The organism is Bradyrhizobium sp. CCBAU 11357 (assembly GCF_028128865.1).
In the GTDB taxonomy this organism is placed as follows: Bacteria; Pseudomonadota; Alphaproteobacteria; order Rhizobiales; family Xanthobacteraceae; genus Bradyrhizobium.
Window position 1 is genome coordinate 1 of record NZ_LBJW01000097.1, and the last position, 53,614, is coordinate 53,614.

Sequence of the window (53,614 nt, forward strand, 5' to 3'; positions counted from 1 at the left end):
GTTCCAGGCCATGAAGCGCGGCGCAAAACTTATGATCCCCCCAGGTGATCTGTGAATCCAGTAGCCCGCTTACGGGAGAGGGTTGGGGAGAGGGTGCTTCCGCAATGGGACAATCCCCAAGAGGAGAAAGCCCTCACCCGGCGCCATAGCCGATGCGAAGCATCGGCGTCTTATAGAACGGCGGCCAGAGGCCGCCTATGCCGACCTCTCCCGCAAGCGGGAGAGGTTACACCGAGCCCGTGGCTATCGATTCAACCTAAAGCCATTCCGCTCTAGGTCCGTCCGCAGAGCGGACACTTGGCGAACCGCCGTTGATGCTGCGGCCTTGCCTGGGGAAAAGATACCCCATGCAAGATAAATCTACCCCAGAAGAGTTTGACGTCATCATCGTCGGCCGCGGGCCGGTGGGCGCCACGCTCGCCAACCTGCTCGGCCTGTGCGGCGTGCGGACGCTGGTGCTGGAGCGCGAAGCGCGGACCTATCATCTGCCGCGCGCGGTGCATTTCGACGATGAATGCATGCGCGTGTTCCAGACCATCGGGCTTGCCGAGGCGATCCTGCCGCATGTCATTCTCAGTCCTGGCATGCTGTTTCTCGATGCAGCCGGCCGCATGCTGCTGGACTGGTCCCGTCCGCAGACGCTGACGCCGATGGGCTGGCATCTCAGCTACCGCTTCCATCAGCCGGATCTGGAGGACGTGTTGATCGGCGGCCTCGCCCGCTGGCCACACGTCACCTTGCGCAACCGCTGCGATGTGTTCGCGCTCGATCAGGACGAGCACGGCGTGCGCATCCGCTACGAAGACCTCTCCAACGGGAAGCTCGGCGAGGTCCGCGCCGGCTACGTGATCGGCTGCGACGGCGCCCGCTCCCTGGTGCGCCGCTTCATCGGATCGGGGATGGACGACCTCGGCTTCCACGAGCGCTGGCTGGTGATCGACGTTCTGCTCAAGCGCGCTCGTGACGACCTCGGCGACTACAGCCTCCAGCATTGCGATCCCAGTCGGCCCGCAACTTACGTGCGCGGCACCGGCACGCGGCGGCGCTGGGAGATCACGGTTCTCCCGGACGAGGACTCGCAGGAGGTCGCGCAACCCGCGAAGGTCTGGGAGCTGCTATCGCGCTGGATCACGCCCGACGATGCCGAGATCGAGCGCGCCGCGGTCTACACGTTCCATTCGGTCATCGCGCAGCAATGGCGGAACGGACGATTGCTGCTCGCGGGCGATTCCGCGCACCAGACCCCGCCCTTTCTCGGCCAGGGCATGTGCGCCGGCATCCGCGATGCCGCGAACCTCGCCTGGAAGCTGGCGAGCGTGATCCGCGACGGCGCCGCGCCCGATCTGCTCGACACCTATCAGAGCGAACGCCTGCCGCATGTGCGCGAGTTCATCGCGCTCGCCATTCGCCTCGGCGGCGTCATCAACACCAAGGCGATCGAGGCCGGCCTTGCCGCCGGCGAGGCGCGCGAGAACGCGCCGGTCAAGCTGGAAGTGAAGAAGCCCCTGCTCGGCCCCGGACTAGGGTTCGGCGACCTGCCGCTCGCCGGACATCTCGCACCGCAATTCATGCTGAGCGACGGACGCCGCAGCGACGTCCGGACCGGGTATCATCATGTGCTGCTCATCGAGACGGCGGCCGCACTGCCATCGCGCCTCGCGCTGTTGCAGACCGGGATCGATATCCTCGCCGGCGACGACGCCGAAGGTGTCGGAGACTGGCTGCGCGAGCACGGCATCATCGCCGCACTGGTTCGTCCCGACCGGTACATCCGCGGCACCGCCTGCAACGAGGCCGAGCTCGACCGCCTCATCGCCGCCATCGCGCCTTCAATCCAAATTCCTTCAGCCCAAGCGCCCTCCGCGGCCTGACCGAACCATCTCGAGGACATTTCATGAAGCTGCTCTCATTCATTCTGGACGGACGCCCCTCCTTCGGCGCCGTCAAGGACAACGGCGTCATCGATCTCGGCGCCCGGATGGCGGGCTGCACCACGCTGCGGCAGCTGCTCGAAGCCGGTCGCCTCGCCGAGGCGGCAAGGCTGGCCGCCCCCGCGGCCCCCGATCATGCGCTCGACAAGGTCAGCTTCGCGCCAGTGATCCCCGATCCCGGCAAGATCATCTGCGTCGGCCTCAACTATCGCGATCACGTGGCCGAGACCGGCCGCACCGTCACCGAAAGGCCGGCGCTGTTTGCGCGCTTCGCCTGTAGCCAGGTCGGCCATCTCCAGCGCATCGTGAAACCAGCGGTGAGCGATGACTTCGACTATGAAGGCGAGCTCGCGCTCGTCATCGGCAAGGCGGGCCGTCACATCCCCCCTGGCCGCGCGCTCGACTACGTCGCCGGCTATTCCTGCTACAACGAAGGCAGCATTCGCGACTGGCAGCGCCACACCAGTCAATTCCTCGCCGGCAAGACCTTTGCCGAAAGCGGCAGTTTCGGTCCGTGGCTGGTGACGACGGACGAGATTCCGGATCCGTCAAAGCTCACCTTGCAGACCCGGCTGAACGGCATTGTCGTGCAGAACACCACGACGGATCTCCTGATCACCGCCATCCCCGAGCTGATCGCCTACATCTCCACCATCTGCCCGCTTCTGCCCGGCGACGTCATTGTCACGGGCACGCCGGGCGGTGTCGGCGCCAAGCGCACGCCGCCGCTGTGGATGCGGCCCGGCGACAACGTCGAGGTCGAGATCTCCGGTATCGGCACCTTGCGCAACACGGTGATCGCCGAACCGGCCTGACCGCCAAGACCAATCCATCAACGATAAACTTGAGGAAACGCCATGGGCACGACCCGCACCTGCTCCGCCGCCACGCTCCTGATCACACTTGCGCTCGCGGGCTCCGCCGCGCGGGCCGAGATCAAGGGCGACGCCGTCCGCATCGGCGTCCTCACCGACATGAACGGCGTGTTCGCGACCGCCATGGGTCCGGGCTCGGTCGAAGCGGCGCGGATGGCCGCCGAGGAGTTCGGCGGCAAGATCAACGGCAAGCCGATCGAGATCCTGCAGGCCGATCACCAGAACAAGCCGGATCTCGCCGCGTCGTTGGCGCGAAAATGGTTCAGCGACGGGGTCCAGGCGATCGCCGATGGCGGTAGCTCCGGCGCGGCGCTGGCGGTACAGGAGCTGGTGCGCGGCAACGGCAAGATATTCCTCATCTCCGGCGCCGGCGCGAACCAGCTGACCGATGAAGCATGCGCCCCAACCAGCGTGCAATGGACCCAGGACGCCTATTCCACGGCGACCGCCGTGGTCTCCGGCATCATGCAGACCAGCAAGGAGCCCTGGTTCTTCATCACCGGCGACTACACCTTCGGTCATTCGATCGAGGTGACCGCGCGCGAGCGCATCGCCGCACTCGGCGGCAAGGTCGCCGGCAGCGTCAAGGCGCAGCTCGGCACGCCCGATTACAGCTCATTCCTGCTTCAGGCGCAGTCGTCAGGCGCCAGGATCCTGGCCATCAACGTCGCCGGCGACAACGCGACCGCGATCAAGCAGGCCGAGGAGTTCGGGCTCGCCAGCCAGGGCATGAAGATCGTGCCGATGTCGTTCCAGAACGTCGACATCGAGGCGGTTGGGCTCAAGGCGACGCGCGGTGATTTCATCGTCACCTCCTTCTTCGAGGATGTCTCGCCGGCAGCCCGGAAATTCTCCGATGCGTTCCATGCTCGCCGCAAGGCGATGCCCTCGCAGATCCAGGCCGGTGTCTATTCCGCCGTGCGCCACTATCTGCAAGCCGTGAAGGACACCGATTCCGACGAGGGGGCCGTCGTGATGGCCAAAATGAAGGCGACGCCGGTCTCGGACGCCTACACCACCAACGGCCGCATCCGCGAGGACCAACGCATGGTGCACGATCTCTATCTGGTGCAGGTCAAGACTCCGGAGGAATCCAAAGGCCCGTGGGACTTCGTCAAGCTGGTCGCGACGATCCCGCCCGACCAGGCCTTCCGCCCGCTCGATCGCAGCAAATGCAGCCTGGTCGGCAAGTAAGGCGCTTGGAAAACGCCTCAACAAGAATTTGACCGTCAGGCGAGATAGCGCGCCAGATAGCCTTCCATCGCGTAGAGCGCGCAGAGCGCGAGGCTCGACCACACCGCCGCGCTGAAATACAGGAACATCCAGGTCAGCTCGCCCTTCCAATGCGCGATGTCGTGGGTCACCACCCAGCGCGTCGCAACGTCGTGCAGACCTTCGAGCAGGCCCAAGAACCTGCCGCCCTCGGCGTGCCCTGCCCGCCAGCGGCTGAGATACATCGGCACGTCGACGGTGACGAGGAAGGCGAGGAAGCAGGCGATGCCAATGATGCCAGCGATCAGCGCCCAGCGCACCACGCCCTGGAATTCCGGCATCAGGCGGCACAGCGCGATGCCGGCGAGGAAGAAGGTCACCGCCCACAGCGAATTCTCGATCGCGTTGTAGAGATAATTGGTGGTGACCACCGCGTACCAGGAGAAGCACTCGGCGATGATGATCACCGGGACAATCACCCATGCGATGTTCACCGCCGTCTCGGCGCCCGTCATGGTGCCTAGCTGATGCAGGATGATCGCCCATTGCGCGGCGAAGCAGACCTCGGCCACGGTCGCAACCGAGCGTCCGACGAAGACGCTGGAGAGCCAGGTATCGAACAGGCAGATGCGCTGCACGTCGGCGCGCGGCAGCACCGAACGGAAGGCGCAGCCGAACACATAGCCGGCGCAAAGCAGGAACATCAGCCCGATGTCCGAGCCGCCGCCGACGCTGCCTGAGACCGTCGGGTAGAACTCACGGTACAGCATGAACCAGACGAGGATGTTGGCGCTGCTCACAACCGTGAGGGATCCCCACCACCATGCGAGGGGATTTGACCGCGCCTGCCACTGCAACATGAACCGCTCCGCAAAATTTATCGATCTGACATGTCGTCGTAATAATCCTGTCACAGAACGGCATGCAATCACGACAAAAATCTGTGTGTGCCCTGTCGTTCCAGCGGTGCCGCAACCGGAAAACGGGCGGCTCGGAGCGTCCACATATCGGACAATTTTGCCGTAGATAGCGAATTTATTGGACATTCGAAATCTGTCCGTCTGATATTCCGGGGATGGCTCCGACCGGCTCCTCCAAACCGCAGCATCCGCTCTCCTCCGCCGCAGCCGTGCTGGCGGAGAGCGCCGACGACGCCGCTTTCGCCACCACGCTGGCCAAGGGGCTGGTCGTGCTCGAGGCGTTCAAGGCCGGGAGCACGCTGCTGGGCAACATGGAGCTGTCGACGCTGACGGGCATTCCGCGCCCGACCGTGGCGAGGCTGACCCATACGCTGGCCCAGCTTGGCTATCTCCGCTACGACGCCGAGCGGTCGAAGTACCGCGTCGGTGCACGGGCGCTGCGCATGGCGCATCCTCTGCTCGCCGGGATGCAATTCCGCCAACTGGCGCGGCCGATGATGCAGGAGCTGGCGCACAGCGTCCGCGGCACGGTCTCCATCGGCCTGCTCGATGCGACCTCGATGATCTATGTCGAGACCGCGCGCTCCGGGGATGTCGGCCCGCACGTGCCCGATATCGGCATGCCCATTCCCGTCGTGATGACCGCCATGGGCCGCGCTGCGGCGGCGGCCCTGCCGCCGGCCGATGCAGACCGGCTGGAACGGAATCTCGCGGCCGAAGATGCCGGCCTGTGGTCGGCCGTCCGCGACAAATACCGCGCCGGGATCGCGCAATGCAAAAGTCGCGGCTTCTGCACCTGCTGGGGCGAGTACATGGCCTCGATCCATGCCGTCGCCGCGCCGCTGTTTCACGTGAGCGAATCGAAGCAGTCGTTCTCGATCAATTGCGGCATCCCTGCCTTCCGGCTCCAGCCCGGGCAGCTCGAGGGCGAAATCGGTCCGCGCATCGCGGCGCTCGCCGACAGCGTCCGGGCCGTGGTCGGAGCGTCGATGCCCACGGCCGAGACGCGCAAGCAAAACAAGAAGAGCGCCAGGACATGAACAAAAGAGCTGGCGCCCCATCTCCAGGATGCCATCATGACCATCACACGCCGAGCATTGCTGGGCGCCGTCGCCGCCGGCGTCTCGGCCTCGTCATTTTCCGCCCACGCTGAGGATGTCTGGCCGTCGCGGATGGTGCGGCTGATCTCGCCTTACGGTCCGGGCGGCTCCAACGACATCTCGCTGCGCTTGCTGGCCGAGGAGTTCAGCCGCAGCCTGCGCCAGCAATTCATCGTCGAGAACAAGCCCGGCGCCGGCACGCGCATCGCCAACGACATGGTCGCCCATGCACCGGGCGACGGCTATACGATCCTCTACGTCGCGGCGCCCTACGCCACCGCCGAGGCGCTGTTCGGCAAGCTGACCTGTGAGCGCGGGGATCTGCAGCCGGTCGCGATGGCCGTGATCGCACCGCTGTTCCTCATCATCAGTGCCGATGCGCCGTTCAAGACGCTTCCCGACTTGATCGCCTACGGCAAGTCGAAGCCGGACGGACTGACCTTCGCCTCCCCCGGCGCCGGCTCGCAGCCGCATCTTGCCGGAGAGCTCCTGTTTCGCGATGCCGGCGTCAAGGGTCTCAACATCCCGTTCCGGGGCGATGCCGCCTCCTACACCGAGCTGCTCGCCGGACGCGTCGATGCCACGCTGACCGCGCTGCCGACCGCCCTGCCCTACATCCAGAGCGGCAGGTTCACGGTGCTCGGCGTCGCCTCGGCCGAGCGCAGCGCGCTCTACCCGCAGGCGCCCACGTTGCGCGAGCAGGGCTTTCCCAACGTCGTCGCCGCCGGCTGGTACGGCTTCATGGTGCCGTCCACGACGCCGCGCGCCGTCGTCGACAAGCTCCAGGCCGAGGTTCTACGCGCGCTCGCCGAGCCTGCGATCAAGGACAAGCTGACGGCCCAGGGCCTCGAGGTGCGTGCCGGCACCGCGGCCGAGTTCGGCCAGTTCATCGACGCCGAGACGCAGAAGTGGACCAGGTTGATCCGCGCCGCCGGACTCAAGGGCGAGTAGGAGCTGGCGCTGCTTCTCGCACTGGACTGAGGTGGCGAGAGCCCGTTTGGCCGGCGCCTAGCGCCCTTCGGCGTAACGGCCACCGCCGCGGATGAGACCGTCGCGTTCCTCGGCGTGGCGCTGGTATTCGGAGATCGCGCGGTTGGCCATGCGGATTCGATTCGCGTGTCCCTTCTCGACCATCACGGTGATACGCTGCGCCAGGAACACGCAGGCCTCGAATTCGTCGCGAATGGCGCCCGTCCGCACCAGAAAGTCCCACGCGATCTCGTAGGCCTGCTCCGCCGCGGGATTGCGATAGTCGCTGAAGATGATGTGCGTCATCACTGCCAAACCCTGATGGCAGCGATCGTTCCTATGGCTCGCGCATGCGAGGGAACCGGCAGCGCCGCGCGTGAATGCGGCCCCGGCGAATTGCCCGCCGGAGCCGTATCGCATGTTCAACCGCTGAAGGCTGAATCCAGAGCGCGTTTAGCTGCCCATCCGTCGTTCGGGATGAGCGATACATCGATGCCCGAACAATCACCTCGTATTACCGCTTCATTCCCGCCACATACGCCGCCAGCTTGTCGAGCGTCTGGTAGCCGTATTCGACGGCGCCGAAGCCGATCATGCCGTCGCGCTGCTCGGCGCTCGAGGCCAGCTGCCGCATCATCAGCACGGTCTTGCCGTTGCTCTGCTCGGCAAAGGTGACGGTGAAGCGGAACATGCCGGGATCGTCGTCCTGGTCGAGGCCATGATCCATCTCCATCAGCGACGGCCGCTCGATGCGGCGGAAGCGCATCCGGTTCGGATAGACCGTGCCGTCGGGCCCGATCATGTTGAAGCGCCAGACGCCGCCGACACGCACGTCGATCTCGAAGGTCTCGACCTTGAATCCCTTCGGGCCGAACCATTGCGGCAGATGCTTCGGGTCGGACCAGGCCTCGAACACCAGATCGCGCGGCGCGTCGATCACGCGCGACATCACGATCTCGCGGTCGAGCGACCATTGCGACAGAGCAGGGTTGGCAGAACTCGTCATGATCAGGAACCTTTCCGTTTGGTTGTTTTGGACGGCCGCTTGGCGCCCGCCCTTTCCTTCTCTTTCTTGAGCTTCATCACATAGGCCTCGAAGCGGTCGAGCCGCGCCTCCCAGACCGCGCGCTGCTGCTGGAACCAGTCCTCCGCGCCGACGAGCGCATCCGCGCTGAGACGGCAGGTGCGCACGCGCCCGGACTTCTCGGACTGAACGAGCCCGCTCGTCTCCAGCACATGGATGTGCTTCATGAAGCTCGGCAGCGCCATGTCGAAGGGACCGGCGAGCTCGCCGACCGACGCCTCGCCCGCGCACAGCCGCATCACGATGGCCCGCCGCGTCGGGTCGGCAAGCGCTGCGAAGATCTGGTCGAGATGGGGCGATTGGTAAGCCATGAAGCTAACTATACACACGGAATCGCGGACGTCAACAATTGTTAGCCTGATGGCTCAGTTTCGGCGATCGATGGGAACCCACAACGCGCAATTGTGAATTGGGACCTCGCCCCCTCCTCGCTAAACCATATCCGGGGGCGCATCAGCATGATCGATCAGAGCACGTGCCGCCTTTTGTCATCTCATCCCCGATCACCCGGCGAAGCTTCGCCCGCGCCGCATTCATTCCGGTTGCAATGGCGCTTTGCCCGCGCCGCGCCTCCGCGGATTCGGACATGATCGCGCAGATGCGCGACATCGTCGCCGGCGCGCTGGCGCCGACCGCGATGCCGGACCATGCGGGCGGCCTCGCCGCCGCGCTCTATGCCGGCCGCCATGTCGAGTTCTTCAGCTACGGGTTCGCCGACGATGCCGCCAGGCGGCTGGTGACGCCCGACACGCTGTTCAACCTCGCCTCCTTGCGAAAGCCGTTCGAGGCCACGCTCGTGGCGCTCGGCATGCTGCGCGGCGAGCTGCGGCTCGACGATCATTTGCCGAAATATCTGCCCGAGCTGACCGGCAGCTATATCCGCAACGTCACTGTTGGCGAGTTGGCGACGCAGACGTCGGGGCTGCTGCTCCCGACCGATCATCCGCCCTGGCCGAACGAAGAGTTTACGCGCGAGCAGTTCATCGCGATGCTGAACGCCTTCGAGCCGGCGCCCGGCGTCGCACCCGGCCGGCAACGCGTCTACACCCATGCCGGCTACGTGCTGCTTCAGCTCGTGCTGGAGCGCCGCTACGGCATGCCGATCCAAGCGCTGATCGAGCACCGCATTCTCCGCCCCCTCGTCATGCACTCAACATTCGTCCCCGAGCGCGGCCCGGACAATCGCGCGGTCTTGGACGGGGCGGCGATACAGCGCGTGGTCCAGGGCTATTCCGACCAGGGCACGGCAATCGGCCCGATCGGCAACCAGCAGAGCTATTTCGATTTTCCCGGCACCGGGCAGATGTTCTCCTCGGCGCGCGACCTCGCGACGTTCGTCGCCGCCTGCGTCGACGGCCGCGCGATCGATCCGCATTTGCGCGAAGCCCTGCGGCTGACGCAGCGCGAGGCCTTCCATGTCGATGAAAAATTCGGCCAAGGCATGGCCTGGGAGACCGTGCGCCTCCCAGGCGTCACCATCGTCGACAAGCCCGGCGGGCTCAACAACGCCTCCGGCTATATCGGCCTGGTGCCGGCGCGGCGGATCGGCATCGTCCTGCTGGCCAATCGCGGCGAATATCCGCACGAGATCGCCCGCTACAAGATCCTGCCGGACCTGGCACGGCTCATGGCCTCACATTGAGACGGCCGACTCAGACCGAGCGCGTCAGCCCGCCATCGACGCGGATGTTCTGGCCGGTGATGTAGGCCGCGCCATCGGAGGCCAGGAACGAGATCGTCGCCGCGACCTCCTCGACCTTGCCGTAGCGCTTCATCGGCACGCTGTCGCGTCGCGCGTCCTGCTGCGGCAGGCTGTCGATCCAGCCCGGCAGCACGTTGTTCATGCGGACATTGTCGGCCGCGTAAGTGTCGGTGAAGATCTTGGTGAAGGCGGCGAGCCCTGCGCGGAACACCGCCGAGGTCGGGAACATCGCGCTGGGCTCGAACGCCCAGGCGGTCGAGATGTTGATGATGGCGCCGCCCTTCTGCGCCTGCATCAGCGGCGTGACCAGCCGGGTCGGACGGATCACGTTCAGGAGATAAGTGTCGAGGCCGGTGTGCCACTGCTCGTCGGTGATCTCGGTAATGGGGGCACGCGGCCCGTGCCCGGCGCTGTTGACGAGCACGTCGATCCGCCCCCACTTCGCCATCGCGGCCTCGACGAGGCGCTTGAGGTCGTCGTTCGACTGGTTCGAGCCGGTGACGCCGATCCCGCCGAGCTCGGCCGCCAGCGCCTCGCCCTTGCCCGAGGACGACAGGATCGCAACGCGAAACCCGTCCGCCGCCAGCCGCCGCGCAGCCCCCGCCCCCATGCCGCTGCCGCCGGCGGTAACGAGCGCAACCTTCTCCGCTGCCATGACCAATGATCCCTTCAGTTGAGGCGAGCCGCAGGCTCGGCCTATCATGAGGCCTTCTACAGCCAGACCTGTCGGCAGGTCCATGGCCGAAGGCACCATCATGAGCGGCTTGAAATGAGTGATCTGCAGATCCGCAATTTGCGCCCCGACGAAATCGCCCTCGCCGTCGACTGGGCCGCGGCGGAGGGCTGGAATCCGGGGCTGGCGGATGCCGCCTGCTTTGCGATCCCCGACGCCCAAGGCTTCTTCGTCGGCGAGATCGACGGCGAGCCGGTCGCGACCGTCTCCTGCGTCAATTACGATGACCGCTTCGCCTTCCTGGGCTTCTATATCGTGCGCGATCGCTTTCGCGGCGCCGGCCATGGCCTACGCATCTGGAATGCAGCGATCGCGCATGCGGGCGCGCGCGTGGTCGGCCTCGACGGCGTGGTGGCGCAGCAGGAGAATTACAAGAAGTCGGGATTCCAGCTCGCTTACGCCAACATCCGCTATGGCGGCACTGTTGCGGAATCGGTGAAGCCGCCGGCCGATGTCGTTGCGCTCGACAAAGTCCCGTTTGCGCTGGTGGAAGCCGATGACGCCACCGTCTTCCCCGCCGCGCGCGGCGCCTTCCTGCACGCCTGGATCAACACACGAGGTCACGTCGGCCGCGCGTTGCTGCGCGAGGGCAGGCTCGCTGCATGGGGCGTGATCCGCCCCTGCCGGACGGGCTACAAGATCGGCCCGCTCGTCGCCGACGACCGCGCAGCCGCGGATGACGTCGCGCAGGCCCTGCTCGAAAGCGCGGGCGCCAGCGAGGTCTTCCTCGACGTCCCCGCCGTCAATCCCGCCGCCATCGCGCTCGCCGAGGAGCTCGGCCTGAAGCCGGTGTTCGAGACGGCGCGGATGTATACGGGGCCGATCCCGCCGCTGCGGCTCGACCGCGTCTTCGGCGTGACCAGCTTCGAGCTGGGTTAACTCAATAGCAGCGCATGATGTTGACGGTGTGCTCGCTGCCGCCGCGGCCGGGCACCGTCACCTGCTCCGTCGGGCAGCTCGGCACATAGGGCCGATCGGACGGCACGACATTCGGCGGATAACGATGCGTCCAGTCCCAGGGCACATCATAGGTGTAGGTGTAGGTGTAGCGAACATCGGCGGAGAGCGACTGGTTCGTATCGGCGAAGGGCTGGCTGTAGCCGGCGCCGTCGTAGAGGTAGCCGCCGCCGCCCGGCCAGTAGACCCATGGAGCGCTGCGGCGGTGGAACCGGGCGCCCGGCCCAACGTGCGGACGGGCCGCAGCCGGCGGGGCAGCTGCTGCTGCGACGCCTGGCGCCGCGGCGCCAGCGGGCCTGGAAAAACTGTCAGCGGAGCTCAGCAGCAGCATAGCGGCGCTGAGCGAGGCGACCAACGCCCCATATGATCTGGCAATCATGATACGCACCACACTCGTTTGGCTTCGCGAAAGCAGCTCCCCGCAAGGAGGCTAGGCCGGGCCGTCGCCCACCCGCAAACGTATAATTAATTATTGGTTAAGGCACGCGATTAACCGGGAACCGGGTGCGGCAGAACGCCCGGAATTCCCGTCTGATTTCAGCGACTTCGTCCCGTCAACGGCCCTGCTGCTTGCGCAGCCAGTCGAGCATGTCCTGCGGGCTTCCGCTGCCCTGTGTCACGATCGCGGTATTGCCGCCGCTGCGGCGATAGACCGTCGTGCGCCCGGGCTCCTTCTCGATCTTGACCTCGGCCTCTGCCGGATCACCGCTCTGCGTGATGACCGAGGTGCCGTTCTCGTCCTGGACCACGGTGGTATGACCGTCGCCGGCCCCGGCCGGCGCCATTGCAACCACGCTCATGAATCCCAGTCCGGATGCGAGCAGAAGCAGCTTCATGTCACACCTCCATCATCGGCCGAACTGGAAGATCGCCAGCCAGTTGAAACGCCCGAACTGCCTCACCGCTCCCGTGTTCATGTCTCCGATCTGGAGCAGGAGCGCGTTGGTGGAATTGCCGATCTGGGTGATCTCGGCGGTGTTGCTCACCCCGGATTGACCGATCGCCGCATTGGTGGTGCCGCCGACCTGGATCACATTGGCATAGTTGCGCGTGCCGTTCTGGATGATGGTCGCGTCCACCGTGCCGGTGCCGCCGATCTGGATCACCCGCGCGATGTTGATGCGGCTGTTCTCCTCGATCGTGACAGGCTGAACATTGTCGCCGAACTGCACGACCGTTTCGATGCTGACGTTCCGGTTGGTCACGCTGCGCTGGACCGCCCCGGCGCACGCCTGCGTCGCCGCACCGATGGCGGCGAGCATTGCCGCCAGGGCCAAAGCCCGCCTCACCACCTGACTGCCGCCTCGCATCGCGCTTCCCCGTTCGTTGTCGACACTGACGAGATCGCTCGCGCGTCAGGGACCGGTCTGGACGATGGTCGAGGCGTTGACGGTGCCGAACTGCGCCACCGTGCCCGCATTCATCGTGCCGAGCTGGGATATCAGGCTGGTCGCCGACTGGCCGGCCTGGCCGACATAGGCGAAGTTGTTGACCCCGGTCTGCCCGATCGATGCGGAACTCGTTCCGCCGAACTGCAGGACGCCCGTGGCGTTGTTGCTGCCGTTCTGCGTCACGGTCGCGCTGGTCGTGCCTCCGATCATGAACACGCCCGCCATGTTGAGCTGGCTGTTCTGGTTCAGCACGACGGGCGGTCCGCCGACCGAGACGATGGTCTTGATGTCGGCCGTCTGTGCTGTCGCCGAAAGGGCGCTGGCGAGGTACAGAGCGAGCGTTGCGGCGCATGCGCCGCCCAGATGACGTTTCATGACATGCCTCACCACTTCGAATCTGCTCACGGCGCCTGCTGGAGAACAGTCGATCCGTTCAGGATCCCGAGCTGTCCGACTCCGGCGGTGTTGTTCGCGCCGATCTGGCCTATCAGGCTCGAATTGGCGCCGCCGACCTGGCCGGTCAGTGCGGTGTTGGTTGCGGTCGCAGTGGTGCCGCCCTGGCCGATCACCGCGGTGTTGACCGTGAGCAGCGAGCCCGTCTGCAAGGTGGTCGCGGTATTGGTGGCGCCGAACTGCAGCGTGGTGGCGCTGTTGCTGGTGCCGCCGCTCTGCGAAATGAACGAAGTGTTGGTCGTGCCGAATTGCAGCACGCTGGCCGAGTTGCCGGCCCGCGCATCGGCTGCCGTCAGTGCAGCGAATGCCGCAACCGTTGCAATGAAATAGGTGATCCGCATGTCATGTCCTCCGCGAGAATGAGCGAGCGTCGCAATTGATCGCCCTGCCCGGGTGCGGTGCCGGAATGGCCCGGACGCACCGACCTGGGTGCGCCCGGCCCAAACGAACCGTGGCTTCAGTGCGCCGTCTGCGAGACGGTGCTGCCGTTGATGCCGAACACACTGATCTGGCCGACGGCGGCGGCGTTGTTCTGAAGCGCGGCGGGCCCGAACGAGTTCTGGGTGATCGAGCTGCCGTTGTTGCCGAACGCCACCTGGCCGGTGGCCGCCGAGTTCTGCACGCCGACCTGGTTCACCGTGCTGCCGTTGTTGAGCGAGGCCGCGCTGGTGCCCTGCATCGTCGTCGCACTGTTGATGATGCCGAGCTGGCTGGTCGATGACGTGTCGTTGGTGAGGCCCTGCTGCGAAACGCTCGAAGTGTTCACGACGCCGACCTGCACCGTGGTGGAGGTGTTGGCGGCCTGAGCCGCGGAGGACAGAGCGAGCACGGCAACGGATGCAAAAAACAATTTACGCATGGAGTATCCCTTTCTGGCCAAGTTGTCTGACTGGTTTCGGATGCCTTCCCGGAAAAGAGGCCGACATCGTAGGGATGACTCTGAACCGATCGTGGCCTGCGCGACAGACTGCAGTTCATGCTAGTCGCTCCGGACTAGACGCTGCGTGTCGTCTCCGCTTCGCGCCCCATGCTGTCGACCAGCCGCACCACTTCGATCGGCGTACGCAGCTCCAGCTTTCGCATCATCCTGGTGCGATGGACCTTCGCCGTCACTTCGCTCACGCCAAGTCTTGCTGCGATCTGCTTGGCGACGAGCCCTTCGGCCATCAGCAGCATGATCTCGCGCTCTCTCGCCGTCAGCGTCTCGACGCGCTGGCGGGCTTCACGCACGCTGTCTTCGCGTTGCAGCCGCCTGCGGTCGCGCTCGATGCCGTGCCTGATGGCATCGAGGATCTCCTGTTCGCGAAAGGGCTTGGGCAGAAACTCCACCGCGCCGCGCTTCATCGCCTCGACCGAGACGCGGACGTCGGAGTAGCCGCTGATGAAGACGATCGGAATTGACACGCCCGTCTCGGCCAGCCGGCGCTGCAGCTCGAGCCCGGTCGGCGACGTGCCGGGAAACCGCACGTCGAGCACGAGGCATGACGGCCCGGGCGAAACGGTCTCGGCGAGAAACTCTTCGGTCGAGGCGAACAGCTTGACCTGATGCCCGGTCTCCTCGCAGAGACTTCCGATCGCGGCTCGAATCTGGGCTTCGTCGTCAACGACGTAAACTGTGGCTTGATCTGAACTCATGGCAACGGGCTCCCCGGCTTGGGGCTCGATGAAAAGGCAACGAGCTATCCATTCTTCTTGCAAGCGAGATCAAGGTGCTTGGATGATTCGCGCAGATCGAGCGAAGCGCGTCGGTCCGCCGGTTCGAAGTCATAGGGCCAACACGCGCCGGAGACGAGTGAAGGCGTTCACACATCGGGCTTCGTGATGGGAGGGCTTCGATCCTGCCGCCGGCGGCATCGCGGCGGGACGACGTGGAGAATGCGGCAATGCTGCGTCGTCGGATCGCCGGCTGCGTCATGGCATCGCCACCCACGTGCCGACTCGCACGCCTGCTGCTGGCCGCTCTGGCCGGATCAGACGGGACGTTCAGTCAGCTTATCGAGTTCGATACCGCGCGCCTCGTATCGATACGCTCGGTATGCATCCCGATCAAATCACGAAAAGTAGCACCCCACCTGCTTTACTACTGGATGACGAGGCACACCCGACCGTCAGCCCGGCGAGGACGACATACTGACGTTCGATACGACTTTCCATGTTTTACAACCATAGCGAGCGTGCCACTTTTTCCCGATTCCCCGAAGTCATTTCAATCGGCGAGTTTTGATATGCGATTTGTGCCAGCATTTGCCTTGCTCGGAGCTGCGTGCGGCCTCGCTGCGATCTACGCCGGGCCGGGTATGATCGCCGGCGCCGCCGGGAGCACGGCAGACACGGCGGCTCGCGCCTATGACCAGACCAGGCGGCTGCTGATCCCCTCCACCCGCGAGGTTCCGACCTACGGGTCGGACGCACCCATGTTCCGCTATGCCTCGATCCAGCGCGGCAGCGTCGAGCAGACCGTCACCGTCACCGGCGCCCTGCAGCCGGTCAAGACGATCGAGGTGGGCTCCCAACTGTCGGGGCAGCTCGCCCGTGTCTATGTCGACTTCAACGACACCGTCGCCAAGGATCAGCCACTCGCTCTGATCGATCCGCGCAGCTTTGCAGCCAAGGTCGACGAGGCCAGGGCGTCGCTGGCCGTCGCCAATGCCCTGGTCGACATCGCCAGGGCCAAGCTCGATCGCGCCAGGATCGATCTGCAGAACGCGAGGGGCAGCCGCGACGTGCTCGCGGCCAAGCTCGAGAGCGCGCAGGCGGTGAAGTCCTCGGCTCAGAAGACGCTGCAGCGGAAGCTGGCGCTGCAATCGCAGAACGTGGTGGCGACCACGGCGGTCGACGACGCGCAGACCGAGTTCACCGCGCGCCTCGCCCAGGAACGTGAAGCCGAGATCCTGATGTCCCTCAACTCCTTTTCGGTGGAGGGTGCGCAGGCCGACGTCCGCCGCATCGAGGCGGAGCTGCAGCAGGCTCGCATGGCGGTGCCGGAGAAGGCCGCCGTTCTCGCCGCGGCCCAGGCCGATCTCGACCGCACCGTGATCCGTTCGCCGATCGACGGCGTCGTGGTCGGCCGGTTCGTCAACGAGGGGCAGACGCTCGCGGTCGGACTGGAAGCACGCACCACCTTCATGGTGGCGCACCGCCTGGAGGACATGGAGATTCACGCGCAGGTCGATGAAGCCGACATCGGCCGCATCGCGCCCGGGCAGCACGCGCATTTCACCGTCGACGCCTACCCGGACCGCCGCTTCGAGGCGGTGGTGCGCCAGGTGCGCAAGGCGCCGCAGACCCAGCAGCACGTCGTCACCTACACCGTGGTGCTGGCGACCGCCAATCTCGACGGCGCGCTGCTGCCGGGAATGACTGCCCTGGTGAAGATCGTCATCGAACGCCAGGACGACGTGCTGAAAGTGCCGCTCGCAGCGCTGCGGTTCCAGCCGGCCGGCACACGGCCGGACGCCGCGGCACGCAGCGGCGTGTGGGTGCGCACCGCCGGCGGCGCGCTGCAGCGGGTGGCGGTGACGGTCGGCGCCGCCGGCACCGAGCAGGTCGCGCTCAGGAGCGGAGATCTCGTCGAGGGCAGTGAGGTCGCCGTCGGCCAGGCCATCCGTCCGGCCGGCATGGAAATTCTCGGCATCAGGTTCGGGTCATGACCGCCTCTCCCCTCATCAGCCTCCAGTCGGTCAGCAGGACCTATCGCACCGAGGGAGTCGCGGTGGCGGCGGTGCGCAATGTCAGCTTCGATATCGCGCAAGGCGAGATCGTCGCGGTGATGGGGCCGTCCGGCTCCGGCAAGTCGACGCTGATGAACATGATCGGGCTGCTCGACCTGCCGAGCGAGGGCGCGGTCTACCTCCAGGGCGCCAACATCGCCGATCTCTCGGACGATCGCCGGTCGGCTTTGCGCGCGCGCAGCATCGGCTTCGTGTTCCAATCCTACAATCTGCTCGCGCGCCACGATGCCATCGAGAACGTCGCACTGCCGCTGGTCTATTGCGGCATCGCGCGAAAGGAACGGCTGGCGCGCGCGGAAGCGAGCCTTCAGGCCGTCGGCATGCTGCACCGGGCCCATCACTTCCCGCGGCAGCTCTCCGGCGGCGAGCAGCAGCGCGTCGCGATCGCGCGCGCACTGATCGCCTCCCCGCTGATCGTGCTCGCCGACGAGCCGACCGGCGCGCTCGACAGCCGCACCGGTGCCGAGATCCTGGCACTGTTCGCAGCCCTCAACCGGACCGGCCAGACCATCGTCATGATCACGCATGATCCCGGCATCGCGACGCAATGCCGGCGCACGATCCACCTGCATGACGGCGAGCTCGTCAGCGACGAGACGGTGGCGGAGCTGCTGCCGAGACGGAGCGCTGCGTCATGACGATGCTCCAGGGCTTTCAGATCGCGTTGCACGCCCTGCGCCTCAATCCGCTGCGCAGCTTCCTCACCATGCTCGGCATCGTGATCGGCGTCGCCTCCATCGTCACCGTGTTCGCGATCGGGGCCGGCGCGCAGCTGCGTCTGCAGGAGCAGATCCGCTCGATCGGCGCCAACGTGCTGATGATCACCCCCGGCGCGGTCTACCAGGGCGGCGTGCGTCTCAAGGACGGCAGCAAGCTGACGATGACCGAGAGCGACGTGCAGGCCATTCTCGAGCAGATCCCGGAAATCCAGGCCGCGGCCGGCTCCATCGCCGGGACGGCGCAGGTCATCCACGAGGGCAAGAACTGGAACACGACGATCAACGGCACGACCACCGGCCACTTCATGGTGCGCGACTGGCAGCTCGCGGCCGGCCGCTATTTCTCCGCCACCGAGGAAGCCGGCGCCGGCAAGGTCGTGATCCTCGGAAGCACGGTCGCGCGCGAGCTGTTCGCACCCGGCGACGATCCCATCGGCGCGCAGATCAGGATCATGAAGGTGCCGCTCGAGGTGGTCGGCGTGCTCGACCGCAAGGGCCCGGCCCAGGACGACGTCGCCTTCGTGCCGCTCACCACCGCCAAGCTGCGCTTCCTCGGCAGCGCCAGCAACATCAACCGTGACTCGGTCGCCTACATCATCGCCAAGGTGGCCGCGGACGGTCAGATGGCGGGTGCGCGAGCGGAGATCGAGAACCTGCTGCGGCAACGCCACCGCATCCCCGCCGGCCAGGACGACGACTTCAAGGTCCAGGATCCCGCCGCCGCCATGGAGGCGCAGCAGGGCGCGATCCGCACCGTCGCGCTGCTGCTCGTCGCCATCGCCTCGGTCTCGCTGCTCGTCGGCGGCATCAGTATCATGAACGTCATGATCGTGTCGGTCACCGAGCGCACCCGGGAGATCGGCATCCGCCGGGCGCTCGGCGGGCGGATGCGCGACATCCGTCTGCAGTTTCTCTGCGAAGCGCTCGTCCTCTGCCTGCTCGGCGGTGCCATCGGCGTCGCCGGCGGCATCACGCTCTCGATGACGGTCGCCCGCATGGCCGGGTGGGTCACCTCGATCGACGGCCAGGCGATCGGCCTGTCTCTCGTCTTCTCGATCGCGACCGGCCTCGTCTTTGGTTTTTATCCAGCTCACAAGGCGTCCAAGCTGAGTCCGATCGAGGCGCTCAAGACGGAGTGAGAGCATGCCGGGATGTTCGCAAAGGCCAGGGAGGCAGCCATGAGCTCGGATCCGAAAGGTTTGATCGCACCGACACCGCGCGAACGGGAGCTGATGACGCTGATCGCGCGGGGGATGCAGAACAAGAACATCGCCTACGAGCTCAACATCTCGGAGAACACGGTGCGGGCGCACATCGGCAACATCATGCGCAAGTACCGGCTTCAGAACAGAACGCAGATCGCGATCGCCTTTGCCCTGCACACCGCGCCGTCGTCGCTCCGCCGCGATCTCGCCAAGACCGAGCTCTTTCCGGCCGCGACGAAGCCGGCGCAGGCCCTTGCACCCAATCCACGGGCGCAGACCGCGCCGGATTGAATGGTTGCGGCCACAATCCCTTGCGCTGCCCGACGGGCAAAACACCCAATTCATGGGTCAATGCACGCGGCCGAAAATATTCCACTTTACCGAAATTCGGAAATGACGTATGTGTCGCGCAACCCGGCCCAAGGAAGAGGGGCGTATCGCGATCGTCACGAACGCGGGCCGGGCGGCGGTGGACGCGGATGGCGTCGGCGCGAACGGCTTTGCAGGGCGGGCAACCGTGAGCGAGGTCGTCGCGCATACGACCGGTGCCATCAGCGTACGGCAAAATCGTGTGGTCCTGACGCCCGGGGTCTGTGCGTCAAGTCTTGTGGTGATGTGGTTGCCCGACCGGGCGATGCGCATCAGCCATCCGCAAGGCGACGGGGGCAATAGTGCATCGCTCCCCGGGGAGAGCGCGACATAAGCCGTAAAACCACTGCGCAGGGAAGGCCGGATGTTTGGCTTCACCTGTATGCCGCTGTGCAAATTCTTGTTGCCACCTTTCGCACAGTGGACCGTGGGTGCCCGGCCGGCACCCGGTCTTCCCTGCGCCCTTTTCACGGAGGGCGAAGCAACCAGGCAAAGCTCGGGCGGAATGCGCCGCGAGGACGCGAAGCTGTGTCTGCGAGCGAAATGCGAATTGAAGAACGTCGCCGCCCACCGCACACCCCGTCATTGCGAGCGCAGCGAAGCAATCCAGCAATGCATCCGCGGAAAGATTCTGGATTGCTTCGCTGCGCTCGCAATGACGATGCGGCGGCAGGTGTGCGCCAACCTCCGCTCTCGTGCCCCGGACGCTGCGCAGCACGAAGTGATGCGCAGCAGAGCCGGGGCCCATCTCGCAGCGCGTGCGTGACCTCCTGGGTCCCGGCTCTGCGCAGCAGCGTAAGAACGCTGCAGCGCGTCCGGGACACGAGCGTGACGCTATCACCTCTCCCCAACCCTCCTGCATCGGCCGGGGCCCTTGTAACAAAACTGCCATACAGCAAAACTAAACGATTACCGGGGCCGCCAGCGCGGCCGTTTGCCTCACTGCAGGAGAGACCTTGATGCGCCGTTCACTGGTGTTGCTGTCCGCCGGACTGGCCGTGCTGTCCACCGGACTTGCCTCCGCCCAGAACAACACGCCCCGCAACCTGATCCTGTTCATTCCGGATGGTCTGCGCGCGCTGAAGGTCACCCCGGGGACGACGCCCGCGATGGCCGAGGTTCGCGACAAGGGCGTCAACTTCAAGAACCCGCATTCGCTCTTTCCCACCTTCACCATGGCCAACGGCTCGGCGATGTCGACCGGCCATTATCTCGGTGACACCGGCGTGTTCTCCAACACGATCTGGACCAACTACACCTCAGTACCCGCCGGCGACACCGTGGTGCCCTTCATCGAGAACGACGCCGTGCTCGGCGACATCGACGAGCATTTCAGGGGCGACTACCTCAACGAAGAGACCGTTCTGAAGATGGCCCGCGACAAGGGGCTGAGCACCGCGGCGATCGGCAAGGTCGGCCCGACCTACCAGTTCGACCACACCGACAAGCCTGAGAAGCCCGGCCTGCACTCGATCGTGTTCGACGATTCCACCGGCGGCAAGAACGGCGTGGCGCTGTCGGACGAGGTGAAGGACGCTTTGACCAAGGCCGGCCTGCCCCTCGCCACGCCGCCGCGCGGCGACAATTCCAAGGCGGGCGACGCCAAGACGCCGGGCACCACTGTCGCCAACGTCGCGCAGCAGGCCTATTTTGCCGACGTCGCCACCAAGGTGGTGCTGCCGATGTTCAAGGCGCGCAACAAGCCCTTCGTGCTGGTGTTCTGGTCGCGCGACCCCGACGGCAGCCAGCACAACACCGGCGACAGCCTCAACCAGATCATGCCGGGCATCAACGGCCCGACCTCGATGGCCGGCATCAAGAACGCCGACGCCAACCTCGCCCAGCTCCGCAAGGCGCTCGACGAGCTCGGGCTCGCGGCCTCGACCAACATCATAGTCTCGGCCGACCACGGCTTCTCGACCATCTCCAAGGAGAGCAAGACCAGCCCGTCGGCCAAGGTCAGCTATGACGACACGCCCAAGGACTTCCTGCCAATGGGCTTCCTGGCGCTCGACCTTGCGAAAGCGCTCGACCTCCCCTTGTTCGATCCCAACGACAAGAACGTGAAGATCGAAGGCAACAAGCATCCCAAGGCCGGCAATGGCGTGCTCGGCAAGGATCCCACCAAGCCCGACCTCGTCGTCGCCACCAATGGCGGCTCTGACCTGATCTATCTGCCGAACAGGGACAAGAAGCTCGCCGCGAGGACCATCAAGGCGCTGCTCGAGCAGGACTACGTCTCCGGCCTGTTCGTCGAGGATTCGCTCGGCCGCTTCCCCGGGACGCTGCCGCTGTCGAGCATCAATCTGCGCGGCAAGTCGGCGACGCCGACGCCGTCGATCGTCGTCAACTTCCGCTCCTATGCCAGCGATTGCGGCGATGCGCCGACCAATTGCTCGGTGCAGGTCGCCGACACCGTGCTGCGCCAGGGCCAGGGCATGCATGGCAGCTTCAGCCGCGGCGACACCATGAACTTCATGGCCGCCATCGGTCCGGACTTCAAAGCCGGCTATGTCGACGAGATTCCGGTCAGCAATGCCGATGTCGGCATGACCGCCGCGCAGCTCATGGGCCTGCGCAGCTCGCACAATGGCGGCCTGATCGGCCGCGTGATGTCGGAGGCCATGCCCAATGGCATCGTGCCGAAGGCCTATAAGGCGGTTGAGAAGTCGAAGATGTCCGAGAACGGCCTTCAGACCGTGCTCAACGTCCAGCGCGTCGGCAGCCAGCGTTATTTCGATGCCGCCGGCTTCCCCGGCCGCACGCTGGGTCTCGAGCCGGACGCCGGCAAACAAAAAACGGCGGGGAAATAACCCCGCCGTTCCCTCGCGTCCTCACGTGAGGCGCAAAATCTTACATCCCAATGTCGAACACGTTCGGCAATTGGCCCGCCAGAGGCAGTGCGGTGGCGCCCAGGAAGGTCGCCACCATCGCCATCAGGCGACGGTTGTTCTGGCGCTTGCCGCGCATCTGGCCGGCAATCCACTCCAGCATCTCGCTGTTGACCTTGGAGGCATAGGACGGCGCCCAGCTCTCGATCTCGGTGTCGGCCGACAGCGCGACGCTGCGCGGCGGCACCTTCAGGCCCGAGGCGCTGGCGGCATAATGGGCGACCGCCTTGGCAAGCAGGTCGTCGAAGCGGCCGCCGTCGGTGCGTTCGGTCGCGGCCTCGTTGATCTCGAACAGAACTTCGGCCTCGGCGCGGCTGACCGGCTGGTCGTTGACGGCGGTCGCGGTGAGGATGCGCATGCACCAAGCGGTGTCATCGGCATCGAGCGAGCGGGAGAAATGCACCCTTCCCTTGGTAGTCGGGCCTTCGCCCGTGATCACGCCGTCACGCACGATGGAGAGGGCATGAGCTGCGGTATCGCTGCAGGACGGCACGAGGGACGACGACTCGGTAGACTTAGGCGCAGCGGCAGACATAGTTCACTTCCAGACTTCTTCTGATCGGCCAGCATTTCCATGCCGGCGTAAAGGGGTGGTTAACGATTCGATACGGGGATCGCGACTTTTCTAGATGGTTGCCAATTGGTCGCTATCAGGACCAATCTGGTTCTAGACCGCGCCGGGCGAGCGTGATGAAAGTCATAAAAGGCATTATCGGGGCAATCGAGCCCGGGCGGCTCCGGTGGAGATGTTTCGTCGCAGGCGCCGCTGTAACAGAAAGTTGCTGGGAAATCGGCCCTTCGAAGAAAGAATTCACATTTTACTTGAGGCGGTTCACTTGGCGTTCACTTAGGCCGGCCAAGCCCCTATAATGGCTCCGATGGCCGAAGGTGAATTCTTCAGTAAATTCAACAAGATGAGGTAGAACCATGACACTTCCGATCGGCGCCACCGCCCCCGACTTCGAAGCCGAGACCACCGAAGGGAAGATCAAGTTCCACGACTGGATCGGCAACAGCTGGGCCCTCTTGTTCTCGCACCCGAAGGACTTCACGCCGGTTTGCACGACCGAGCTCGGCGCTCTCGCCAAGCTGAAGCCGGAGTTCGACAAGCGCGGCGTCAAGCTGATGGGCCTCTCGGTCGATCCGGTCGATCGCCATGCCAAATGGTCGGATGACATCAAGGAGACCCAAGGCGCCGCGCCCAACTACCCGATGATCGGCGACATCGATTTCAACGTCTCCAAGCTCTACGAAATGTTGCCGGCCTCGACCTCGGGCGATCCCCTCACCCGCACGCCGGCCGACAACCAGACCGTCCGCAACGTCTTCATCATCGGCCCGGACAAGAAGATCAAGCTGGTGCTGGTCTATCCGATGACGACGGGTCGGAACTTCCAGGAGATCCTGCGCGTCATCGACTCGCTCCAGCTCACCGCCAAGCATCGCGTCGCCACCCCGGCCGACTGGTCGCAGGGCGAGGACGTCATCATCGCGGGCTCGGTCTCCAACGACGAGGCCAAGACGATCTATCCGCAGGGCTGGAAAGAGCCGAAGCCCTACATCCGGATCGTGCCGCAGCCTAAATAACGCACTTTCATTCCGGGGCGGTGCGAAGCACCGAACTCTGGTACGCAATTGCGCACCTGAGAATCTCGATATCCCCTGGTGCGCAATTGCGCACCTGGGGTCTGGTCCTTCGGACCATCCCGGGATGACGACCCAGAATCAGGCCGCGTGCACGCGGTCGAGGAAGCTCTCGACCTCGGCCTTCAGATGCAGGCTCTCGCCCGAGAGCGCCTGGGCGGAAGCAAACATCCGGCTCGACGTATCGCCCGTCTCGCTGGCGCCCTTGGCGGCGTGACGGACATTGACCGCGACATCGGCCGTGCCTGACACCGCCGCGCGCACGCTGGCCACGATGTTGTGGGTCGCGCTTTTCTGTTGCTCGACCGCGGCCGAGATCGAGCCTGCGATGCCGCTGATGCGCTCGATGGTCTGGCTGATCGCCTTGATGGCGGCGACCGATTCCTCGGTCGCAAGCTGCATGCTCTCGATCTGGCTCGATATCTCGTCGGTCGCCTTCGCGGTCTGGCCGGCGAGCGTCTTGACCTCCTGAGCCACCACCGCGAAGCCGCGGCCGGCATCGCCCGCGCGTGCAGCCTCGATGGTCGCATTCAGCGCCAGCAGATTGGTCTGCTCGGCAATCGAGGTGATCAGCTTGACGACGTCGCCGATGCGCGAGCCGGCTTCCGAGAGCTGCGCAATGCGCTGGTCGGTCGCTTCGGCCTGCCGCACCGCCTCGGCGGAGATCTCGTTCGATTCCTGCACCCGGCGGGTGATCTCGGAGATGGATTGAGACAGCTCGTCGGAAGCCGACGCCGCCGAACGCACATGCTCGGAGGCGCTTTCGGAAGCTCCCGCCGACTGCGCCGACAGATCGGCCGTGGAGCGCGCGGCGTCGGTGAGTTGACGCGCTGCGCGCTCGAACTCGCCCGACGATGCCAGCACCTTGTCGAGAATGCCGCCGACACTGCCGCGGAACCCCTCGACGAAGTTGCGCAGCTCGGCCTTGCGCTGCTCGGCTGCGGCAGCGGTTGCCGCCGCCTGCTCGCTGCGCATACGTGCCCGCTCCTGCGAGTTGCTCCTGAACACCGCGACCGTGCGGGCGATCTCGCCGATCTCGTCGGCCCGGTCCTCGCATTCGATCGCGACGTCGCTCTGGCCGTTGGCAAGCGCGGTGAGCGAATGCGTCACGGAGGTCAGCGGCCGGGTGATGCGGCGGACGACTAACAGGGTCAGGACCAGCACCAGAAGCGCGGCAAGCCCGGCGGCGGCCGCCATGCTCTCCATCGCCTGGGACAGCATGCCCTCGAACTGCGTCATGGGGATGCCGACATAGAGGATGCCGGCGACCTTGCCGGTGCCATCCGCAATCGGGAAATAAGCCGTCATGAACGTCTTGCCGAACAGCGTGGCCGGCCCCTTATAGGCCTCGCCCCGGCGCAGCGGGGCCTGCCCGGGATGATCCGCGGCAAGCTGGGTCCCGACGGCGCGGTCGCCATTTTCCTTTTTCACGTTGGTCGAGCGGCGGACGAACTGTCCGCTCGCCGCGTCGAACACGAACAGGGTCGCGTTGCCGCCGACATAGGACACCGCGCGGTCGACGATGGCGTGATCCCCAAAGTCGGGCATTTTCGGGATCTCGGCGCGGACCACCGCGCCGTCCCGGATCGTGATCTTGGCTTCGGGAACGGTCTCCGCAAAGGCCAGCGCCAGCGTGCGCAGATTGATCTCGATGTCGCGCAAGGCGCGGTCGTTGAAGGCGGATGTCAGCGACCAATAGCCGGCGCCGACCACTAGCGCCGTGTTCATTGCGATCAGCAGCACCGCGCACAGGACGGCCTTGGTGCCGAGCTTGAACCGCGGCAGGAACTTCGCCGTTAGAAGATTGGACATGGATGGAATGACCCCCGTAATTCCTGCATATTCGTGCAATTGACTTACGGCCGCATTAACGGCGGTTCCCGCCGCCGCGCGCGGTACGGTTTCCAATTGGTAAACGAGGCCCTCCCTGACCCCGCCAAGTCAGCCATCCATCATCGTCTGGTTTCGCGACGATCTCCGCCTGTCCGACCACCCCGCCCTCGACGCCGCCGCCAACTCCGGAGCGCCGGTGCTTTGTCTCTATGTACTGGACGAGGCGGCGGGGCGAGCGCCAGGCGGCGCGGCACGCTGGTGGCTGGCGCAGTCGCTGCGATCGCTCGGTGCCGAGATCGCCGCGCGCGGCGGCTCGCTCGTCCTGCGCAGGGGATCGGCGGCCAAGGTGATCCCGGAGCTGGCGCAAGAGAGCGGCGCCCGCGCCGTCTATTGGAACGAAATCGCGCAGGCGCCTCATCAGGCCGTCGAGCGACAGCTCGAAGCGGCCCTGGCGAAGCTCGGCACGCACGCGCAAAGCTTTCCTGGCGACCTGCTGGTCCCGCCCGCGGCGATCCGCACCAAGGACGGCCGGGGCCTGCGCGTGTTCACCCCGTTCTGGCGCCGCGTGCTGGCGCTCGGCGACCCGCCCAAGCCCCTGCCCGCGCCGAAGCAGCTGCGCCCTGCGCCGCGCGTTGCAAGCGATCGACTGGAGGGCTGGAAGCTCGAGCCGACCGCACCGGATTGGGCGGGTGGCCTGCGCGAGGCATGGACCTCCGGCGCCGCGTCCGCCCATTTTCGCCTGCGCGACTTCCTCAAGCACACTGTCCGAATGTATTCCGGCGACCGCGATCGCCCGGACCGAGAGGGCACCTCACGGCTGTCGCCGCATCTGCGCTTCGGCGAGCTCAGCCCGCGTCAAGTCTGGCACGCCGCCCGGTTTGCCGCGGCGGAAGATCCGGCGCTCGGGCAAGGCGTCGAAAAATTCCTGAGCGAGCTCGGCTGGCGCGAATTCTGCCGCCACCTCCTCCACGATCACCCCAACCTCGCCGCCGAAAACCTGCAGACGAACTTCGATCGCTTTCCTTGGCAGGCCGACAAACAAGCGCTCGCCGCCTGGCAGCGCGGGCGCACCGGATATCCCATCGTCGATGCCGGCCTGGGCGAGCTCTGGCACACCGGGGTGATGCACAACCGGGTGCGGATGGTGGTGGCCTCCTTCCTGGTCAAGCACCTCCTGATCGACTGGCGTGAAGGCGAAGCCTGGTTCTGGGACACGCTGGTCGACGCGGACGCCGGCAGCAATCCTGCCAACTGGCAATGGGTCGCCGGCTGCGGCGCAGATGCTGCGCCCTATTTCCGCGTGTTCAATCCGCAGCTCCAGGGCGAGAAGTTCGATCCTGACGGCGCCTACGTTCGACGCTGGGTTCCGGAACTGAAGGCCCTGCCGGCCAAGCTGATCCACCGGCCCTGGCAGGCGACGCCGATCGAGCTAGCGAGCGCGGGCATCACGATCGGCAAGACCTATCCGCAGCCGATCGTCGATCATGCCAGGGGACGCGAACGCGCGCTCGCCGCCTACGCAAAGATCCGCAAAGGTTGAGCGTCGCTTTGACACAATTTCGAAACCCGCTATCGTCATCGCTCCATGCAAACCGTGGGGGACGATATGGACGACGAGAAGCCGATCACCGAACAGGCGATGGAGACGATCACCAGTGCGGTGGAAACGACCAAGGACGCGGCAGTCACTGCAGTCAAGCAGGTGAAGAAAGCCGCCAAGAAGGTCGCGAAGAAAGTAGCGCCGAAGAAGGCAGCCAAGAAGAAGGCCAAGAAGGCTGCGAAGAAGACGACGAAGAAAGCCGCAAAGAAGTCGTCGAAGAAGGCCGCGAAAAAGTCTGCTAAGAAGGCCGCCAAGAAGGTCGGCAAGTCGAAGACGGCCAAGAAGGCCAAGCGCTGATCGCACCGGAAGACGTCTCCGGGTGCGGGCGCGCCCGGAGACGGCGCACGCCTACCCGCCCCGCTTGGCTGCGCGCCGACCCGGATGATGCTCGCGCTCGGGGTCAGCGCTGTGCACGCCGTCAGGACCGCCGATTGACGACGAAGACCGCTGTGGCGCAGAGCGCCATGCCCGCAATGGCAATCGCGTCCAGCTTTTCTCCGAACAGCAGATAGGCCATCAGGGCCGTGACGGCCGGAACCAAATAAAACAAACTGGCGACCGAGGTCGCCGCGGCGTGGCGGATCAGCCAGTACAACAGCCCGATTGATCCGATCGAGAGCGCGACCGCGAGCCAGGCGAGCGCAAGCACGAACTCCTGCGTCCAGTGCACCACGCGATCCTCGAACAGGAAGGCGCCGATCGCGAAGAAAATGGTGACCGCCACGTACTGCACGAGATTTCCGGCGCGCCAGTCGATGTGATTGCAGTAGCGGCGCTGATAAAGCGTGCCGAGCGTGATGCTGACCAGCGAGACCACGGAGGCGAGCCAGCCGAGCCCGGCTTCGCCGGTCATCGGGCGGTTGTGCAGGATCAGCACCACCCCGCCGAGGCCGAGCACGAGCCCGGCCCATTGCAGCGGCGTGACCCGCTCACCGAGCCAGCGATTGGCGATGGTCGAGGTCAGGATCGGCTGCAAGCCCGGAATCAGCGCCGAAAGGCCGGCCGGAATCGAATGCGCGATCGCAATCGCGGTGCCGCCGAGATAGAAGCCGTGGACGAGGATGCCGGCGACCGCGCTGTGCGCGATGCCTGCGCGGTCCGGCCATTTCGGCCGCGCGATGCCTGCGATGATTGCCATCAACCCGACCACGATCGCCATGCGGATGGCGAGATAGGTCAAGGGATCGGCATTGTTGACGACGTATTTGGTGCCGATGAATCCGGTGCTCCAGAGCAGCACGAACAGGATCGGCGCGGCGCGGGCGGCCAGGGTTTCTTGATTATGGTTCATTGCCGCCCTCATTGCCCGACCGTCGGCCATGCGGCAATGCGAATTTCGTCGTGACGATGTTGCGCTGCGACGGACGATCGCGGTCCGGCTCAGCTGCTCACCATTCTTCCGGACAGGGATTGACGATCTTCCAGAGCTCGACGCCGTTCTTGATCTTTTTCATGTCGGTGGTGAGCCCGCCATTGCGGCGAATCCAGTCCTTCACCGTGTCGGGATAGTAGGACATGAGATCGGAGGTACCCTCGGCGCTAGTGACCTTGATGCCGAAGGTGAACGCCTTGTCGTAATAGGCCTGGTGGAAGCCGAGGCTCGCGCGCGGCGTCACGCAGATCTTGTTCATCGGCACGATTCCGAGCACGAGCGTGCAGGCCGAATTGCAGATGCCGTCGATGATGACCCGCTCGCCCTTCTCGCGCACCCGCTTGTACTTGGCCTTGTACTCCTCGACATAGCCGCCGTGGTCGCGGGTGATGTGCAGCTCGGCGCGAGCCGGCGTGGCAGCGGCGAGGCAGAGCAACAGCAGACTCGGAAGCGTGATGCGCATGGCGAGATGACGGCGAAGGCCTTCAGGAATGCACCTGACACGAGGGACCGGCAAGTGATCCCCAGGTCCGGCGGCAGAATTCTGAACCGAATAGTCTTTGGTCATACTTGTGTGGGGAATTCGTTAAGCATCCCGAAAAGGCCAAAAATGGGCAGCTTTTGGCCGCATGTCCGGCAATTCTGTCACACCCACACGGAAATCTGCGGCATTGGCATTGATTTCGGCCCCCCGAAGCGATGCCCGACCGCTCGAAATTGCTATAACGGCTGACCTATTCGAGCGGGTTCCGGAGAATCGAGATGAGCAAGTTGACGCGTGTAGCCGCGGTTGCGGCCCTGACGGCTGCGGTCCTGGCCCCTGCCCTCGCGGAGGCGCACGGCCGTCACCGGTACCACCGCTCCTACGCCAACCCGCTGCCCTACCCGATCAGCTACCTGCACAATTACGGCCCCGGTATCACCCCTGGCACCTTCGCCTACTATGACGGCCCGGCGACCAACCACTGTTATCGCAGCGCGGCCGCTTATATCGGTCAGGACGGCCGGCGGCACCCCTGCTACTGAGGCGCCGCGGCCGCTGCGGGTCCTTCATTTGGCGGCGCCCGACCGCAGCAATTGCTTCTCGATCTCGTAGACCGGCGGCTTGACGAGGTCGTTGCCCACCTCCCCCTGAAGAGCCTTGCGCACCGCCGTCCGAATAGCTCGGCCTCGTCGTGCCAATCGGTCTGCTCGACCGTGCTGCGTGCGCCACCGGCTGCGTCAATCGGGGCCCGTCGCCGCGGCCGGGCCAGGTCTGCGCCAGGAGATCGATCTGCTCGTCAACAAAGAGGACCTTCCCCGGCGAGATCGACAGATCTGGACTGACTCGCATTCAGCTCACCTTGCCCGGCAGCAGGAACCACGCCGCTGCCACCCGTGACCTAAGCCCGGCTCGCCGAAGGTTTGTTCATCTGTATTACATTTCGGTTCGGCCACAATTTGATCAGAACAACCTCGATATCCTGCATCGCGTAATCAGAGGAAGACATCATGAATCTTAAGACTGGCCTTTTGGCCGTGTCCTTGTTCGGCGCCCTCGCTGCATCGTCGACGGCATCCGCCATGCCCATCGCGCCTGCACCTGCGACACCGCAGGTCTCCGGCGTCGAGCAGGTCCGCATGGTCTGCGACGCTTGGGGACAGTGCTGGTGGCGGCCGAACTACTATGGCTATTACGGGCCGCGGCCCTACTACGGCCCGCGGTATTATCGGCCGCGCTATTACGGTCCGCGCTATTATGGGCACTACGGCTATCGCCGCTGGTGACGTTTGAAGGGGCCCTCGGGCCCCTTCGCTTTTGCGAGATCATGTCTTGCAGAGCGATCACGGACCTCGCCGCCGGCAAACCGATGGACCGAAACGTTGACCATAACATTGATCGGACGGACTTCATGACATGAAGTCCGCAATACTACGGCCTGAAATTCGGTTTACTGAAACGCGATGCTTCGCCATTGATGGCGATGCATTGATATTCATTTGATTGTCTCATTTCAGCGGCCGGCCAGAACCATGTTGTTCGACAACCTCGCTCCCTCCTCTGCGCTTCAACTGATCGGCTTTTCCAATGTCGATGCGTTTCGGCCGATCGAGACGATGAAGGATGCGAGGAGCATTCCGCTCGACATCCCAAACTTCGCGGCGGCCCGGGCCATCGTTTCCCTGGGCGTGCCGCATCATCATGATGAGATCGTTCGCGCGAATCCTCGACACTGCCTATCGCATGCCGGGCGGGATGGTGATCCTGTCGATGACCGACGATCTTCAGGCCAACTTCAAGGGTGTGGATCTGGACGCGCGCTTCTTCGCTGCCCTCCGCGGCAACGATGAGTGCCATTTCGTCGAGCCCCGGACCAATCATCACGCCATGATCATCTTCTCCCCCGAACTGAAAGATCGGGGCTGGTTCGACCGCGCCGACCATTTGCGCGCCCATGTCGCGAACCGGCCCGCCCTGCTCCACACGCGACAGCTCCTGCTCGATATCCTGCGCACCGCTTCAGTGCAGCCGCGCCTGTTCGAGACGACCGAGGTTGCGGCCCATCTCCAGGAAGGCCTGCTGCTCGCGCTCGACGATCTGTTTCGAATCGATCCGATGTCGGATCGGAGCACCTCGGTCCAGGGCGAGCGGGCGATCAAGCTCGTGCAGCGCATCGACGACTACGTCGCGACCTTCCCGACCGCTCCGATCTATACGGCCGATCTCGCCCGCGAATTCGACGTCTCGATCCGCACGCTCGGCGGCGCGGTCAGCAAGGTGCGCGGCATGAGCCTGCACCAGTACATTCGCCTGAAGAGGCTGTGGGCGACCCGCGCCCGTCTGCTCAAGGGCGGCGGCGTCACCGTGGCCAGCTGCGCACGTGCCCAGGGCTTCCATCATCTCGGCGAATTTGCCGCGGCCTACCGCGCGATCTTCCACGAGGCGCCCTCCGACACGCTGGCACGCGGACGGCAAAGCGGTGTCCCGGCAAGCTGAGGACGCGGCGCCCTCGCGGCAGTGACCCGGTCGCGTCGTTCCAGAACGCGGACGACTGGCGCGCTCGGAAGGATTCGAACCTCCGACCCTCGGAATCGAAATCCGATGCTCTATCCAGCTGAGCTACGAGCGCCCTGGCCCGGGTAGCGGGCCACCGAGATTCGCCGGCCGGCGCTGGCGAGGAGCCAGCTCACCCGACGGCATTCGGATCGGTTCGAATTAGCAGAGAGGCCGGCCAATAAAAAGCCCTTCCCACCTCGATCGAGGCGGGCCGAAAGCGCCGTTACCAGGTCGTGCTGAAGAGGCCGAAATGCGGCTGCTGCGCGACCAGCATCATAGGACGGCCCGGCTGCGGCGCGGGATGCGCCCTGACGATCTTACGCTTGGGCTGAGCCTGCACCGGAGAAGCCTGACCCTGGGAAGTCTGGGGCTGAGCGGTCTCGGAGGTCCTGGCCGTGGCGGTCCCGGCCTTCGGCGCCGGCGTGAACTGGGCGAAGGTCTCGCGCACCCGCATCTTGGCCGACATCTCGGCCAGAGCCGGCGACAGGCTCTCTTGTACCGGCGGCCGGGGAACCGCAACTGCGGCGGTCTGAACGCCGGGTTCCGCAATCGTCGGCTGGCTGGTGTCGAGGACGACACGCTCAGGCATATGACGATCGGACCGGATTCGGATCAGCGGCTGGTCGTTGCCTGCGGTTGCGACCGCATGCGCCACGGGCGGCGCCGGAAAAACGAAATCCGCCGCGAACAGCAGTGCGAGCAAAGCTCCACCGACGAAAATGAAATACCTAAAGATGGGCATTGGCCGCGCTCCGCCCCCCGCATCCCCGCGTGGGCTCTCCTCGCCTCAACAGGCGATCTACCAATTGGTTCCTGGCCCAGCCGTTCGGTTCAAATGGTGATGCATGGTTTTTGGCCAAGGACCGCAGAGGGTAACTTTTCAGCTACCGGAACAGGCCGCCTTCATGCGCGGCGTGCCGCAACCAGCGAGCATTTTGCCTGATCGGCATTCACGTTGACGACGCCGATTGGGATACGCACAAAGGTCTTGCGGCTCTTCATGCTGACGGGATCCGCCAGCACGCGGCTGCGGTCGGTCAGATGGCTGCCGTCGCGCCGTGTGAAGGCGCAGACGATCTCGACATCCTTTACGGCATAGTCGTTGTCGTTTCGCAGCGTGAACGTCACCAAGGCTTTGGAGCCGAGGCCGCCGCGACGCCAGGTCTGCGATGAAATCCTGAGACGACCAAGTTCTGCTGTCGCCGGCACCTGTGCTTCGGAGGCCGCCGAGGCTATTGCCGACGCATCGCCGGAGGGAGGCGTTCCAACAGCCGCCAGCTCCGCCCCGACCGGCTCAGCACTGTTGCCCTTGGAAAGAGGCAACAACATCCAGATGCCGCAGCCGACGATGATGGCCGCCAGCAGCCACAGAAGGGTTCGGCCAAATGAGACGCTTGCGATCGTCACTGCCCGTGTCAGTCGTTCGCCGCTGCCGGCGAAGCGCCCCAATCCGGTTCGGTCGATCTTGGCGTTCATGGATGCCCACCGATCGGAGCCGCAGCACCATCGAAGATGGACTCGGCCACAACTTACCTTAATCCGGCCAACGAACTAAGGTTCCCGCGGATCATGCGAGTCGGCAAGGGCGGTGGCGACCACCGGCCGGGGCCGCTAACATGCGCCGCAACATCAAAAAGACCCTTTGGAGACCATGCAATGCCATTCGCCGTCACTTGGGATCACGTCCATCTGCGCAGCCCCGATCCGGAGGCGACGGCGGCCTGGCTGCGGGACATCCTTGGTGGCGAGATCGTGCATGCGCCGGGACGGATCGACGTGAATCTCGGCGGCGCCAGGATCTTCATCGCACCGCTCGAGGGCGATGGCGCGGTCAACCCGCCGCCTCCGCACCCGCATCAGGGCCTCGATCATTTCGGCTTGACGGTGAAGGACATCGACGCCGTCGCGGCCGAGATCAAGGCCAAGGGTGTCACCTTCACGCGCGAGCCGACGACCATCCGGCCCGGCGTACGCATCTGCTTCATCCGCGGGCCCGAAGGCATCTCGATCGAGCTGCTGGAGCGCGACAAGAAATACGCCTGACGCGACATCTGCCGTCTCAGGCAACCGAGCCGGGCGCCGACGTCATGCCCGAGGGCTAGGTCATGCTACCGGGCATAAAGCAACGGATGGTGACGCCCATGTAGCCGTAGATTGGCCAGACCATGGTGCGTCCCACCCGGTTCGGCTCCGAGATCACGGCCTCCTCGGGCACGTCGACCCAGACGAGCTCCTGCTGCTGGCCATCGAGCGCAGAGCCATAGCGCGGGACGCGGACGCGATAATGCCCGTCCTTGCTGTCCCAGTCGGAGTCCGAGAGCGCCGAACCATCGGCATCGGAGCAGCAAGGACCCTTGGCGCTCCGCAGACTGTCGAACCAGGACTTCAATTCAGGACTGGTGTTGGCGAACTGCCCGCGGTCGCGCGCGTGCCCCGAGGAGGCTGCGAGCGCGATCAAGGCCAAGGCGCACGCCAGCCTCGTCGGGTTTCGCCGGCGTATCGCATTGCCAATCCGCCGTTGTTCGCTTTTGCAATTCGTGGGACGCGCACTGTACAGACGCGGCTCATCGCCGCCGGAATCGATCCAGTTGGTCACGTTCGTCTTGCTCCAGCACCCCGCGGCCAGTGCAACAATGGTTATGCATTTCGCGGGCCAACTCTGATTCGCAACGTTAGGCCTCGCCTCACCATCAGAGCGTCATGATCGTGTCACGGACAAGCCGGGACAACTACGGCTCGCAGGCCGCTGCCGGCCGGCAAACTGCCGCGTTGCGCGAGGAGATAGGCTTTGGCATAAAAGCCGGACCGGTTACGCCATTGGGCGATGGCGGCCGGCCTGCGGGACGTTATGAAGAACGGCCTCTATTCAATTCACGTGACCCTGCTCGATGGTCGAGTCGGCAAGGGCAGCGGCGTGATTCTTTTCCGCGACGGCAGGATTCTCGGCGGCGATGCCTACCTCTATTACACCGGCAGCTACACGGTGAAGGACAGCAGCACCTTCAAAGGCGAGGTGCTGGTGCAACGGCACACCTCGCCTCGCGGCGACGATAATCCGCTGTTCGGCGGCCCTGCCCCGGTCGGCATCGGCGTCAGCGGCACCTACACCGACACGCGCGCGGAAATGACGGGCACAGCGCTGGTCGGCAAGGCCAGCCTGATTTTCGGCGCCACCCTGCACAAGCTCGCGGACGTCGACTAGCTATTCCGCGGCCTGTTCGAGCGGCGCCACTCGAGGCAAAATCATCTGGATGCGCGTGCCGCCACCCGGCTCGGAATCGAGATCGAGCCGACCGCCGAGCCGGTTGGTGACGATGCTGTAGACGATGTGCAGCCCGAGGCCGGTGCCGCCCTGGTCGCGCCGCGTCGTGAAAAACGGATCGAAGGCGCGGCGGCGGACGTCGAGCGACATGCCGCAGCCATTGTCGGAGAAGATGATCTCGACGTTGTCCTTGCCGGACTCGCGCACCTGGATCTCGATCGTCCCGGGCCTTCCGTCCGGGAAGGCGTGCGCCACCGAATTCAGGAACAGATTGGTCAGCACCTGGCCGTACGGGCCGGGATAGCTGTTCATGGTCAGGTCCGGCTGACACTCGACGTTGAGCGTCAGATTATGCTTACGCAGCCCCGGCCGCAGGCTCATCACGACCTGCTCGGTGAGGTCGCCGAGATCGAAAGTCCGCTGATCCGAATAGTTGCGGTCGGCGGCAACCTGCTTGAACGACTGGATCAGCTCGGCGGCACGGTTGAGATTGGAGACGAGCTGCGAGGACGCATCGCGGCTGGTGTTGAGGAAGTCGTTGAGCGTGGAGCGGCGCAATTCGCCGCGCTCGACTTCGGCGCTGAACATCGCGGTCTTGCGCTCCAGAGCGGAGGCGACGGTGAGGCTGATGCCGACGGGGTTGTTGACCTCGTGGGCGACGCCGGCGACCAGGCGCCCGAGCGCGGCCAGCTTCTCGGCCTCGATCAGCGAGGCCTGCGTTTCGCGCAGATTGCGCAGCGCGGTCTCGGCGGCTTCCTTGGCCTTGCGCATCTCCTGCTCGCCGCGCTTGCGCTCGCCGATATCGAGCGCAACGGTCACGATCCGCTCGATCTCGCCCTCGGGGTCGAGCAGCGGCAATTTGTTGACCAGCCATTGCCGCATGTTGCCGGAAGCGTCCTGGTACTCCTCCTCATAGAAACCGAGTCCCTTGCGGAGCTTGAGCACCCGCTTGTCGCTCTCGTCGGACTTGGCTGCGCCATAGCGCGACATCAGGTCGGCCGTGGTGCGGCCGAGCGCCTCGCCGGGCTCGATGCCGAAAATGCCGGCCATGTAGCGGTTCATCAGCACGTAGCGCAGATTGCGGTCCTTGACGTTGATGACCGCGGGCACGGTGTCGATGACCTGCTGGAGCAGGCGCCGGCCTTCGGCGATGGCCTCCTCCGCTCGCTTCTGGTCGGTGATGTCGCGCAGCGTGCCCTCATAGCGGACGATGTTGCCCGCTTCGTCTCGCACGCCGGTGGCGCTATCGGAGAGCCAGAGGATGTCGCCGCTGCGCTGGCGCACCTGATACTCGAACTCGCGCACCATGCCGTCGCGCGCCATCAGCCGCTGATATTCCGCGCGCGCCTCGGGATGGACGTAGATGGTGTGAGCGATGTCGCTGATGCTGTCGATCAGCTGCTGGGGGCTGTCATAGCCCATCATGCGCGCCAGCGCCGGATTGGCGTTGAGGAGGTCACCGGCCGGCGTCGTCACATAGATGCCGTCGATTGAGCCCTCGAACAGTTTTCGGTAGCTCTCCTCGGCGAGGCGCTGCTCGGTGAGCGCGCGCACCGCCGCCTCGCGCGCGGTGTCGGCCTCCTCCAGCGCGCGTCGAAACACTTCGGCCGCCCGCGCAATGTCGCCGATCTCGTTGTCGAGGTCGGCGGACGGAATTGAGGTGTCTTTCCGGCCGGCGGCGAGCGCGCGAATGGATCGCGCGATCTGAGCGAGCGGACGCACCGTCCTGCGCACCACGAACCACGCAGCGCCGATGCCGATCAGCACGCCGACCGTGCCGAGCACGATGCTCTGCCATCGCGCCTCGGTCAGCGTCCGGGCGAAGTCACGCGACAGCACGTGGCCGCGCCGGGAGCTGACCTCACGCAGCAATTCGGTGACGCGGCCGATCAGCCGGCCTTCCGTTCCCAGTACCTCGCGATCGATGTCCGCGATCTGCCGCTCGCGGACGGCGACGGCCATGATGGCCTCGGCATAGTCGTTCACCGCCGACTTCAGCTTGGCATCGCCAATATCGAGCCCCCGCATTCCCTGTGCGGCCTGCTCGGCCGCGGACGGGTTGCGCGCCAGCAGTCCGAGCGCGATCCGGCTCTGCGCCTCGGACAGGCGGGACGCCAGCTCGCGGTCCGGGGTGCTTGCGACGGCTTCGTCGAATTGTTCGCGCAGCGGCGGCAGTCCGGCGAGCAGCTGGGCGCGGCGGTCGATCAGGGTGGAGATCCGCTCGAGGCCGGTGCGATAGGTCGCAAGCCGCTCGGTGACCCCGTCGATCATGTCCTGCTGCTCGGGCGCGAGCTCGATGCGGGTCTTCTTCAGGATTTCGCTGAGCGTCGAGGCCGCCTCGCCGACCTGCTGGAACTGGATGCCTGCCCCGGGATCCGTGACGAAGTCGCGCGCGGCAAGGCGCAATTCGTTCATGCGGCGATCGATGTCCTCGGCGAGGTCTCCGACGCTCTGCAGCCGCTGCAGCTCGGCGAAGGTCGTGTCGATGTGCCGGATCGCGATCACGCTCGCCGTCGAGGTGACGATGATCACCGCCAGCACCAACAGGAAGCTGCCGAAGGTGAGCTGGCCGATGGAGAGCGAGAAGGTTCGCCTTTTCTCAGGGGGCGGCGTCAATTCGGCGGACATTGGTGGCTTGAGGACCGGACTGCTGGAAGTCCAATATACGACGTATTGCTGCCCGGGGGGAACATGCCTCGGGACGCGGAATATCGTTAATATCGGGACCTGCCGCCCGCCTCAGCTTTACGACAGTTTGACGCTGGCTGCCCTGCGGGCCGGGATCGTCATGGTGGCGACGCCGAGGACGACGCAGGCCAAGCCGATCCAGGAGGTCCGGCTCAAGGCCTCGCCGAGGAAGGCGACGCTGATGGCGATCCCGATCGGCACCCGCAGATAGGCCTGCGCGGTGGTGCCGACCGAGCCCAGGGTCTGGATCAGGCGGAAATAGATCACGAACGCTGCCGCGGTCGAAAACACCGCGAGCGCTGACAGTGCCAGCACCGAGCTCAGCGAAGGCGACAGCGTCCAGGGCTGCTCGATGATCAGGGAGGCCGGGATCAGGACCGCTGCCCCCGCCAGCAGCGAGCCGGCTGCAGGCGCCATGGGATCGAGGCCCTTGAAGCTGCGGCCGAAGATCGCGGCGCAGGCGTAGCAGATGGTGGCGGCGACGATGGCGGCCTCGGCGATGAGGCCGCTGCCGATCTCATGAAAGGCATCGACGCCGACGATCAGCAGGATGCCGGCCATGCCGGCAACCACGCCGAACAGCTTTCGCGGCGTGGTCGCCTCGTGGCGCGTGACGACCGCGGTGAGCAGGAAGGTGAAGATCGGCCCGGCCGAATTGAGGATGGTGGCGAGGGCGGCGTCGACATGGCGCTCGCCCCAGGCGATCAGCGTCCAGGGGATGACGCTGTTGAGCACGGCCTGGAACGCGAAGCGCTGCCAGCTCGCGACATCGGTCGGCATTCTGATGCCCCGCATCCACATGATCACGAGCAGCAGCAGGCCGGCAATGGCCGTGCGCGCCGCGATCAGCGTGATCGGCGGGATGGTGGCGACGCCGAGCTTGATGAAGGTGTAGGAGCCGCCCCAGAGCGTTGCGAGCGCGACCAGCAGGGCCAGCTCCACGGCGATGTTGGTGTCCTGCCGGGCGTCCATGGTGCGCATTCCGTCCTGCTCGTGGACGGAATCTAGCGCGAACGCGGCCCTCGATACTTCGTTCAATGTCGAAGTGTACTAGCCGACGGCTCCGACCTCGAACACCTCGCCGTCGTAGCCGGCCTCGCGGGGGATGCGGAGCTGACGACCCGTTTCGGTCTTGGTCATCACCGGCATCACCGTGACGATGGAGAGGCCGCGGGCATGCACCAGCGCCGCGCTCACGCTCGGCTGCTTGGCGAGCCGGATCAGGTTGCGCGTGGTCGGGAACGGCAGCTTGAAGCGGCCGCTCTCGCCGCCCTTCACCGCCTCGCGCGGCGAGATCCAGATCGAATCGGTCGATTCCCGTCCATCATGCGCGCCGAGCTGATCCGGCGGCGCCGCCGCGAGGAAAAACCAGGTGTCGAATCGCTTCGGCATGCCCTCGGGCGTGATCCAGTGGGCGTAAGGCACCAGCGTGTCGAGCGCGAGCTGGAGACCGTTGTCGCCGAGAATGCTGAGGAAGCTGATCTTGTGCTCGTTGAGCGCGACGCGATGCTTGTCGGCGATCTCGCCGGCGCGCTTGACGTCGATTGGCGCGCCAGTGTCTTTCGACCGCGCCAGCAGAATGCCGCTCTCCTCGAACGTCTCGCGGATTGCGGCGATTCGGAAGCCGCGGTCGGCTTCGCTGAGGCCTTCGCCGCCCGAATAGAGGTCGGCGCGGGCGACGATCTCGTTGTCGCCGGCATCGACGCTGCCGCCGGGAAACACCAGCGCGCCCGAGTTGAACTCGATCTGATGATGGCGAACCATCATGAAGACGTCGATTTCCCGTGCTGCGCCGTCGCGCAGCAGCAGGATCGTGGAGGCCGGGCGTGATGCTGATGTCTCGGCCATGCGACTAACCCGCGGCGCTGGATTGCGGGCCGAGATTGGCGCGCTTGTCGAAACGGGCGACGCGCGACAAGAGATAGTCCACCTCCGCCTTCGCCGTCGCCGTCATCGTCGCGCCGGGCTTGCGCTGCGCGCTGGAGGCGATGATGCCGCGCTTCTGGAGCACGTATTTGCGCACCGTCAGGCCGACGCCGGGCTGCTGCTCGTAGCGGATCAGCGGCAGATGCGCGTCGAAGATGTCATGCGCGGCGTCGCGCTTGCCGGCCTTGGAGAGGTTCACGACGTCGATCAGAAGCTCGGGGAAGGCGTAGCCGGTCATGGCGCCGTCGGCGCCGCGCTCCATCTCGAAGTCCAGGAACGTGCCGCCATTGCCGCAGAGGATCGAGAGCGGACGGAGCGAGCCGTCCTTCTGGAAGCCGCGCAACGTCGAGATCTTCTCCAGGCCCGGCCAGTCCTCGTGCTTGAGCATCACGCAGTTCGGATTGTCCATGACGATCTTGCGGATCACGGCGGGGGTGAACACGACCTGCAAGGTCAGCGGATAGTCCTGCAGCACCCAGGGCACATCAGGGCCGACGGCTTCCGCCGCCTGCTTGAAATAGCCGACGATCTGATCGTCGGTGCGAAGCGAGGGCGGCGGCGCGATCATGACGCCGGCCGCGCCCGCATCCATCGAGGCTTTCGCCAGCGAGCGCATGGTGGCAAAGCCCGGCGCGGAGACGCCAACGATCACCTGCATCTTCCTGGCGCGCTTGACGTAGCGCACCGCCACCTGCTCGGCCTCGGCGGCATCGAGCTTGGGCGCCTCGCCGAGGATGCCCAGCACCGTGACGCCGTCGCAGCCGACCTCCTCGTAGAAATCGGTCAGGCGGTCGATCGAGCGCTCGTCAATCCGGCCGTCGTCGTGGAACGGCGTCGGCGCGATTGCGAAGGTGCCCTTGGCGTCGGCGGTGAGTCTCATCGTCTTTCCTTGTCTCTCTGTTCGTCATTCCGGGATGGCCCGAAGGGCCAGGCCCGGAATCCATGACCACGATCCGGAGTATGGATCCTCAGATGCGCAATTGCGCATCATAGCTCACGCTTCGCCTGCCCCGGGATGACGGCCTTCTAAAACCGCCGCGCCCCCATCTTGATCTGCTCCTCGGAGAAGAAGATCTCCTTGGCGTGATCGACGATGTCCTGGGCCTTCCAGCCCGAGTGCGGCGGCTTCCAGCCTTCCATCTCCATCATCCGCATTTCGCGCACGCCGCGGGGCCCGGACACGCCCAGCACCTTGCCGGTCTGGTCGCCCGACAAGTCGCTGACCATGTATAGCACGGCCGGCGCGATGCCGTCCGGCCCGAGCGCGGCGCCGGGGTTCTCCTTATAGCGGGGCAGGTCTGCGGTCATGCGGGTCAGGGCGCCCGGGGCCAGCGTCCAGATCCGAATGTTGTACTTGCGGCCTTCGATCGCGAGCACGTTGGACAGGCCCCAGATGCCGCCCTTCGCCGCGCCGTAATTGGTCTGGCCGAAATTGCCGATCAGCCCTGATGTCGAGGAGGTGTTGACGATGACGCCGCCGCCGTTTTCCCGCATCCAGCGAAACGCCGGCAGGGTGCAACAAAAGGTGCCCTTCAGATGGACCTTGATGACCTTGTCCCAGTCGGCCTCGCTGGCCTTGTGAAAGGTCTGGTCGCGGAGGATGCCGGCATTGTTGACGAGGATGTCGGCGCGGCCGAAATGCTTGATGGCGTCGTCGAACACCGACTGGCCGCCTTCCATGGTGGAGATGTCGGCACCGTTGGCGACCGCCTTGCCGCCCTCGGCCTTGATCGCGTCCACGACCTGCTGCGCCATGGACTTGTCGGCGCCGGAGCCGTCGCGGGGGCCGCCGAGATCGTTGACGACAACCGCGGCCCCTTCCCGCGCGAACAGCTTTGCATAGGCCTCACCGAGCCCGCCGCCCGCGCCGGTGATCAGCGCAACCTTGCCGTCGAGTAGTCCTCCCATGGTGGCGTCTCCCTGTTTCTATTCTTTCGTGTCCCGGACGCGATGCAGCGTGCAACGCTGCGTCGCAGAGCCGGGACCCAGTTTTTGTCGCACTCTAGGCCCCGGCTCTGCAGCGCACCGCACCGGACGATGCTTCGCGTTGCGCTGCGTCCGGGGCACGAGACCAGCCTAACCCAGCACCGTCTTGCCGTTCTTGATCACGGTCACCCCGCGCGACTTCACCTTGGCTTCGAACGAGATCACGTTGCCGTCCTTCCAGAGGTCCATGGTCACGGTCTCGCCGGGATAGACCGGCGAGGAGAACCGCGCGACGTGCTGGCGGAAGGCGCTCGCGTCGTAGTCGGCATAGGTCTGGAGCACGCCGCGGCAGGTGATGCCGTAGGTGCACATGCCGTGCAGGATCGGACGCGGGAAGCCTGCCTTCCTGGCGAACTCCGGATCTGAGTGCAGCGGGTTACGATCACCGCAGAGGCGATAGACCAGTGCCTGGTCGGGGCGCGTGGTGATGTCGATGGTCTTGTCGGGCGCGCGTGATGGGATCTTGTGCGGATCCGGCTGCGTCAGGTTCGGTCCGCCGAAGCCGCCATCGCCGCGGGCAAAGCGCGAGGCGACCAGCGTTGCGAGCTTCTCGCCCTTCTCGTTCTTCAGCACGGTTTGGTGAACGATGACGACGCCTTTGTCCTTGCCCTTGTCGTAGACTTCGAGGACGGAGGAGTCGGCGGTGATGTTGGCGGCGACCGGCAGCGGCTGATGGAAGGTGATGTCGCGTTCGCCGTCGACCACCATGACGCGGTTGAGATTCATCTCGCCGGGCCCCGAGCCCCAAGCCGCGACGGAGGCGAAGGTCGGCACCACCTTCAGCGGGCGCGGCGTGAATGTACCTTCGTTGACGAAGGCGAGCTCGTTCTCGTCCATCGGATCGGCGCCGAGCCCGATGCCGTAGGCGTAGAGCATCACCTCGCGGTCGGCGTAGGCGTATTTCTGGCCGAGGTTTTTCAGGCCTTTGAGCTCTTCGTATCTGGCGGACATTTTCCCGGTTTCCCCTGGTTCTCATCCTCATGGTGAGGAGGCGCTGTTGCGCCGTCTCGAACCATGAGGGTGCCCGAAACGCTGTTTGTTGTGGCCATCCTTCGAGACGCTTGCTGCGCAAGCTCCTCAGGATGAGGACCGTCCTCCACGACGTGAAGAACGGAGAATTCGTAGGATGGGTAGAGCGCAGCGAAACCCATCATTGCCTGCGTTGGTGGGTTTCGCTTCGCTCTACCCACCCTACGCAGCTTTCGTCTCAAGCGACCGTGAAGAACGGCAGCGGAGCGCCGTCGGTCGGCTTGAACACCACCTTCACCTTCTGGCCGATCTTGAGCTTCTCGAGATCGCAGTCGACGAAATTGGTCTGCACCGACGGCCCCTCCTTCAGCGTGACGTAACCGATGGCGTAAGGGCCGGTCGGCGATTTCCGCATCAGGCTGTAGGTGTAGATCGTGCCCTCGCCGGAAGCCTGCTCCCACACCGTCTTGTCGGAGTAGCAGAACGGGCAGATCGAGCGCGGGAAGTAATGCGCCTCGCCGCAGGCGGTGCAGCGCTTGATCATGAACTTGCCCTCTTTCGCCGCGTCCCAGAACGCGGCGGTCTCGGGGTTCGTGACAGGTGCCGGATACTTTTTCACTTCGCTCATCACACGCGCTCCAGAATGGCCGTCGAGGCGGCGTGGCGGACGCCGAGCAGGCCGCCGGTGCCGTGGGCGATGGCCAGATCGCAGTTCTTGACCTGCACCTTCGGATGCGCCTCGCCGCGCAGCTGCCTGACAGCCTCGAGGATCTTGGTCATGCCGCCGCGGTTGACCGGATGGTTGCTGCAGAGGCCGCCGCCGTCGGTGTTGAACGGCAGCTTGCCGACGCCCGAGATCAGATTGCCGTCGGCGACGAACTTGCCGCCCTCGCCCTTCTTGCAGAAGCCGAGGTCTTCCAGCTGCATCAGCACGGTGATGGTGAAGCTGTCATAGATCGAGGCGTATTTGATGTCCTTCGGCGTGATGCCGGCTTCCTCGAACGCGCGCGGGCCGGACCAGACGCCGGCAGAATACGTGAGGTCGAGATCCTTCCCGCCGCGCGGGCCCTTCATCGCTTCGCCATGGCCGATCAGGCGCACGAGCGGCTTCTTCAGGCTTTTGGCAATCTCGGGCGTCGTCACGATCAGTGCGCCGCCGCCGTCGGAGACGACGCAGCAATCCATGCGATGCAAGGGATCGGAGATCATCGGCGAGTTCAGGACGTCCTCGACGGTGACGACGTCCTTGAGCATCGCATGCGGATTGTATTGCGCATGGTGGGAGGCCGCGACCTTGATCCAGGCGAGCTGCTCGGAGGTGGTGCCGTAGTCGTGCATGTGGCGCATGGCACACATGCCATAGGCATTGTGCGTGGTCGCCCCGTAAGCGGATTCGAAATCGGCCTCGGCGCCGGCTGCGCGCGGCGGCATCGCGCCCGTGCGCGGCTTGCCGGCGAGCGTAACGAGCGCGATCGAGCATTTGCCCGCAGCGATCGCCTCGGCGGCATGGCCGAGATGGATGATGTAGGAACAGCCGCCGGTCTCGGTGGAATCGACGTGGCGGAGCTTCTTGGTGTTCAGGCCGAGATAATCGACCATCGGCCACGCGCCGCCGGGTGCATCGCCCGCGCAGAAATAGCCGTCGATATCGTCCTTGCTGATCCCGGCATCCTCAATCGCACCCTTGGCGACCTCGGCATGGAGCTGGGCGGTGGATTTGTCCGGCGCATGCCGGGTCGGGTGTTCGTAGATCCCGGCAATGTAGGCCTTGCCCTTGATGGTCAAAACTTCTGTCTCCGATCGCGTCTCGTCTTGGCTCTTTTTTCTGAACCGCACCGGGCTGATTGGCAAGCGCGGAAATATTCCGTCGGGCGAGAGGGCGGCGGGTGGGCACGAGTGGAGCACATCCGAAATCCGGCCCCCGGATAGGAAGCGAATCTGCCTGCGCGCCGTCATTGCGAGGAGCCCTTGCGACGAAGCAATCCAGAGTCCCTCAATGGAGGGATTCTGGATTGCTTCGCTGCGCTCGCAATGACGGAGTTCGCGGATACCGACGTCGCTCTTTCCACTCGCAACTGAATCGCAGACACACGCCAGCGTCCTCGCGGCGTATCTCGCCCGAGTTATGCTCCCGTCTTGCTCCCTCCAAAAAACAGAGGGCGCAGGGAAGACCGGGTGCCGGCTGGGCACCCACGGTCCGCTGTGCGCGAATTGCGCGAAGAACAGATGCACAGCGGCATACAGGTGAAGCCCAACATCCGGCCTTCCCTGCGCAGTGGCTTTACGGCTTATGTCGCGCTCTCCCCGGGGAGCGATGCACTATTGCCCCCGTCGCCTTGCGAGTGACCCGCAAGACTTGACGCACAGACCCCGGGCGTCAGGACCACACGATTTTGCCGTACGCGAGACCGCGCCCGTCGTGCGCGCGAGAGACTCGCGCGACGCAGCCCGCGTCCACCGCCGCTCACCCCGCGTTTCGTGACGATCGCGATACGCCCCTCTGAGAGGGATGAGGTGACGGACGGATACGACAATTCCGAATTTCGGTAAAGCGGAATGTTTTTGCGCAGGCGGATTGACCCAGGGCGTGGGTGTTTTGCCCGACGGGCAACGCAAGCGATGGTGTCGTAGGGTGGGGCAAAGCGGAGCGTGCCCAGGTCTTTGGTGGCATCCGGCGAGATGGTGGGCACGGCGCTTTGCGCCTTTGCCCACCCTACGAGAGGGCCCTACTCCGCCGCGATCTGCCTTGGCGCGGGTGGCGGGTTCGCCAAATCCGCGGCGAGCTGGGCGTAGCGGGCCTTGGCGTCGTGCACGGCCTTCTCCTTCACCGGGCCGTAGCCGCGGATGCGGTCGGGCAGCGAGAGCAGCTCGACCGCGGTGTCGATCGTGACGGGCGACAGCAGGCCGAGCACGGTGGCGACGTCCTTCTCGTAGCCGGCGATGAGATCACGCTCGAGCTTGCGGTCGGCGCTGCGGCCGAAGATGTCGAACGGCGTACCGCGCAGGAACTTGAACTTGGCGAGCACGCGGAAGACGTTCAGCATCCATGGGCCGAAGGCGCGCTTCTTCGGGCGCCCGAGCGCATCGACACCGCTTGCCAGGATGGGAGGCGCGAGGTTGAAATTGAACTTGAAGTCGCCCTCGAACTGGTCGCGGAGCTGCTGCTCGAAGGCGCCGTCGGTGTAGAGGCGTGCGACCTCGTATTCGTCCTTGTAGGCCAGCAGCTTGGCGTAGTTCACCGCGACCGCGCGCGGCAGCGCATCGCCATAGCCGCCCTTTGCCGCGGCATCGCGGACCTGGTCGACCAGCTTGCGATAGCGCTTGGCGAGACGAGCGTTCTGGTAGGCGGTCAGATGCTTGGCGCGATGCTCGATGACCTCGTCCAGCGTCATGGCATCCAGCGTCTTCGGCGCGACGGCCTCGTCCGTGCCCTTCAGCATGTCGGCAAGGCGCTTGGGGTCGGCGACTGCGAGACGGCCGAGGCGGAAGGCTTCCTTGTTCATCTTGATCGAGACGCCATTGACCTCGATGGCCTGCTCGATTGCTTCCGCGGACAGCGGCAACAGACCCTTCTGATAGGCATAGCCCATCATCATCATGTTGGTGGCGATGGCATCGCCGAGCAGCTGCTCGGCAGGCTTGGTGAAGTCGAAGAACACCGAATCCTTGTGCAGCGCGGTTTCCAGGAGCCCGGTCAGCTTGCGGGTCTGGAAATTGAAATCGCGGTTGAGGACGAAGTCGGCGGTGGGAATGACGTGGCTGTTGATGATGCCGCGGGTGCGGGTGGAGTCACAAAGGGTGATCGTGTCCTTGGCGACCGCGACGACTTCATCGGCGGCGAGCACGAGATCGGCCGTGCCGGTGACGATGCGCGAGCAGGTCACCTCGGCCGGATGATCCGACAGGCGGACATGGCTGAGCACCGCCCCGCCCTTTTGCGCGAGGCCCGACATGTCGAGGATCATCGAGGCCTTGCCCTCGATATGGGCGGCCATGCCGAGCAGCGCGCCGATGGTGAGCACACCGGTGCCGCCGACGCCGCCGACGGCGATGTTGTAGGGCTTGTCGAGCGTCGGGCGCGAGGCCGGCTCGGGCAGCGCGCCGATCTCGGCAAGCTCGGCTGGCGCGCGGTGGCGCGGCGCGCCGCCGTCGATGGTGACGAAAGACGGACAGAATCCCTTCAGGCAGGAATAGTCCTTGTTGCAGGACGACTGGTTGATGGCGCGCTTGCGGCCGAACTCGGTCTCCAGCGGCTCGACCGAGATGCAGTTCGACTGCACCGAGCAATCGCCGCAGCCTTCGCAGACGGCCGGATTGATCATGACACGGCGCGCCGGATCCTCCATCAGACCGCGCTTGCGGCGACGGCGCTTCTCGGCGGCGCAGGTCTGCACGAACACGATCGCGGAGGTGCCCTTGAACTCGCGGCACATCTTCATGACGGCGTCGAGCTCGTCGCGGTGATACTTCTTCACCCCGGGCGCGATGGTGTCTGCCGGGTAAGCGTCGGGGTTTTCCGAGACGAGATAAATTTCGCTGATGCCCTCGGCATGAAGCTGGGCCATGATCTTCTGCGGCGAGAGATCGCCGTCATGACGCTGGCCGCCGGTCATGGCCACCGCGTCGTTGTAGAGGATCTTGTAGGTGATGTTGGCCTTGGAGGCGATCGCCTGGCGGATGGCGAGAATGCCGGAGTGGAAGTAGGTGCCGTCGCCGAGATTGGCGAAGATGTGGTTCTCGTTGGTGAAGGGCGCGATGCCGACCCAGGGCACGCCCTCGCCGCCCATATGCGTAAACGTCTCGGTCGAGCGGTCCATCCACAGCGCCATGAAGTGACAGCCGATGCCGGCCAGGGCGCGGCTGCCTTCGGGGACTTTCGTCGAGGTGTTGTGGGGACAGCCGGAGCAGAAATACGGGGTTCGGGACACAGGGGCGACCGCCTGCATTTGGGTCGCCTGGCGGCCGTTGAACCAGTCGGCCTTGGCGCGGAGCATCTCCGCGATTTCAGGGTTGAGATCAAGTCGAAGCAGCCGCTCGGTGAGCGAGGTCGCGAGCGAGGCGACGCTGAGCTCGGCGGCGAAGGTGAGGAAACGCTTGTCGTGCTCGTCCATCTTGCCGACGATGCGGGGCCGGACGTCGTCGCGCCAGTTGAACAGCTCCTGCTTGACCTGGTTCTCGACGATCTCGCGCCGCTCCTCGACGATGAAGATCTCCTCGAGCCCGACCGCGAAGTTGCGCACGCCCTCCGGCTCCAGCGGCCAGGGCATGCCGATCTTGTAGAGGCGAAGGCCGATTCGAGCGGCGACCTCCTCGGTGATCCCCAGCTCGCGCAGCGCCTGGCGCACGTCCTCGTAGCTCTTGCCCGACGCCATGATGCCGAAACGCGCGTTCGGCGAATCCATGGTGACGCGGTTGACCTTGTTGGCGCGGGCAAAGGCGATGGCGGCAAAGCCCTTGTAATCCTGCAGGCGGCGATCCTGCTCGAAGCGGTCGTCGGGCCAGCGCAGGTTGAGGCCGCCGGGGGGCAGCTCGAAATCGGTGGGGATGATGAAGGGCTTCATCTCGTCGGTGAGATCGATCTCGGCGGTGGTTTCCACCGTCTCCGTGATCACCTTCATGCCGACCCAGCAGCCGGAATAGCGCGACATCGCGATGCCGAGCAGGCCCATCTCGATCATCTCGTGGATGCTCGAGGGATAGAGATACGGCATCAGCGCCGAGATGAAGGCGTGGTCGGACTGATGCGGGACGGTGGAGGATTTGGCGCCGTGGTCGTCGCCGGCAAGGCAGAGCACGCCGCCGTTCTTGGCCGAGCCCGCGGCATTGCCGTGACGGAACACGTCGCCGCAGCGGTCGACGCCCGGGCCCTTGCCGTACCAGATCCCGACCACGCCGTCGTATTTGGCGCCCGGCGAGAGGTTGAGCTGCTGCGAGCCCCACACCGCGGTCGCGGCGAGGTCCTCGTTCACGCCCGGCTGGAACTTGATGTTGTACTGCTCGAGGTGCTTGCGGGCGGCGAACAGCTGCTGGTCGTAGCCGCCGAGCGGCGAGCCGCGATAGCCCGAGATGAAGCCCGCGGTGTTGAGGCCGTTGGCGCGGTCGCGCCGGATCTGGGCCATTGGCAAGCGGACCAGGGCCTGGATGCCCGTGGTGAAGACGTGTCCGGTCTGCTGGGTGTACTTTTGATCGAGACTGATCGGACCCTGGTTGATGCCCATGCTGTCCTCGCTTGCGCCCTGTTCGGGTCTTGCTGACTTAAGTCGTTGCCTGCCCGTTGTTTTAGCTAGGGCGCGCCGACCACCTGCGCCACTCTATGTCGGATATTTCATGATCCGCACCACAAATCTGGACCAAAGCTGGCCTCGGGTAAAAATCGCAATTTCGTGGCCTGAAACACGTTGGCGATTTTCAGTTTGTGTCACCATACCCCCGTCGTTGCGAAATGAATCGACGCTTCCCTGACGCGGGTGGGGTCGATGGGTCGCAGGAGAGGCTGTCGATGCGGACGATTCTGACTGGCCTGGCACTTGTCGGCCTGGCGTTGTGCATTGCGGTTGGAAGCGTGGCCGGCGCCGCCGAACCATCGCCCGAGCTGATCGCCTATGGCAAGTCGCTGGTCGAGGCCGGCGACTGCGCGGGCTGTCACACCGCCGATCCGGCCAAACCGTTCGCGGGCGGCAAGCGCATCGACACGCCCTTTGGTGCGATCTATGCGCCGAACCTGACGCCGGACCGCGACACCGGGATCGGCGGCTGGACGGACGCCGATTTCACCCGCGCCTTGCGCACCGGCATCGCGCCCGATGGATCGAACTACTACCCGGCCTTCCCATACCCCTACTTCACGCGGATGACCAAGGACGACACGCTGGCCATCCGCGCCTATCTCGGCACGCTGGCGCCCGTCGCCAGCCGCAACAAGCCGCCGGAGCTGCGTTGGCCATTCGGCTATCGCGGCCTGATGCGGCTTTGGAACGCGATGTACTTCAAGCCCGGCCTGTTCGAGCCCGACCAGACCAAGAGCGCGGCCTGGAACAGAGGCGGCTATCTCGTCACCGGGCTCGGCCATTGCGGCGCCTGCCATACGCCGAAGAATTATTTCGGCGCCGACCGGGATGCGCAGGCGCTGTCCGGCAACGAGATCGGCGGCTGGTTCGCACCGCGGCTCGATGGCGCCGCGCGCACCGGGCTGAAATCGTGGAGCGAGGCTGATATCGCGGAGTACCTGCAAAGCGGGCGCAACGGCAAGAGCCACGCCGGCGGGCCGATGGCGGAGGTCGTCGTCAACTCGACCTCGAAGATGAGCGATGCCGATGTGCGCGCGATCGCAATCTATCTGAAGAGCCTGCCGCCGGCGCGGCGCGAGACGATCGTGACGCCGCCGGACGCAGCCGAGATGAAGGCCGGCCAGGCGGTCTACGCAAAACTGTGCGTCGCCTGCCACGAGGCCGACGGCACCGGCAGCCCGCGCATCTATCCGCCGCTGCCGGGCAATGCGCTGCTGCAATCGATCAACCCGTCCTCGACCTTGCGCATCATCCTCGACGGTGCTCACACCGTGACGACACCGCGCGCGCCGAACATTGGTGAGATGCCTGCTTACGCCAAGCAGCTGTCCGACGGCGAGATCGCCGCGGTGACGAACTACATCCGCAATTCCTGGGGTAATGCCGGTCCGCTGGTGACGCCGTCGCAGGTGGCGAAGGCAAGGAAGGAGAAGTAGCTCACCGCTGCCTCCTTCTCGTCATTGCGAGCGCAGCGAAGCAATCCAGAGTCCCTCCGCGGAAAGATTCTGGATTGCTTCGCTGCGCTCGCAATGACGGGGTGGATAGAGCTACCTCTCCTCATCCCCCGTGAACACAAACTTCGGCATCTCCCATTTGTAGCGCACCGCCAGCAGGCGGAAGCTGATGCCGAGGACGAAGGTCAGGATGGTCCAGAGCTCCGCATTGAGCTTGAGACCAAAGGCGGTCGCATAGAACAATCCCGTCACCACGGAGACGCTGGCGTAGAGCTCGGAGCGAAACAGCAGCGGCACGTCGTTGCAGAGCACGTCGCGCAGCACGCCGCCGGCGCAGCCCGTCACCATGCCGGAGACGATGACGATGGGCAGCGTCGCATCCATCTGCCAGGCCACGTCGCAGCCGGCCATGGTGAAGACGACGAGACCGATGGCATCGAGCACGATGAAGGCGACCTTCAGCCGGTGCACGAGACGCGCAAACAGGATGGTGAGGAAGGCTGCACCGCCGGCGAGCGCGAGATAGATGGGGCTCTGCACCCAGGCCAGCGGATAATGTCCGAGGAAGAGATCGCGCAACGTGCCGCCGCCGAGCGCGGTGATGCAGCCGAGGAAGCAGACCCCCAACCAATCCATGCTGCGGCGTCCGGCAGCAAGCGCAGCCGTCATGCCCTGCGCGGCCACCGCAACCAGGGACAGGAAATGCAGCACGCTATCCGTCGGCGGCAGGCTCCACATCGCCGTGTTCCTCCTCCCCGATATGGAACTCAAGGTCCGGGGTCAGACAGAACAGGTTCCCGATTCCCCGGATGGGGGCAATATGCGACGAAAGCATCAGGTGGCGCGGAACAGAATCTCGCAGCTGAGGGTTGTCCGGGGGTCATAACCCGAGGAGATCCAATCGATGGCTGACGACCGTTTTCCCAACGATCCGTACCGCCCGAACCTCGCCGACGATGAGTATACTCGCGCGGCGCGCCGGGATGCCGACCTGCAGGCCGATCCCGAGCTCGGGGAAGGCCCCGCCTCCAGCGGCAAGATCGCACTGTTCGCGGTGGCCGTCGCCCTGGTGCTGGGCGCGGTGTTCTACGGCTTGAACAACACGACCACCGGCAACCAGGCGAGCAACGAGCCGGCATCGCGAACCGCTCAGCAGACCGCGCCGGCCAGTCCGGCCGCACCTCCCGGCATGCGTGACGTGACGCCACGCAGCAACACCGAGCCGGGCACGACCACCGGTGCCGCGCCGAGCAGGCCGGCCCCGACGACGCCAGCTCCGTCGGACGGCGCGAAGTAACATTTCGCAATAAAGCGCGAGAGCGGCGGGATCCAAAATCCCGCCGCTTTTCGTTTGGCTAAAGCGCGATGAGATTTGGACGAATCGTCATCGCGCTATGGGTCTTTGTTTGAGCATGATCGTTTCGGAAAACCGCTTCACACTTTTCCGGATCATGTCTAGCCGAACATCTTGTTGAGCTCGCCACCGGGATAGCCGCCGTTGAGCTCGGTGAAGGTGCCCTTCTCCGCCATCTCCTTGGCCGCGCGCATGAAGCCGCCCCAGGCGGCGCGGGCGAGCGAGCCGCCGACGCTGATGCGGCGCACGCCGAGATCTTGGGCTTCCTGCAACGACAGGCCGGACGCGCCGATCAGAAGATTGAACGGTTTTGGTGCGACAGCCTTCACCACCGCGGCGATGTCCTCGCGGCTCTTCAGACCCGGCGCATAGAGGCAGTCGGCGCCGGCATCGGCATAAGCGGTGAGCCGGTCGATGACGAGCTTGAGATCCGTCACGCCCCAGAGATACGCCTCGCATCGGCCGACCAGCAGCGTGCCACTGTCGCCGACCGCCTTGCGCGAGGCCTTGATGCGCTCGACGGCGAGCGCACGGTCGTAGAGCGGCTTGTCCTTGTCGCCGGTGGAATCCTCGATCGACAGGCCGGCGACGCCGGTGCGCACACCGCGCTCGACATTGTCGGCGACCTTGTCGGGCTCGACCGCAAAGCCGCCCTCGAAATCGGCGTTCACGGGGATGTCGACGGCCGAGCTCAATGCTGCCAGATGCTGACAGACGTCCTCGACGGTGACGCGGTTGTCGGCCTTGCCGATGGTCCAGGCAAAGCCCGCGCTCGATGACGCAATCGCCTTGAAACCGAGATGCTGCAAGGCTTTCGCGCTGCCGACATCGACCGGATTGGGCAAAATGAAGCAGCCGCTCTCGTGCATCTTCCTGAACGTCGCGCGCTTGTCAGCGGTCGTCACGTGCATGTCTCTCTCCCATGTTGGCCGCGCAGAGATAGGCGTGCGCTTTCAACTCCGCTAGTGCGCGTCGTGGACGGCGCGGCTGTCCTTCGGAGCCTCGTCGCGGTCGGTCATGCCATAGTCCCGGATCACGCTGGCGATGCGCAGATGATAATCCGCGAAGATTTTCGCACGGCCCTTAGCCTGGGTGCGGCGGTGCTCCATGGTGTTGCGCCAGGCGGCGACTGCTGCCTCGTCGCGCCAGAACGACACCGACAGGATCTTGCCCTTCTCGGTCAGGCTCTCGAAACGCTCGACCGAGATGAAGCCGTCGATGGTCTGCAGCAGCGGCTTCAGATCGGCCGCGAGGTCGAAATAGTCCTGGCGATGTTCCGGCTTGGGCCAGACCTCGAAGATCACGGCGATCATGGGCGTCTCCTGCTGTTGGTGGACTTACAATACCACCTTGCGCAGGAAGGTGCGTTCTTCGGCGAGGATGAATTTCTCCGCCTCAGCAAAGTTGAAGTTTGCCATACCGTCGAGATCGGCGCGCAGCCGTTTGCGATAGGCCTCGTAGGCGGCCAGGCTCTCGAACGAGATCAGGGCGGACGCGATGTTGTTGGTGCCCTCATGTGGCATGAAGTAGCCGATCAACTCGCCGCCACATCTCGGGATGATGGTGAGCCAGCGCTTCGCATATTCCTCGAACTGCGCGCGCTTGAAGGGATCGAGCTGGTAGCGGATGAAGACGGTGACGGACATGATGGGCTCCTGTTTCCACAGCGTCATTGCGAGCGCAGGTCTCGTAGGGTGGGCAAAGCGAAGCGTGCCCACGTCCTTTGTCCGCCACGACGATCGGTGGGCACGTCGCTACGCTCCTTTGCCCACCCTACGGGCGCGCTCCTCGCAATGACGACTTGGTGAGAGGTTACGTCCTTGCCCGACGGCAATGCTTCGGTTACCATCGAAGCATGAAATCAGGTCCCGACATCGCCATGGTCGCCTCGCTGGTCGGCGACCCCGCTCGCGCCAACATGCTCACGGCGCTGATGAACGGCCGCGCGCTCACGGCGAGC

55 protein-coding genes, 1 tRNA gene and 2 pseudogenes (1 of these 58 cut by a window edge) are annotated in these 53,614 nt (G+C 65.1%); 24 read left to right on the forward strand and 34 right to left on the reverse strand.

Translation table 11 applies throughout. From position 1 onward, the window contains the following. Positions 1 to 347: 347 nt before the first annotated feature. From mhpA to XI05_RS15370, 3 genes are read left to right on the forward strand one after another with little or no spacing between them, the layout of a single operon-like run. Positions 348 to 1,871 (forward strand): bifunctional 3-(3-hydroxy-phenyl)propionate/3-hydroxycinnamic acid hydroxylase MhpA, encoded by a 1,524-nt coding sequence (gene mhpA / locus XI05_RS15360; RefSeq protein WP_271502973.1) that lies wholly within the window; start codon positions 348 to 350, stop codon positions 1,869 to 1,871. 23 nt (positions 1,872 to 1,894) lie between these two features. Continuing rightward, a complete protein-coding gene (locus tag XI05_RS15365) occupies positions 1,895 to 2,746 on the forward strand; it encodes a fumarylacetoacetate hydrolase family protein (protein ID WP_271502976.1) in 852 nt (283 codons plus the stop codon). 42 nt (positions 2,747 to 2,788) lie between these two features. Continuing rightward, positions 2,789 to 4,000 carry an ABC transporter substrate-binding protein gene (locus XI05_RS15370; protein ID WP_271502979.1) on the forward strand — a complete coding sequence of 404 codons (1,212 nt, stop codon included), beginning with the start codon at positions 2,789 to 2,791 and terminating at the stop codon, positions 3,998 to 4,000. 35 nt (positions 4,001 to 4,035) lie between these two features. Here the strand turns inward: XI05_RS15370 and XI05_RS15375 are convergent, their stop codons facing one another. Then, a complete protein-coding gene (locus XI05_RS15375; RefSeq protein ID WP_271502982.1) occupies positions 4,036 to 4,878 on the reverse strand; it encodes a hypothetical protein in 843 nt (280 codons plus the stop codon). A gap of 215 nt (positions 4,879 to 5,093) precedes the next feature. Here XI05_RS15375 and XI05_RS15380 point away from each other — a divergent pair, with 215 nt between their 5' ends. Together XI05_RS15380 and XI05_RS15385 are read left to right on the forward strand one after the other, a co-directional pair. After that, positions 5,094 to 5,978, forward strand: a complete 885-nt coding sequence (locus tag XI05_RS15380; RefSeq protein WP_271502987.1) for an IclR family transcriptional regulator — start codon at positions 5,094 to 5,096, stop codon at positions 5,976 to 5,978. Between the two features lie 36 nt (positions 5,979 to 6,014). Then, complete coding sequence (locus tag XI05_RS15385) at positions 6,015 to 6,989, forward strand: Bug family tripartite tricarboxylate transporter substrate binding protein (RefSeq protein ID WP_271502989.1); 975 nt, start codon at positions 6,015 to 6,017, stop codon at positions 6,987 to 6,989. A 57-nt stretch (positions 6,990 to 7,046) separates the two neighbouring features. Here XI05_RS15385 and XI05_RS15390 read toward each other — a convergent pair whose 3' ends face one another. The 3 genes from XI05_RS15390 to XI05_RS15400 form a co-directional block, all read right to left on the reverse strand. Continuing rightward, entirely contained in the window at positions 7,047 to 7,313 is a 267-nt protein-coding gene (locus XI05_RS15390; RefSeq protein WP_271502994.1) for a hypothetical protein, read from the reverse strand. A 208-nt stretch (positions 7,314 to 7,521) separates the two neighbouring features. Continuing rightward, complete coding sequence (locus tag XI05_RS15395) at positions 7,522 to 8,013, reverse strand: SRPBCC family protein (protein ID WP_172783272.1); 492 nt, start codon at positions 8,011 to 8,013, stop codon at positions 7,522 to 7,524. 2 nt (positions 8,014 to 8,015) lie between these two features. Then, complete coding sequence (locus XI05_RS15400; protein WP_271502999.1) at positions 8,016 to 8,402, reverse strand: ArsR/SmtB family transcription factor; 387 nt, start codon at positions 8,400 to 8,402, stop codon at positions 8,016 to 8,018. 275 nt (positions 8,403 to 8,677) lie between these two features. Between XI05_RS15400 and XI05_RS15405 the strand changes: the two genes are divergently transcribed. Further along, positions 8,678 to 9,733, forward strand: coding sequence for a serine hydrolase (locus tag XI05_RS15405; protein WP_271503002.1), 1,056 nt, complete (start codon positions 8,678 to 8,680; stop codon positions 9,731 to 9,733). A 10-nt stretch (positions 9,734 to 9,743) separates the two neighbouring features. On the opposite strand, the gene XI05_RS15410 is transcribed toward XI05_RS15405, so the two are convergent. Continuing rightward, positions 9,744 to 10,448: an SDR family oxidoreductase gene (locus tag XI05_RS15410; protein ID WP_271503004.1), complete on the reverse strand. Its 705-nt coding sequence runs from the start codon at positions 10,446 to 10,448 to the stop codon at positions 9,744 to 9,746. Between the two features lie 114 nt (positions 10,449 to 10,562). On the opposite strand from XI05_RS15410, the gene XI05_RS15415 reads away from it, so the two are divergent. Then, positions 10,563 to 11,405 (forward strand): GNAT family N-acetyltransferase, encoded by an 843-nt coding sequence (locus tag XI05_RS15415; RefSeq protein WP_271503006.1) that lies wholly within the window; start codon positions 10,563 to 10,565, stop codon positions 11,403 to 11,405. Position 11,406: 1 nt separating this feature from the next. Here the strand turns inward: XI05_RS15415 and XI05_RS15420 are convergent, their stop codons facing one another. The 7 genes from XI05_RS15420 to XI05_RS15450 form a co-directional block, all read right to left on the reverse strand. Continuing rightward, on the reverse strand, positions 11,407 to 11,862 hold the full coding sequence (locus XI05_RS15420; RefSeq protein WP_271503009.1) for a hypothetical protein: 456 nt from the start codon (positions 11,860 to 11,862) through the stop codon (positions 11,407 to 11,409). A 175-nt stretch (positions 11,863 to 12,037) separates the two neighbouring features. Then, positions 12,038 to 12,319, reverse strand: a complete 282-nt coding sequence (locus XI05_RS15425; protein WP_271503012.1) for a hypothetical protein — start codon at positions 12,317 to 12,319, stop codon at positions 12,038 to 12,040. Between the two features lie 12 nt (positions 12,320 to 12,331). Then, a complete protein-coding gene (locus XI05_RS15430) occupies positions 12,332 to 12,793 on the reverse strand; it encodes a curlin (protein WP_271503015.1) in 462 nt (153 codons plus the stop codon). A 45-nt stretch (positions 12,794 to 12,838) separates the two neighbouring features. Beyond that, the gene (locus tag XI05_RS15435; RefSeq protein WP_271503017.1) at positions 12,839 to 13,249 is read right to left on the reverse strand and encodes a curlin; all 411 of its coding nucleotides are present in this window, start codon (positions 13,247 to 13,249) and stop codon (positions 12,839 to 12,841) included. 26 nt (positions 13,250 to 13,275) lie between these two features. Next, complete coding sequence (locus XI05_RS15440) at positions 13,276 to 13,668, reverse strand: curlin (protein WP_260379686.1); 393 nt, start codon at positions 13,666 to 13,668, stop codon at positions 13,276 to 13,278. 116 nt (positions 13,669 to 13,784) lie between these two features. Next, a complete protein-coding gene (locus XI05_RS15445; RefSeq protein ID WP_172783262.1) occupies positions 13,785 to 14,186 on the reverse strand; it encodes a curlin subunit CsgB in 402 nt (133 codons plus the stop codon). Positions 14,187 to 14,320: 134 nt separating this feature from the next. Then, positions 14,321 to 14,962, reverse strand: coding sequence for a response regulator transcription factor (locus tag XI05_RS15450; protein ID WP_271503021.1), 642 nt, complete (start codon positions 14,960 to 14,962; stop codon positions 14,321 to 14,323). A gap of 590 nt (positions 14,963 to 15,552) precedes the next feature. On the opposite strand from XI05_RS15450, the gene XI05_RS15455 reads away from it, so the two are divergent. The 6 genes from XI05_RS15455 to XI05_RS15480 all read left to right on the forward strand — a co-directional run bounded on the left by XI05_RS15455 (position 15,553) and on the right by XI05_RS15480 (position 22,164). Then, entirely contained in the window at positions 15,553 to 16,977 is a 1,425-nt protein-coding gene (locus tag XI05_RS15455; RefSeq protein ID WP_271503024.1) for an efflux RND transporter periplasmic adaptor subunit, read from the forward strand. Then, positions 16,974 to 17,696 carry an ABC transporter ATP-binding protein gene (locus XI05_RS15460; RefSeq protein ID WP_271503026.1) on the forward strand — a complete coding sequence of 241 codons (723 nt, stop codon included), beginning with the start codon at positions 16,974 to 16,976 and terminating at the stop codon, positions 17,694 to 17,696. The genes XI05_RS15455 and XI05_RS15460 overlap by 4 nt, the downstream gene beginning before the upstream one ends. Next, the gene (locus XI05_RS15465; protein WP_271503029.1) at positions 17,693 to 18,916 is read left to right on the forward strand and encodes an ABC transporter permease; all 1,224 of its coding nucleotides are present in this window, start codon (positions 17,693 to 17,695) and stop codon (positions 18,914 to 18,916) included. The genes XI05_RS15460 and XI05_RS15465 overlap by 4 nt, the downstream gene beginning before the upstream one ends. 39 nt (positions 18,917 to 18,955) lie before the next feature. Then, positions 18,956 to 19,273, forward strand: coding sequence for a response regulator transcription factor (locus tag XI05_RS15470; protein WP_271503031.1), 318 nt, complete (start codon positions 18,956 to 18,958; stop codon positions 19,271 to 19,273). Between the two features lie 109 nt (positions 19,274 to 19,382). Then, positions 19,383 to 19,685, forward strand: coding sequence for a hypothetical protein (locus XI05_RS15475; RefSeq protein WP_271503034.1), 303 nt, complete (start codon positions 19,383 to 19,385; stop codon positions 19,683 to 19,685). 625 nt (positions 19,686 to 20,310) lie between these two features. After that, entirely contained in the window at positions 20,311 to 22,164 is a 1,854-nt protein-coding gene (locus XI05_RS15480; protein WP_271503037.1) for an alkaline phosphatase family protein, read from the forward strand. 40 nt (positions 22,165 to 22,204) lie between these two features. Here the strand turns inward: XI05_RS15480 and XI05_RS15485 are convergent, their stop codons facing one another. Then, positions 22,205 to 22,777: a hypothetical protein gene (locus XI05_RS15485; protein ID WP_271503040.1), complete on the reverse strand. Its 573-nt coding sequence runs from the start codon at positions 22,775 to 22,777 to the stop codon at positions 22,205 to 22,207. Positions 22,778 to 23,169: 392 nt separating this feature from the next. Here XI05_RS15485 and XI05_RS15490 point away from each other — a divergent pair, with 392 nt between their 5' ends. Then, entirely contained in the window at positions 23,170 to 23,829 is a 660-nt protein-coding gene (locus tag XI05_RS15490) for a peroxiredoxin (protein ID WP_172783254.1), read from the forward strand. A 138-nt stretch (positions 23,830 to 23,967) separates the two neighbouring features. Here the strand turns inward: XI05_RS15490 and XI05_RS15495 are convergent, their stop codons facing one another. Then, on the reverse strand, positions 23,968 to 25,698 hold the full coding sequence (locus XI05_RS15495) for a methyl-accepting chemotaxis protein (RefSeq protein ID WP_271503043.1): 1,731 nt from the start codon (positions 25,696 to 25,698) through the stop codon (positions 23,968 to 23,970). 169 nt (positions 25,699 to 25,867) lie between these two features. Here XI05_RS15495 and XI05_RS15500 point away from each other — a divergent pair, with 169 nt between their 5' ends. Beyond that, entirely contained in the window at positions 25,868 to 27,259 is a 1,392-nt protein-coding gene (locus XI05_RS15500) for a cryptochrome/photolyase family protein (protein WP_271503256.1), read from the forward strand. 66 nt (positions 27,260 to 27,325) lie between these two features. Continuing rightward, positions 27,326 to 27,616, forward strand: a complete 291-nt coding sequence (locus XI05_RS15505; RefSeq protein WP_271503046.1) for a histone — start codon at positions 27,326 to 27,328, stop codon at positions 27,614 to 27,616. Positions 27,617 to 27,737: 121 nt separating this feature from the next. On the opposite strand, the gene XI05_RS15510 is transcribed toward XI05_RS15505, so the two are convergent. Continuing rightward, complete coding sequence (locus tag XI05_RS15510; RefSeq protein WP_172783250.1) at positions 27,738 to 28,610, reverse strand: DMT family transporter; 873 nt, start codon at positions 28,608 to 28,610, stop codon at positions 27,738 to 27,740. Positions 28,611 to 28,707: 97 nt separating this feature from the next. After that, entirely contained in the window at positions 28,708 to 29,154 is a 447-nt protein-coding gene (locus XI05_RS15515; RefSeq protein WP_157280506.1) for a hypothetical protein, read from the reverse strand. Between the two features lie 299 nt (positions 29,155 to 29,453). Between XI05_RS15515 and XI05_RS15520 the strand changes: the two genes are divergently transcribed. Continuing rightward, positions 29,454 to 29,717: a hypothetical protein gene (locus XI05_RS15520; RefSeq protein WP_172783249.1), complete on the forward strand. Its 264-nt coding sequence runs from the start codon at positions 29,454 to 29,456 to the stop codon at positions 29,715 to 29,717. A gap of 24 nt (positions 29,718 to 29,741) precedes the next feature. Here the strand turns inward: XI05_RS15520 and XI05_RS15525 are convergent. Beyond that, positions 29,742 to 29,911: pseudogene (locus XI05_RS15525) on the reverse strand (host attachment protein); the annotation flags it as partial. A 271-nt stretch (positions 29,912 to 30,182) separates the two neighbouring features. On the opposite strand from XI05_RS15525, the gene XI05_RS15530 reads away from it, so the two are divergent. Continuing rightward, entirely contained in the window at positions 30,183 to 30,458 is a 276-nt protein-coding gene (locus XI05_RS15530) for a hypothetical protein (protein ID WP_271503048.1), read from the forward strand. 246 nt (positions 30,459 to 30,704) lie between these two features. Beyond that, positions 30,705 to 31,668 (forward strand): annotated as a pseudogene (locus tag XI05_RS15535) (helix-turn-helix domain-containing protein). A gap of 56 nt (positions 31,669 to 31,724) precedes the next feature. Here XI05_RS15535 and XI05_RS15540 read toward each other — a convergent pair. The 3 genes from XI05_RS15540 to XI05_RS15550 form a co-directional block, all read right to left on the reverse strand. Continuing rightward, positions 31,725 to 31,801, reverse strand: a tRNA-Arg gene (locus tag XI05_RS15540). 150 nt (positions 31,802 to 31,951) lie between these two features. Next, the gene (locus XI05_RS15545; protein WP_271503050.1) at positions 31,952 to 32,470 is read right to left on the reverse strand and encodes a hypothetical protein; all 519 of its coding nucleotides are present in this window, start codon (positions 32,468 to 32,470) and stop codon (positions 31,952 to 31,954) included. Between the two features lie 161 nt (positions 32,471 to 32,631). After that, positions 32,632 to 33,204 carry a hypothetical protein gene (locus tag XI05_RS15550; protein ID WP_271503052.1) on the reverse strand — a complete coding sequence of 191 codons (573 nt, stop codon included), beginning with the start codon at positions 33,202 to 33,204 and terminating at the stop codon, positions 32,632 to 32,634. Positions 33,205 to 33,384: 180 nt separating this feature from the next. Between XI05_RS15550 and XI05_RS15555 the strand changes: the two genes are divergently transcribed. Further along, positions 33,385 to 33,771 carry a VOC family protein gene (locus tag XI05_RS15555; RefSeq protein ID WP_271503054.1) on the forward strand — a complete coding sequence of 129 codons (387 nt, stop codon included), beginning with the start codon at positions 33,385 to 33,387 and terminating at the stop codon, positions 33,769 to 33,771. 55 nt (positions 33,772 to 33,826) lie between these two features. On the opposite strand, the gene XI05_RS15560 is transcribed toward XI05_RS15555, so the two are convergent. Next, positions 33,827 to 34,324, reverse strand: a complete 498-nt coding sequence (locus XI05_RS15560) for a hypothetical protein (protein WP_271503057.1) — start codon at positions 34,322 to 34,324, stop codon at positions 33,827 to 33,829. Positions 34,325 to 34,576: 252 nt separating this feature from the next. On the opposite strand from XI05_RS15560, the gene XI05_RS15565 reads away from it, so the two are divergent. After that, entirely contained in the window at positions 34,577 to 34,930 is a 354-nt protein-coding gene (locus XI05_RS15565) for a GrlR family regulatory protein (RefSeq protein WP_271503060.1), read from the forward strand. Here XI05_RS15565 and XI05_RS15570 read toward each other — a convergent pair whose 3' ends face one another. The 9 genes from XI05_RS15570 to XI05_RS15610 form a co-directional block, all read right to left on the reverse strand. Then, complete coding sequence (locus XI05_RS15570) at positions 34,931 to 37,618, reverse strand: PAS domain S-box protein (RefSeq protein WP_271503063.1); 2,688 nt, start codon at positions 37,616 to 37,618, stop codon at positions 34,931 to 34,933. Positions 37,619 to 37,735: 117 nt separating this feature from the next. Continuing rightward, entirely contained in the window at positions 37,736 to 38,650 is a 915-nt protein-coding gene (locus XI05_RS15575; protein WP_271503262.1) for a DMT family transporter, read from the reverse strand. A gap of 78 nt (positions 38,651 to 38,728) precedes the next feature. Then, positions 38,729 to 39,526: an NUDIX hydrolase gene (locus tag XI05_RS15580; RefSeq protein ID WP_271503066.1), complete on the reverse strand. Its 798-nt coding sequence runs from the start codon at positions 39,524 to 39,526 to the stop codon at positions 38,729 to 38,731. 4 nt (positions 39,527 to 39,530) lie between these two features. Then, positions 39,531 to 40,484 (reverse strand): dihydrodipicolinate synthase family protein, encoded by a 954-nt coding sequence (locus XI05_RS15585; protein WP_271503069.1) that lies wholly within the window; start codon positions 40,482 to 40,484, stop codon positions 39,531 to 39,533. Between the two features lie 146 nt (positions 40,485 to 40,630). Then, positions 40,631 to 41,512 carry an SDR family oxidoreductase gene (locus tag XI05_RS15590; protein ID WP_271503072.1) on the reverse strand — a complete coding sequence of 294 codons (882 nt, stop codon included), beginning with the start codon at positions 41,510 to 41,512 and terminating at the stop codon, positions 40,631 to 40,633. A gap of 168 nt (positions 41,513 to 41,680) precedes the next feature. Then, entirely contained in the window at positions 41,681 to 42,541 is an 861-nt protein-coding gene (locus XI05_RS15595; RefSeq protein ID WP_271503074.1) for a MaoC family dehydratase, read from the reverse strand. Positions 42,542 to 42,797: 256 nt separating this feature from the next. Continuing rightward, complete coding sequence (locus XI05_RS15600; protein ID WP_122402740.1) at positions 42,798 to 43,187, reverse strand: Zn-ribbon domain-containing OB-fold protein; 390 nt, start codon at positions 43,185 to 43,187, stop codon at positions 42,798 to 42,800. Then, entirely contained in the window at positions 43,187 to 44,344 is a 1,158-nt protein-coding gene (locus XI05_RS15605) for a thiolase domain-containing protein (RefSeq protein ID WP_271503077.1), read from the reverse strand. Before XI05_RS15605 ends, XI05_RS15600 begins: the two co-directional genes overlap by 1 nt. Positions 44,345 to 45,285: 941 nt before the next feature. Next, entirely contained in the window at positions 45,286 to 48,777 is a 3,492-nt protein-coding gene (locus XI05_RS15610; RefSeq protein ID WP_271503080.1) for an indolepyruvate ferredoxin oxidoreductase family protein, read from the reverse strand. Positions 48,778 to 49,058: 281 nt separating this feature from the next. Here XI05_RS15610 and XI05_RS15615 point away from each other — a divergent pair, with 281 nt between their 5' ends. Beyond that, complete coding sequence (locus XI05_RS15615; RefSeq protein WP_271503083.1) at positions 49,059 to 50,282, forward strand: c-type cytochrome; 1,224 nt, start codon at positions 49,059 to 49,061, stop codon at positions 50,280 to 50,282. A 111-nt stretch (positions 50,283 to 50,393) separates the two neighbouring features. On the opposite strand, the gene XI05_RS15620 is transcribed toward XI05_RS15615, so the two are convergent. After that, the gene (locus tag XI05_RS15620; protein ID WP_172783230.1) at positions 50,394 to 51,038 is read right to left on the reverse strand and encodes a trimeric intracellular cation channel family protein; all 645 of its coding nucleotides are present in this window, start codon (positions 51,036 to 51,038) and stop codon (positions 50,394 to 50,396) included. 166 nt (positions 51,039 to 51,204) lie between these two features. Between XI05_RS15620 and XI05_RS15625 the strand changes: the two genes are divergently transcribed. After that, positions 51,205 to 51,597, forward strand: a complete 393-nt coding sequence (locus XI05_RS15625; RefSeq protein ID WP_172783229.1) for a hypothetical protein — start codon at positions 51,205 to 51,207, stop codon at positions 51,595 to 51,597. 158 nt (positions 51,598 to 51,755) lie between these two features. Here the strand turns inward: XI05_RS15625 and XI05_RS15630 are convergent, their stop codons facing one another. Genes XI05_RS15630 through XI05_RS15640 form a run of 3 tightly spaced genes read right to left on the reverse strand, consistent with a single transcriptional unit; the run spans position 51,756 to position 53,300 of the window. Then, positions 51,756 to 52,565, reverse strand: coding sequence for an isocitrate lyase/PEP mutase family protein (locus XI05_RS15630; RefSeq protein ID WP_271503086.1), 810 nt, complete (start codon positions 52,563 to 52,565; stop codon positions 51,756 to 51,758). A 51-nt stretch (positions 52,566 to 52,616) separates the two neighbouring features. After that, the gene (locus XI05_RS15635; protein ID WP_271503088.1) at positions 52,617 to 52,967 is read right to left on the reverse strand and encodes an antibiotic biosynthesis monooxygenase family protein; all 351 of its coding nucleotides are present in this window, start codon (positions 52,965 to 52,967) and stop codon (positions 52,617 to 52,619) included. Positions 52,968 to 52,991: 24 nt separating this feature from the next. Continuing rightward, a complete protein-coding gene (locus XI05_RS15640) occupies positions 52,992 to 53,300 on the reverse strand; it encodes an NIPSNAP family protein (protein ID WP_271503091.1) in 309 nt (102 codons plus the stop codon). A gap of 209 nt (positions 53,301 to 53,509) precedes the next feature. On the opposite strand from XI05_RS15640, the gene XI05_RS15645 reads away from it, so the two are divergent. Next, on the forward strand, positions 53,510 to 53,614 hold the beginning of the coding sequence (locus XI05_RS15645; RefSeq protein ID WP_271503094.1) for a winged helix-turn-helix domain-containing protein. It continues 585 nt past the right edge of the window; only the first 105 of its 690 coding nucleotides appear in the window; it begins with the start codon at positions 53,510 to 53,512; the stop codon falls past the right edge of the window.

What these genes read in the sequence shown, in the direction of transcription:
- mhpA (WP_271502973.1), top strand. Translation starts at nt 348, where the DNA reads ATGCAAGATAAATCTACCCCAGAAGAGTTTGACGTCATCATCGTCGGC.
- XI05_RS15365 (WP_271502976.1), top strand. Translation starts at nt 1,895, where the DNA reads ATGAAGCTGCTCTCATTCATTCTGGACGGACGCCCCTCCTTCGGCGCC.
- XI05_RS15370 (WP_271502979.1), top strand. Translation starts at nt 2,789, where the DNA reads ATGGGCACGACCCGCACCTGCTCCGCCGCCACGCTCCTGATCACACTT.
- XI05_RS15375 (WP_271502982.1), bottom strand. Translation starts at nt 4,878, where the DNA reads ATGTTGCAGTGGCAGGCGCGGTCAAATCCCCTCGCATGGTGGTGGGGA.
- XI05_RS15380 (WP_271502987.1), top strand. Translation starts at nt 5,094, where the DNA reads ATGGCTCCGACCGGCTCCTCCAAACCGCAGCATCCGCTCTCCTCCGCC.
- XI05_RS15385 (WP_271502989.1), top strand. Translation starts at nt 6,015, where the DNA reads ATGACCATCACACGCCGAGCATTGCTGGGCGCCGTCGCCGCCGGCGTC.
- XI05_RS15390 (WP_271502994.1), bottom strand. Translation starts at nt 7,313, where the DNA reads ATGACGCACATCATCTTCAGCGACTATCGCAATCCCGCGGCGGAGCAG.
- XI05_RS15395 (WP_172783272.1), bottom strand. Translation starts at nt 8,013, where the DNA reads ATGACGAGTTCTGCCAACCCTGCTCTGTCGCAATGGTCGCTCGACCGC.
- XI05_RS15400 (WP_271502999.1), bottom strand. Translation starts at nt 8,402, where the DNA reads ATGGCTTACCAATCGCCCCATCTCGACCAGATCTTCGCAGCGCTTGCC.
- XI05_RS15405 (WP_271503002.1), top strand. Translation starts at nt 8,678, where the DNA reads ATGATCGCGCAGATGCGCGACATCGTCGCCGGCGCGCTGGCGCCGACC.
- XI05_RS15410 (WP_271503004.1), bottom strand. Translation starts at nt 10,448, where the DNA reads ATGGCAGCGGAGAAGGTTGCGCTCGTTACCGCCGGCGGCAGCGGCATG.
- XI05_RS15415 (WP_271503006.1), top strand. Translation starts at nt 10,563, where the DNA reads ATGAGTGATCTGCAGATCCGCAATTTGCGCCCCGACGAAATCGCCCTC.
- XI05_RS15420 (WP_271503009.1), bottom strand. Translation starts at nt 11,862, where the DNA reads ATGATTGCCAGATCATATGGGGCGTTGGTCGCCTCGCTCAGCGCCGCT.
- XI05_RS15425 (WP_271503012.1), bottom strand. Translation starts at nt 12,319, where the DNA reads ATGAAGCTGCTTCTGCTCGCATCCGGACTGGGATTCATGAGCGTGGTT.
- XI05_RS15430 (WP_271503015.1), bottom strand. Translation starts at nt 12,793, where the DNA reads ATGCGAGGCGGCAGTCAGGTGGTGAGGCGGGCTTTGGCCCTGGCGGCA.
- XI05_RS15435 (WP_271503017.1), bottom strand. Translation starts at nt 13,249, where the DNA reads ATGAAACGTCATCTGGGCGGCGCATGCGCCGCAACGCTCGCTCTGTAC.
- XI05_RS15440 (WP_260379686.1), bottom strand. Translation starts at nt 13,668, where the DNA reads ATGCGGATCACCTATTTCATTGCAACGGTTGCGGCATTCGCTGCACTG.
- XI05_RS15445 (WP_172783262.1), bottom strand. Translation starts at nt 14,186, where the DNA reads ATGCGTAAATTGTTTTTTGCATCCGTTGCCGTGCTCGCTCTGTCCTCC.
- XI05_RS15450 (WP_271503021.1), bottom strand. Translation starts at nt 14,962, where the DNA reads ATGAGTTCAGATCAAGCCACAGTTTACGTCGTTGACGACGAAGCCCAG.
- XI05_RS15455 (WP_271503024.1), top strand. Translation starts at nt 15,553, where the DNA reads ATGCGATTTGTGCCAGCATTTGCCTTGCTCGGAGCTGCGTGCGGCCTC.
- XI05_RS15460 (WP_271503026.1), top strand. Translation starts at nt 16,974, where the DNA reads ATGACCGCCTCTCCCCTCATCAGCCTCCAGTCGGTCAGCAGGACCTAT.
- XI05_RS15465 (WP_271503029.1), top strand. Translation starts at nt 17,693, where the DNA reads ATGACGATGCTCCAGGGCTTTCAGATCGCGTTGCACGCCCTGCGCCTC.
- XI05_RS15470 (WP_271503031.1), top strand. Translation starts at nt 18,956, where the DNA reads ATGAGCTCGGATCCGAAAGGTTTGATCGCACCGACACCGCGCGAACGG.
- XI05_RS15475 (WP_271503034.1), top strand. Translation starts at nt 19,383, where the DNA reads ATGTGTCGCGCAACCCGGCCCAAGGAAGAGGGGCGTATCGCGATCGTC.
- XI05_RS15480 (WP_271503037.1), top strand. Translation starts at nt 20,311, where the DNA reads ATGCGCCGTTCACTGGTGTTGCTGTCCGCCGGACTGGCCGTGCTGTCC.
- XI05_RS15485 (WP_271503040.1), bottom strand. Translation starts at nt 22,777, where the DNA reads ATGTCTGCCGCTGCGCCTAAGTCTACCGAGTCGTCGTCCCTCGTGCCG.
- XI05_RS15490 (WP_172783254.1), top strand. Translation starts at nt 23,170, where the DNA reads ATGACACTTCCGATCGGCGCCACCGCCCCCGACTTCGAAGCCGAGACC.
- XI05_RS15495 (WP_271503043.1), bottom strand. Translation starts at nt 25,698, where the DNA reads ATGTCCAATCTTCTAACGGCGAAGTTCCTGCCGCGGTTCAAGCTCGGC.
- XI05_RS15505 (WP_271503046.1), top strand. Translation starts at nt 27,326, where the DNA reads ATGGACGACGAGAAGCCGATCACCGAACAGGCGATGGAGACGATCACC.
- XI05_RS15510 (WP_172783250.1), bottom strand. Translation starts at nt 28,610, where the DNA reads ATGAACCATAATCAAGAAACCCTGGCCGCCCGCGCCGCGCCGATCCTG.
- XI05_RS15515 (WP_157280506.1), bottom strand. Translation starts at nt 29,154, where the DNA reads ATGCGCATCACGCTTCCGAGTCTGCTGTTGCTCTGCCTCGCCGCTGCC.
- XI05_RS15520 (WP_172783249.1), top strand. Translation starts at nt 29,454, where the DNA reads ATGAGCAAGTTGACGCGTGTAGCCGCGGTTGCGGCCCTGACGGCTGCG.
- XI05_RS15530 (WP_271503048.1), top strand. Translation starts at nt 30,183, where the DNA reads ATGAATCTTAAGACTGGCCTTTTGGCCGTGTCCTTGTTCGGCGCCCTC.
- XI05_RS15545 (WP_271503050.1), bottom strand. Translation starts at nt 32,470, where the DNA reads ATGCCCATCTTTAGGTATTTCATTTTCGTCGGTGGAGCTTTGCTCGCA.
- XI05_RS15550 (WP_271503052.1), bottom strand. Translation starts at nt 33,204, where the DNA reads ATGAACGCCAAGATCGACCGAACCGGATTGGGGCGCTTCGCCGGCAGC.
- XI05_RS15555 (WP_271503054.1), top strand. Translation starts at nt 33,385, where the DNA reads ATGCCATTCGCCGTCACTTGGGATCACGTCCATCTGCGCAGCCCCGAT.
- XI05_RS15565 (WP_271503060.1), top strand. Translation starts at nt 34,577, where the DNA reads ATGAAGAACGGCCTCTATTCAATTCACGTGACCCTGCTCGATGGTCGA.
- XI05_RS15570 (WP_271503063.1), bottom strand. Translation starts at nt 37,618, where the DNA reads ATGTCCGCCGAATTGACGCCGCCCCCTGAGAAAAGGCGAACCTTCTCG.
- XI05_RS15575 (WP_271503262.1), bottom strand. Translation starts at nt 38,650, where the DNA reads ATGGACGCCCGGCAGGACACCAACATCGCCGTGGAGCTGGCCCTGCTG.
- XI05_RS15580 (WP_271503066.1), bottom strand. Translation starts at nt 39,526, where the DNA reads ATGGCCGAGACATCAGCATCACGCCCGGCCTCCACGATCCTGCTGCTG.
- XI05_RS15585 (WP_271503069.1), bottom strand. Translation starts at nt 40,484, where the DNA reads ATGAGACTCACCGCCGACGCCAAGGGCACCTTCGCAATCGCGCCGACG.
- XI05_RS15590 (WP_271503072.1), bottom strand. Translation starts at nt 41,512, where the DNA reads ATGGGAGGACTACTCGACGGCAAGGTTGCGCTGATCACCGGCGCGGGC.
- XI05_RS15595 (WP_271503074.1), bottom strand. Translation starts at nt 42,541, where the DNA reads ATGTCCGCCAGATACGAAGAGCTCAAAGGCCTGAAAAACCTCGGCCAG.
- XI05_RS15600 (WP_122402740.1), bottom strand. Translation starts at nt 43,187, where the DNA reads ATGAGCGAAGTGAAAAAGTATCCGGCACCTGTCACGAACCCCGAGACC.
- XI05_RS15610 (WP_271503080.1), bottom strand. Translation starts at nt 48,777, where the DNA reads ATGGGCATCAACCAGGGTCCGATCAGTCTCGATCAAAAGTACACCCAG.
- XI05_RS15615 (WP_271503083.1), top strand. Translation starts at nt 49,059, where the DNA reads ATGCGGACGATTCTGACTGGCCTGGCACTTGTCGGCCTGGCGTTGTGC.
- XI05_RS15620 (WP_172783230.1), bottom strand. Translation starts at nt 51,038, where the DNA reads ATGTGGAGCCTGCCGCCGACGGATAGCGTGCTGCATTTCCTGTCCCTG.
- XI05_RS15625 (WP_172783229.1), top strand. Translation starts at nt 51,205, where the DNA reads ATGGCTGACGACCGTTTTCCCAACGATCCGTACCGCCCGAACCTCGCC.
- XI05_RS15630 (WP_271503086.1), bottom strand. Translation starts at nt 52,565, where the DNA reads ATGCACGTGACGACCGCTGACAAGCGCGCGACGTTCAGGAAGATGCAC.
- XI05_RS15635 (WP_271503088.1), bottom strand. Translation starts at nt 52,967, where the DNA reads ATGATCGCCGTGATCTTCGAGGTCTGGCCCAAGCCGGAACATCGCCAG.
- XI05_RS15640 (WP_271503091.1), bottom strand. Translation starts at nt 53,300, where the DNA reads ATGTCCGTCACCGTCTTCATCCGCTACCAGCTCGATCCCTTCAAGCGC.